This window comes from Cytophagales bacterium, assembly GCA_033344775.1.
GTDB lineage: Bacteria > Bacteroidota > Bacteroidia > Cytophagales > Cyclobacteriaceae > JAWPMT01.
Map to the genome: position 1 here is coordinate 980,415 of JAWPMT010000001.1, position 57,671 is coordinate 1,038,085.

Below are 57,671 nucleotides of genomic sequence, written 5' to 3' on the forward strand. Positions count from 1 at the left end.
AGACGGTCACCCCTTCCCTGTTCCTACGAAAGTCTATGACGAAAGCATCCAGGTGTTGAAAATTTCAGTTGAAAAGGCCAAAATTGGGCATACGGATAAAATAAAAGCCATCAGTGCTTTGACCAAAGCTGCACAACGAATGGAATCATCTTTTGAGCCTGAGGATAATCTCGACCAGTACATTGAACAAGAACGCCGAGATTCATGGAAGTACGGCGGTAAAACAGTGATGGGAGATGCGAAGCCACCGGAACCTGCGCAACTACAGTTGTTCAGCTAAGCTTGGTGCTGGAACAAAAGGATCTTCTGCGGTCTCAGATTCAGCAGCCACCATTTCATAATGTCGCACTTTCATCCATTTGCCCGCCACCAGCAGGGCCATGGCTGTGCAAGAAATAATTGCCAGAATGGTATTTACAGTAAAGCCCAGATCGCTGTAGATCAGTCCTGCTAAGGCGGAACCTCCAGCCATCCCAATCTGTCCGAGAGAGATCATCAAATTCATGGCCTTTCCACGGTCGGCGACACTGGTCATATCCGAAACGCCGGATTGAAAAGCGATGGACCTACCAGACAAACAGAGCATGACCACAAAAAAGGTGGCAGAGATAATCATGGCATCTAATAGAAAAAAGAGACTAGCACCCATTGCTCCCGCCATGACCATTGATGCTGTGATTGTTACGGAAGTTCGCCCAACTCGATCAGACAACCAGCCCGCGACTGGTCCTCCTAAAAGTGAAGCAATACCACCAATAAGAAATACAAAAGCCAATTCAGCACTGGTTGCTGCTTTGGTTTCTGTGAGCCATTTAGGGAAATAGATCAAATAGATCGTAATACTGAAGAACATAAGGATGTACCCCATAGCTGCTCTTTGATAGACCGGCTGCCTGAGAATGGTCCAATATTGTCGGGTAGCCTCTCGAGCTTCCACCCTTTTATGTCCAGGCACAGAGATTGGTTGGGGCACACAGAAATGAATTAAAACAAATGCCATAAGCATAAATACCCCCAATACTAAAAACGGACTACTAAATCCCAGCTCCTCAGCTAACAGAATTCCCAATGGTATTCCTGCAATCTGTCCGAGAGCTGATCCGGTGATGATGATCCCATTGGCTTTCCCTCTTTTTTCATATGGAAAATAATCTCGCACATAAGAGACACAAGTCCCGGTAAGTAACCCACCACTAATCCCCGCTAATAAGCGGAATAACATCAATAGATGAAAATTTATCGCAAAAACATGGAGCATTAGGCTAATTCCCATCAATAAGCTCCCGATCTTCAGCATGTGCCTACGACCTACTCGATCAGAGAGAATCCCTGCGAAAAGTGCGGTAATACCCAGCGATACAGAATAAACTCCTACGATAAAACCAAGATATGCTTCAGAAATACATAACTCCCGCTCCATTTGCGGAAGCAATGGGCTCATGATAAAAAATTGACTGCTCGCAACGAACATCAATGCCCACAGAGAAATGAGGATCAGAATGGGGTTGTTTGTCCTTGACAAAATGAGTTTTTGATTTACCCCTTGTACGAGCTCCTGGTAAGAAAGATATGATTCTGAGACATTGTGCCTCTTTCATTTGACCAATGGTTGATTGAGGCATACGAACAGCACCTCTGCCAGCGTACCGTAGCTCTTTGTTCTTGAGTTTTAAGTTGAGATCTGCTAGTGATAAAACATGAGCAATTGATCTGATAAGCAAACCAAAATTTTGAGGATATTAACTGATTTGAATCCTGATGAAAAAGTAGTCTGAAATTAACGTTCGCTCTTGAAAAAATTGACAACAAAATGCGGAAAATAGCAACCATCAACTGATATCGTTAACTATAATCTGATAAAACCAATGTGAGGAAAGATCTGGGGAAAGGGCAAAAATAAAGGGCCCCTCTAAAGAACCGAGAGAGACCCTAACACCGCCAAGACTCAAATATTGTTATTTTTCTATATGAAAGAAAAGGTTTTCGTGTTTTTTTTTCAATAACATCATTTACACGACCTTTTGTTCAAGAAATCCTTCCAATTATTCATTTTTTCGACTTGATTTTGGTGAAAACCACTCGTTTTCACACAAGCTTCTCGACTTAAAGCCACACCCACAAAAGCTGCATGAAAAGGAAGAATTTTCGATGAACTACCCATTTTGGTGGTTAAACAGGAAAAAAATTACCATAATGTGGGTATTTCAGGATTGCCGATCCATGCCCAACTTGCAACCGGTTAGAATATTAATTCTAGTCAGGGATTTCAGAGAATCAATCGACGGGTTTTTCGGTTGTTAATCACTTTACTTGTTGATTGATTCTCATTTTATACGCGAATTAATAAACACTCAATAGCCCGCAAACGCTGCCATGGAAATGATTTGGTATAATCCGGACCTTGACCTTTATCAAAAAGGAACCCGCACCGAATTCAATGCGATTGTGGAGGGTAGTGATCACGCCAATCGCTTTTCGATTCTATATCAATTCAATCATAGCTCAGTAAAATTGGCTGACAAAATCCTGAACTCCCTCAACCTCGTTCGGCAATCACGGCTTGCCTCCGGGTACTGACATGTGAAGTACTTCTGCTATTTTAGCCTTCATGAGGCTTTACTTACTCATTTTTATATTATTCATCATTGGATGTTCACCCAAAGTGGTGCGTTTTGTCAATGATGACTCCAGTTTCGCTCAGTACGGCACCTATTTGGTTGTCAATTTCAGAACCAACCACGCCGAACTGTCTAAAGATGGTTTGGAGTTAATGAATAACATTGAGATGCAACTTCATGAACAACTCAACCGACGAGGTTATCAGGCAGTGTCTACCAAGCCCGACATCCTACTGAGATATGAATTCGTCTCCAATAACAACAGCCGGTCCAACATTAACAATAATCCTTACGATCCTTTCATCACCGTAAACACAACTACTTTCAGAGAATCCATTTTGCTATTTGAGTTGACGGATCGTAAAACCAAGAAGTTGATATGGCAAGCCAGCATTGATTTGAAACAGCAACATAAGCCCAAGAAAAAACAGGAAGAACTCAACAAAGCCATTGTTGCTTTATTCAACACTTATCCCTACCGCGCATTAAACGCCAACCCTGACCTATCAATCATCGAATAACATGACAGAATATGGATTCCTTTCACTAATACCACCAGTATTGGCCATCGCATTGGCCATCAAAACCAGACAAGTAATCTTCTCCTTGATATTAGGAATATTCGTGGGCTGGCTCATTATGGGAAACGGCAATTTGATCACTGCATTTTTGTCTACCATAGATGCGATGGTCAATGTGATGCAAAGTGAAGGCAATACCCGAACGGTCATATTCACTTTATTAATCGGTGCACTCATCCAACTCATCAGGAAATCAGGAGGAATGAATGGCTTTATTGGGCTGATCCAAAAAAGGCTAGCAAAATCCAAGTCCCCAAATTCCACACTACAGGTTGCTGCGGGATTAACCGGATTTCTGATCTTCATTGAATCCAACATTTCCATTCTTACAGTAGGTACTGCCTTCCAATCCTTGTTCGATAAATACAAGATCGCCCGGGAAAAACTAGCCTACCTCGCCGATTCAAGTTCTGCTCCTTCCTGCATTCTTTTTCCGATCAATGCGTGGGGAGCCTACGTTATGGGATTACTGGCTGCTTACGACCACCTGGACCCCTTTCAAGCGCTGCTTTTTTCAATCCCCTTCAATTTCTATCCAATCCTTACACTGATCCTTGTATTCTATCTGGCAGCATCCGGTAAATCTTACGGTCCCATGAAAGCGGCCGAAGCGAGCACCGTAGAAAGCGCACCTACTGAGGCAGTCGAAGAAACAATTGCAGAAGGGAAAGCTTCCAACATGATTATTCCCCTACTGATCATGATCCTGACCATGCCAATCTATTTGGTTTATACTGGCTGGGACAGTTCTGTCAGTGAAGGATTTGGCCAACAACTATGGAGCAGCATCGGAAATGGATCCGGGTCCAGCGCGGTGATGTATGCGGTGGTCACAGCACTGCTTTTTGCAGGCATCTCTTTTGGTATTCAAAAAATCATCAGCTTCAAGGAATTCTTTGAAGAATCTTTGAAAGGCATGAATGAAATGTTACTCATGGCCTTATTGATGGTCCTGGCCTTTGCCATCGGAAACCTATGTAATGAAATGCAAACAGGCATTTACGTAGCGGAAGTAACCAAATCATGGCTAAGTCCGCAACTTGCACCGGCCCTGGTATTTTTGATCAGCTGTTTCGTTGCATTTGCCACTGGCACCTCATGGGGCACATTCGCCATCATGATGTCGATAAGCATACCGTTGGCACAGGCCGTAGGACTGAATCCATATCTGGCAATTGCTGCAGTTTTGGGAGGGGGTGTTTTTGGTGACCATTGCTCTCCTATCTCGGATACGACCCTGATCAGTTCCATGGCATCAGGTACAGAACACATCGAACATGTGCGCACGCAACTTCCCTATGCCCTATTCACTGGCTCTCTGGCCACCTTATTATATTTGGTCGCTGGATTCCTGATGGTTTAAATTATGTCCGCATTGCGACTATTACCGAGCTATGAAGTTTTATTCGTAACAAATGAAGTTTCATATGGGTATAAAAGATTGTATCATGCTTAACACGAAAGAAATGAAACGCATTTTAATTATAGTTACGTTGGCGGTATTCGCTCACTTAACACACGCACAGCATTCTGGCCACTACGCTGGATCAAATGAAGAAAAAGCTTTTGATGGAAATGATTTGGTAAGTTACTTCGAAAGCGAAGCTCCTGTAAAAGGATCTGAAGACTATAGCTATGATTATGACGGGATCCACTTGCTTTTCTCTTCTGAAGAAAACAGAACCAAGTTCCAAAATGATCCAGATAAATATATCCCCGCCTACAACGGATGGTGTGCCATCGCATTAACAGGCGGATCCTTTGTCCGACCTGATTTTAATGAATACAAAATCCAGGATGGACAATTGCTCTTTTTTGAGGTCCGCGCCTTTTTCAATGGAAAAACCGCCTGGGAGCGAGATCCGGACATTCATAAGATTGTAGCAGACAAAAAATACGTAGAACTGAATAACAAGGACTGAGCTGATCAGTAAAATTTCAGACCTCATAAGATTAAACAGAAAGCCGGTATTCACATTACCGGCTTTTCATATATATGCTCCGTTAGTTAACTCTTTCTTAAAGTTAATTTTGCATTCAACTTATTTTTTTTAGGGTTATTTCCATATTTATTTGCCTTGTAGGTAGTAATTGTTGATTATTGCAGTCCAAGGCAAACAATTTTATGAAAAACACCGTCCGCAAATCCAAGATTAAAATGGTTATTTTGATGACCGTTTACATTTTCCTTATGACTTTTTTCATCATAGAGGATCAAAATCTATTTGAAACCATTCAAGAGAATATCTATTCCCTTAGTATCTACCGGCCTTTCTAGGTCCGGTTACTTTAACTCAATGTTGATTTCCTGTTTAAGCTTATTATAAGCAAAAGCAGAACGTTTAAAGGATGGCACACCAAGCATGTTTGTTCCTCCATTAGAAAATCCATAGGGTTCTTTTGGTAAACCCATAAAATTAGTGGCCAATTCACCATCACTGTCTACATCATGGTAGACACTAATGGCGTAATTACCATAGGGTAAATTTTTGAAATGGTGCGTAATCACCTCATCATCTACTGCCACCCTGGCACCTATGACTAATTCTTTGGACAGAAACTTCTCGGCCGAGTCATACACGGCAATCATCATATATCCCTTGACCTCTTTCACTTTGGAAACCTTGACCGTCAAGACCGGATCGCTTTGTGCACATAGCAAATGCACAAGCATGAAGAAAGCGCTCGAAAAAAATATCTTTTTCATATTATTCTGCTCTTAATTGTTTCACTGGGTTTTGTCTTACGGCATTACCTATTTTCCAGCCCACCGACCCTAAAACAATTAACAGGATCAAAATTAAAGGGAAAACAAAATGTCTAACGGCAATATCGATGTGATACGCATAAATAATATCTAATAAATTGGAGATGAATAAAAACCCTCCTGTTAAACCAACCACGGAAGCCACAGTTAAGATCAAAATGATGCGATGATTCAGGCTATAGGCGATTTGCCACACTGTAGCACCAAGCACTTTTCGTATACCCAATTCTTTGATCCTACGGGAAATGGACAATGAGACTGTTGCGTAAAGCCCTAATATAGAGATGAAAATGGCCACAACGGCCACAAAGCTATTGATGCTGATCACGATGTTATTAGTTTGCCTCAAAGGTCGGGTGACACGTTCTTGTAAAAATCCTCCATATAATTTATCAGGAAAAAGGGAATACCACAATTGCTCGACTCGGGCATCCAGTTCCTTACCGGATTGTCCATTGCTGATGACACTCAAGTATTTCACATCCTCCTGAGCTGCCTGTTTGATCATGGCAGGCTTGATCTCATTGTCTAACAGAATCGTTTTGAGGTTGAAATCCTCTACTACTCCGATCACTTTCATCAATTGCCCTTCCAGTAACATATTCTTACCGAGTACTTCACCTCCTAGTTTACGCTCCATCAATTCATTGATCAGCACATTTTTCTGATCCTGCTGCCCTGCCCTAAAGGTTCTTCCTTTGATCAATCGTACCTTGACCGTTTCCAGGTAATTCTCTCCTACTGACAGGACTTCCGTTTCCTGATCGGCTCCATTAAAACGGATCAACCGTGCCTCCGTATGAAATCCAATCAAGTGTTGAGTACCTCCGAAACTGGTAACTTCAGGTAATTGGTCTAATGACTGGTTCAGTAAGTCCATTTGAGCAAAATTCTCAACTGGTACATTGAGTACTTTCTCTACCTGATAGCCACGATCAAGGGTCAGTTGGTAATCTGCATTTTCTACGAATACCAACAAGCTGAAGACATTGTAGAAACATATCACAAACTGGAGTCCTATCAGCAAACCCATTAGCTTACCACGTCCACCGAGACGGACCTTATCCCGAAAGATATGCAAAGAAGAAAAGCGACTCACATACCATGCCGGATAGCCACCTGCGATCAGAATCACTACTAGAAATAGTAGACTTGAGGAAAATATAAACGGCCGCCAATTCAAAAATTCGAATTGCACGATATTGTAATCAAACAACGCATTGTAAGCTGGGATCAGCCATGATGCTAAGCCGACTGATAATCCAATGGAAATGATGACGAGGATTAGGTTTTCGAACAAAAACTGTTGAACGATGCTCTGCTTCGAACCTCCCAGCACCTTACGCATGGCGATCTCTTTCAAGCGTTGCCCGGAAAGCGAAATGGAGATATTGATGAAATTGAAGCTGGCCAGCAACAGCACAAATACTGCTGAACTGATCGTTCCCAATACCGATGCCGGATGCAAAACTCCAACAAAACTGGATTGATACAGTTGATTTTCGAAACCAGGCCAATCCAGGATATTATCTAATCGATATGCTGCTACTTCTCTGCCTTTGTTTTGCTGATTTTGCAAAACAAGGTCCTGATTCAATAATTGTTCAATATCACGCTTAGCAGGTCCGGAATTTCCTGGCTGAATGAACGTTGCATCCACCCAATGTGACCAGTCTTGCGGATCTAATCCTGTTTGATCCAAATAATCTTCGAATAAAAAAACAAGATCAAATCGGAAGCTGATATTCTCAGGAAAATCATCAAGAACACCTCTAATCACATAAGATTCCTGACTTGTAGCTCTTTGAACTACAAGTTGTTCGCCTTCCAGGTCCGTTCTATTGAACAAAGTCATGGCACTCTCTTTTGTGAGTAGTACTTGTGATTTGTCTTGCAAATTGATTGGAAGCCCTTGAATCGACGGGAACGGAAACATCTTTAAGAATCCTTCATCGACATAAGCCGACCGTTGGCGGATCAGGGACTCGCCTTGTCTTACAATCAGTGAACCACCTTTATACCGACTGACACGTGTCTCTTCAAGGGAGGTCGCAATTGATGCTTTGAGCGGCAAAGGCGTAACTCCCATTCCTACATCATCTGCATAATTTAGGCGGGTGCTGTTGATCTTGAAGACATTTTCCGCATCCGGAAAAAACTTATTGAAAGAATGATTGAATTCGTAATTAAAGTACCCGATGATCATCAATGCAAATGCCACACCGAGACTCAGAAGATTGGCTAAAACGTAGAAGCTATTTCTACGAAGTGACCGAAAAGTTGTCAAAAAGTAATTGAACCACATAAAAAATGAAATTTGAGTTTTAGCTCAAAAGAGGCGTGTAATTACGATTTGAGCGTCCGAATTGATCAATCTGGACCTCTTTGTGCCTTAAATTGTGAAGGAGTTACCCCTTCCACGCGCTTAAACACCTGATTAAAGGAGGACTTGGAACTGAATCCACACTCCAGTGCAATTCCCAACATGGTCAGGTGTTCGTACTGCGGATCGTCTAATCTAGCCTTAAATGCGTCTACCCGATACCGATTGACATAATCATAAAAATTGGACCCTTGTTGCGCATTGATCACTTGTGACAATCGGTGTTTTGAAATGTCTATTTCATTGGCCAGTTCTGTGATGCTTAAACTTTGACGAGTGAACAATAAGTCTTCTTTCATTTTGGTCTCAAGTCGATTCAGAATCTCCCGGGATTCTTCATCTGACAAGTTGGAACTCTTGTATTTTTCCTTATCGGAAACCTGATCTACCAAAGTCTTCTCCTGCTTGAAGATGATTGGCTGCCTCAATCCATAGAAACCAACTACAAAAATGTTGATAGAGATCAGTGTAGCGAGTACCCGGAAGCTCATCACAATATCAAACATCTGAACGGAACCTGCCTGAATGACAAAATAGGAAATAAAAAAAGCCACCAGCTCCAACACAATCCAATTGCGTAACCATTTCAAGGTGATGGACTCCTGATAAGAAAACTCATTCAAAACCACCTGCTGGTGCCTAAAAAGCAGCAACAAACTAATCGCCGGGTATAGGAAAGAGGCTCCTGCCAAAATAAGCGGATAATAGCGAAGTAGGAAGGGCAATCCCATTCCTCTGTTGATGTAACCGTCCCCAATTCGGATACCTGCTGAATCCTCAGTGAACCAATAATAATAGAAGAACATGAACACCACCGCAAAAAACAGGATGGAATGGGGCCAGATTTGCCAGTGTTTGAGTGTGGGACTGGTCAGTGCTTTCACATACAAATACACTAGTGAGGCCGTCAAAAAAGGCAAACACCCCAAAACAATCAGCAGTGGCGTGAACCTCGAAGTGGCCTCAATGAAGTTCAGATAGAAGAAAACCAGCATCGCTGCACTCGCCAACATCCAAGCGATAAGGATCCAATCCCCGGTACTTTTCTTGTCTTTGGCCAATAACAATGCCGCAATAAAAATCGCCTGCCCTACTCCAATAAAATAGATTCCGTCCATCTGGCGATGAAACTATGTAAATCAATTCAAAAAATGAAGTCTTGAAATTGATTCATCCAACTTCTTGATCTACCCCTCGTAAAACCAATAGGAATTCGGGTATATTCGGGCTTATATCACTCGGTTCCTTTAAGAAAATAACCACACATGAAAGCATTTTTGCTGTCCTGCACCTTTTTGTTCAGCATTTCTCTTTTTGCTCAGAAAAAGGAACCTTCTCCAATCCAGATCTTCGATGAAAAAACAGGTACAGGTCTTAACATTTACGGAAGTAATTCCAGTATCATGCCTTATACCATGGAATTGTCGGTCAATCAGAAGAACTTAAAGAGCAATAAAAAATTCCCATTAAAAGTGGTATTGGAGCCAAATGCTGACAAAGTACTGATCGCTTCCCTTACGGTGGATAACAAAAAGAAAGGCTGGAGTTACGGCTCGCAATTCACCTACTATCCCGGAAATTATCAGGCGGTACATGATGACACATTCGCCTACGCCCTGCCCTACCCAGTCGGTGAAAAATACCTGATGAGTCAAGGATATAATGGACCATTTTCGCATGCCGGGAAAAACGCGTTGGACTTTACCATGCCCGAAGGCACTAAAGTCCATGCAGCTCGCGGGGGAATTGTCACCGAAATCAAAGAAGACTCAAATCGTGGTTGTGCTAATCGCGATTGCGTTGGACTCGCCAATCTCATCACCATCATGCATGAAGACGGAAGTTTTGCAGACTATGTACACCTTAAAAAGAATGGTGCCCTTGTAGAAGTCGGGGATCAGGTAAAACGTGGGGACTACATTGGCTTGAGTGGAAACACCGGATTTACTTCCGGGCCTCATTTACACTTTGAAGTCTACATGCCCGCTCCGGGGAATCACAAAACCATCAGGACACAATTCGAAACTGCTCCGGGCCAAAAAGAACACCTAAAAAAGAAGCAGTATCAGGCTTTTTAGAAATCGTCGCTATACACAGACGGTGCCACTTCCCGCAAGTTGTACCGACTGCTCATTACTTCCGCATAAGCACCCGTTGAGCGTATCGCCAGCATATCTCCTCGCTTGCTTTCCGGCAAAGTGATCCCACGTGCAAAAGCATCAGAAGTCTCACAAATAGGACCTACTACATCGTAAATATCAGAGTTACTTACTTCCTGTAACGCCTGGATCACGTGTGTTGCCTGATACAAAGCCGGACGGATCAATTCGGTCATTCCCGCATCTACCACTAAGAACGTGGTTTCTTCTCCTGGTTTATTGTAAAGCACTCGAGTCACTAAAGAACCGCACTGACCAACAATCGATCTGCCCAACTCAAAATGTAACGTCTGACCTTCCAGGAGTTTCAACTCTTTTTTAAATGCCGAAAAGTACTGTTTGAAATCCGGTATGGCAGCACCATCAGGATTGTCATAATCAATACCCAGACCACCGCCGACATTCAGGTGAGGAAGTTTGAATCCTTCTTCAAGAATGTATTGCTGTATTTCATTGACCTTGACAATCAAATCAGAAAAACGACTCAGATCAGAAATCTGCGAACCGATATGAAAATGCACTCCAATAAAACTAAGGTACTGAAGCCCTTTTATCAGTGGCATCGCTTCTCGGAATTCCTGAAAAGTCACACCAAATTTATTATTTCGCTTGCCAGTAGTAATGTATTCATGCGTACCAGCATCAACATTTGGATTTAATCTCAACGCAAAACGCGCCTTTTTCCCAAGCTTACCTGCCAGTTCTTCCAAAACCATTAACTCCTGGATGGATTCGACATTGAAAGAAAAGATATCATTTTCCAGACCGAGTTCTATTTCTTTGTCTGTCTTACCTACGCCGGCGAATACGATATGGTCTTTTGGAAAGCCTACTTCCAGCGCTTTCTTCACTTCATTGCCTGAAACACAGTCCGCTCCGAAACCACGTTCACAAACTTCATGCAGAATGCGGATGTTGACATTTGCCTTTAGGGCATAATGAACTTCAAAGGGATGTCCTTCGATTTCGGCTGTGATTGCATCCATGGTTTGACGCAATAAACCAATATCATAGAAGTAAAACGGCGTTTCAAGTGATTGAAACTTATCCAGATAAGATTGATCCATAGTTGTTGCGATCAGTTACAGTACTTCTTCAAGGCGGAAGCAGCTTCCGGCACCTTCAGGTTTTGGGCTTTGATAAAATCCTCACAAGCTTTTCGGGATTTGTTCAGTTGCACTTTCAATGCACCCCGATATAGATACGCTTCGCCGAAATCTCGATTCAATTTGATCGCAAGGCTGTAAGATTCCAATGCCTGATCGAAATATCCCAACTGATGACGGCAGCGCCCTTGTAAAAAATTGCCTTGGGCCGAATTCTCATTTAATTCCAGCGCCTTGCCTACTGTTACCAACGACAGTGAGTACTTTTCCTGATTATAGTACACTTTGGCAATGCTCAAATGAGCATTCACATTGCGTTTATCCATCTTAAGCACCTCTTCGAAATCTTGCAGGGCCAATCCAAATTTACCCACTTCTTCATATGACCGTCCACGATTATATAAGGTGGCGACATCCACCTGATGTGAACTCAGGTAATCATTATATGCTGCAATGGCCTGCTGGTATTTACCATCTTCGAAAAGCTGGTCACCTTCACGCATTTCTCCGCTGGTACAAGCAGCAGCAATGAACAACACAAAAACGAGTTTCAATAATTTCATTTCCAAATGCTCAATAAGTTTGATGAACTGTTTCTTCTGACATCATTTTTCGAGTGGGTAGAATTGGAGGGCAAATATAGCCGGACTACTCAGAACCCATATCGTATTTGATATTTTGGTAAGATATAAGTTCAACAGAAGCCTTACCAATAGACATCTTCGCCGCAATTTTTAACGGCAACTTATTTTTATCTGCAGAAAACCACACTTCAAGTGCATGCTTTCCATCAAAAACCGTATTCTGAGGCATCAACGGAATCAACTTCCAAGAATTAAGACGTCCTAAACTTGTCTTTAGTTCCTCCTTACCCTCATAAACAATTTGAAAATCGTAAAAAGTATCTTCAAAGAAGGTTTTAAGCATTAAGGTATCTCCTGGAGATCGATGTTCAAAGTCCAGGTTTCGAATGGCCATCAGGCCACTCAACAAATCATAGACAGTTCCAGTTGTATCACATTAATAGTATCGGGTTGGTCGCCTTTTTACCTTGCGATGTGGTTTTAAGCTTTCTACTGTCAGCGTACCTTGGTCAGGTTGAATGAAAACCTGTTCTTCCAACTGATACCGACCCTCTCTGATATTTCGAAAGGTATACAAAGGAGTCAGGTCATCTTCTCTAATCAGTGCACCCCATTCATCATATACTGGTGCTACCCATTTTAGCAGTCCTGTAGTAGCGCCCTTTACCGATACCCGATAACAATCTTGTCCTAGATATGACTCGGCTTGTGATGCAATCTCGAAAGTTCCCTTACCTATGGTCAGGAATCCGAAATTGATTTTGAATTGTAATGATTCACCTTTAGCAAATGCGTGCTCAAGCACTCCTTCCTTTTCACGGAACCCAAAGACAATAAGGAGCAGGAACCAAAGAAGTGGATAAACTCGAACACGCACTATCAATCCGTTAGATAAGTTTTATCTTAATTATACCGCTACATCGTTTTCACGAAGTGCCGTATTTAAAGAAGTTTTCTTATCCGTACTTTCCTTACGTTTCCCAATAATCAACGCACAAGGAACTTGATATTCACCTGCAGGAAATTTCTTAGGGATGGTTCCAGGAATTACTACTGAGCGCTCAGGGACATAACCTTTGTATTCAACGGGCTCGTCACCAGTTACATCAATGATTTTCGAACTACCCGTTAATACAACGTTAGCTCCAAGAACCGCTTCTTTACCAACTCTTACTCCTTCAACTACTATGCAACGAGAACCAATAAATGCATTATCTTCAATAATTACTGGCGCGGCTTGAATTGGCTCTAAGACACCACCAATACCCACACCACCACTGAGGTGTACGTTATTTCCTATTTGCGCACAACTACCAACTGTAGCCCAGGTGTCAACCATGGTACCTCCTCCTACGTAAGCTCCTATATTCACATACGATGGCATAAGTACTGTATTTGGACTGACGTAAGAACCATACCGTGCTATGGCATGAGGAACAACCCGTACACCAAGTTGATCATAGTTAGACTTCAATTTTATTTTGTCATGAAACTGAAACGGACCCACTTCGATCAGTTCCATTTTCATCAATGGGAAGTAAAGAATCACTGCTTTCTTCAACCACTCATTTACCTTCCAACCGTCATCTGTGGGTTCAGCAATTCTAAGCTTCCCAAGATCAAGCTGCTCTACAATGCTTGTGATCGCATTACTGTATTCAGGGTCGTTGATCAAAGACCTGTCATCCCAGGCCTTTTCTATCAGAGATTGTAACTCCATGTTCTTGTAGATATTTACTATTTAAATTTTAGACAACTTAATGTTCCGTTATACATGGAACGCATATTGAAAGTGTAGACATGAATTATATTCACAAATAACTAAAGCGCAATCCATTCGTCAAGACATCAGCTATTACAGATACAATTTTCGTGACTGAATATTTAGATCAAAATCATGCACAGTCCAGCAAATCCATTATCTAGTATTAGATGTAATTAAACTTAGACTAAAGCAAATATTCAAGAAGTAATCTATGATACCATTAACGTCTGGATTCCTTCTCTATCGATGATCTACTTTTCAATAGTGCTGCAATATTCAATAAGGTTTAATTGTTCACCAAACGGATAAACGACAAATGGTCTAAATCTCATTTAGTTCCCAAAGAACATTTTATTATACCAGTATTTGCTATAAATGATATTGACTAAGTACTTGCAGTACATACCAAGTCAAATTGACCTTACTCCCTTTCGAAAATAATCGAATAATACCCCCTTCAAACTGATAGTTATTATCCCAAGAAATTGAGTCAACTTCCTCCCTCTTCTCTGGCCCAATCTTTAGTGAAAAATGAACCCAGCCTTTACTATTATAAAGTGAATAACACGTATAGTTTACCTTTCAATATGAGTATTGTTACGTTAAATTCTATTTAACATATAATGATTTTTTTACACACAATGTATTTAAAGAATTTTTTTACATACTACACTTTCACTATTTCCAATCCATCTTTAAATCTATTATTGCATTTATCGAAGAAAAGCAAGCACAACGTCCTGGAAGCATATAAAGTCAATTCCGTAAATGACTCATGATCGCACCTTGATTTATATACAATCCTACGGTACCCATAAATTCAATAGTTATGGTTCTTCAAAGCTCGATGGAAAAGATCCATTTCAATAAGTCGAAAGAGGCATGATACTATGACCAATATGAATCCAATCGATCAACTGACTCTAGTTGTATACTGGGAATCGATCTAAAGGAAACTTAACAACGCTGAATAATGATCAAATAACCCGTAAGGAGACGGTAGAGTTTGAATGAATAACTTCTATAATTACGTATACAATTAATATTCAACTAAAATATTGTTCAACAGAGTTAAATGTCTTGAAAGACAGTTCTTTATAGTTCAATTAAAATACCAATCTAAATATATTTTTAGATTGGTCTAAATTCTTATTTAGATTTGCATTAATGCAACAAATGCTAAGTTTCACAGAAGAAAATTATTTAAAGGCTATTTTCCATCTTGCAGAAGAACATGAAGATGCTGTTTCCACCAATGGATTGGCAGAGAGTCTGAACACTAAGCCAGCAACCGTCAGCGACATGATCAAAAAGCTGGCTCGAAAGGAATTTGTTGACTACAAGAAATATCAGGGCGTCAACCTTACCTCTTCCGGCCGAACTGCGGCTCTGAAAGTGATCCGCAAGCACCGGCTATGGGAAGTGTTCCTTGTAGATAAATTGCACTTTAACTGGGATGAGGTTCACGAGATCGCTGAGCAATTGGAACATGTAAACTCTCCTATCCTGGTAGAAAGACTTAATGAATTTTTAGGCAATCCGAAGGTTGATCCTCATGGAGATCCGATTCCAGATGTCAATGGAGATTTCCAAACCGGCCCTAAGATCTTACTATCAGAAATGGACACCAATGAGTCAGGTGTTATTATAGGTGTAAGCGATGGTGAACCTAAGCTCCTTCAGTATCTGGACAAGGTGAAGATACGGCTTGGATTGAAAATAATGGTCTTAGATAAAATAGAATTCGATGGTAGTATCCAAATCCAATACGGAGAAGCGTCTCCCCTCTTCCTCTCTGCTACCATCGCCAAACATTTAACAATAAGAAAACTGTGAGTAAAACTTTTCTATACCTACTCCTCATTTCAGGAATTTTACTGGGATGTCAACCGGAACAAAAACCAACTGATGGCCGGCTCAATATTGTCACAACCACAGGAATGTTACACGACGCAGTGAGCAATATTGTAGGTGACCAGATAGCAGTCTCCTCCATCATGGGTCCTGGAGTTGACCCCCATTTGTACAAGGCCACACAAGGTGATCTCAGCAAACTGAACCAAGCTGATTTGATCATCTACAATGGTCTTTATCTGGAAGGAAAAATGGGAGAAATTCTGGTGAAACTCGGCAGGAGAAAACCCGTTTTGGCAGCGGGTGAAAAGCTAGCAGATTCGGAACTAATCTCTACTACAGAATTCGGAAGTTCTTACGATCCGCATGTCTGGTTTGACGTGAGCCTCTGGAGCAAAGTGATAGGAATAATCTCGGAAGAAATACAACGTTTTGATCCTGAAAACGCGACCCTTTATCAACAAAACACGAAGGCATATTTGACGACTTTAAAGGCACTTCACGATGAAGTAATTAAACAGATCAATTCCATCCCAAAAGACCAACGCGTACTCATCACTGCACACGATGCCTTCGGATATTTTGGGCGAGCTTACGACATTGAAGTTCGGGGATTGCAGGGTCTTTCCACTGCCACAGATTTTGGATTGCGAGACATTGCGGAGATCACAGATCTGATCATTGAAAGAGACATCAAAGCCATCTTCGTTGAGACGAGTGTTTCAGACAAAGCCATCAAAGCCGTGCTTAGTGGCGCCGTGGAAAAAGGACAAGAGGTAGTCATTGGCGGCTACTTATTTTCTGATGCAATGGGTGAATTTGGAACAGAAGAAGGAACCTATTTAGGGATGGTGAAAAAGAATGTAAGTGTGATCGTAGCAGGGCTAAAATAGACAGCACAAATGACAGAAAATCAGAATAAAATATCAGCCCTCGAAATCCATGATCTCACGGTAAGCTATGACAAAAAACCGGTGTTGTGGGGAGTCGATCTGGAAGTTCCTAAAGGAGCCATCGCCGGGATTATCGGTCCGAATGGCGCTGGCAAATCAACGCTGATCAAGTCAGTGATGGGGCTCCTCCCCTTGAGTTCTGGTTACGTCAAACTTTTTGATCAGGACCTTGATGATGTTCGCCAACGCGTTAGCTACGTCCCACAAAGAGAGACCGTCGATTGGGACTTCCCTGCTTCAGTGATGGACGTGGTATTGATGGGTCGATATGGCAACCTGGGATTATTCAAACGACCCAGAAAAGCTGACCGGGAAGCAGCAGCCTATTCACTGGAACAGGTAGGCATGGAACCTTTTAAGGACCGTCAAATATCCCAGCTTTCAGGAGGGCAACAACAACGTGTTTTCCTGGCTCGGGCACTGACGCAGCAAGCCGATATTTATTTCATGGACGAGCCTTTCGCCGGAGTGGACGCTGCTACAGAAAAGGCCATTATTCAAATCTTAAAGAAGCTCGCGTCAGATGGTAAAACCGTCATTGTAGTACATCACGACCTACAGTCTGTCTCCACTTATTTTGATTGGTTGATCATGCTCAATCTACGTCTGGTGGCTTCGGGCCCTACCCAAGAAGTATTCCAGCCTGAGCTGTTGGAAGAGACTTATGGTGGTAAACTCACGCTACTTACAGAAGTGGGAGAATTGTTAAGAAAAGGCCAATATCCCAGTCGGGATCTGTTATAGACAAGCCATGAAAGAGATCATCATCGATTTTTTCACCTTCTCGCATCCCAATATCAAATATGTGGTCTTCGGAACGATGTTGCTTTCCGTCTCGTCTTCAATAGTGGGTTGCTTCACATTTCTCAAAAAGAAAGCATTGGTCGGCGATGTGGTTTCTCATGCCGTCTTACCGGGCATTTGTCTCTCATTTCTGGTGGCTGGCTATAAAAACCCGCTCCTGATCATTATTGGTGCTTTTATCAGTGGCTGGATATCGATTGTCACCATGGATTACATCGTCAGAAACTCTAAAATCAAGGAAGATACAGCTACAGGGCTCTCTCTATCCGTCTTTTTCGGTGTTGGAATTCTACTCCTCACCTACATCCAACATTCCGGGAATGCGAACCAAACCGGCCTGGATGCTTTCTTATTCGGTAAAGCTGCTGCACTTGTTGGAGCGGATCTCTACGCCTTTGGCACCATCGCTATCATCATTTTAGTAGTTGTGGCTTTATTCTACAAAGAATTTAAACTTCTGGCCTTTGATATACCGTTTGCGAAAGCCATTGGTATGCCTACACGAACAATAGAATTGCTACTTACTTCTATTACTGTGATGGCGGTTGTGACTGGAATACAAGCCGTGGGTGTGGTTTTAATGGCTGCCATGCTGATCACACCAGCCGCAGCAGCCAAATTCTGGACCAACCGGTTGAGCAAAATGTTGATCCTGGCCGCTATTTTCAGTGCTTTTTCCGGATTTACCGGCGCTTTCATTTCTTATCTGAAGCCATCGCTTCCGACTGGTCCATGGATGGTCATGGTACTGTCCATGATAGCCATACTCTCATTTTTCTTCGCACCGGAAAGAGGTATCGCAATCAAAGCCATTCGGCAAAGGCGGATCAAGCGACAGTTCCTGGAAGAGAACTTATTAAAGACCTTCTATGCTTTGAAAGAGAAAGAAGGTGATTTCCACGCTCCCATTTCTCCTGACGAAATCCTTGAGAAACGTACTTTTTCTCTGGCACAGCTCAATCAAGGCTTAAAAAGGCTGAAAAGGCATGGTTTTTTGAGGCCCGATGAGGCTAACTGGCGACTGACTAAGGATGGCTTAAGAAAAGGAAAACGAATCCAGCGATTGCACCGTCTTTGGGAACTATACCTTACAGAATACCTGCGCATTGCTCCGGATCATGTTCATGAAGATGCAGAGTCTATCGAACATATCATCACGCCAGAATTGGAAATCAAACTGGAAAACCTGTTGAAAAACCCTTCAAGGGATCCGCATGACTCTATTATCCCCGCAAAATGACTTCAAAATGAATCTTAATCCACAAAATATGGCCCTATGGATGCACTGATCATCATCGCTACTGGTTGTTTGGTTGCCATCAGCTGTGGCATTTTGGGCAGCTTTTTGGTATTGCGAAAAATGGCGATGGTCAGCGATGCCATCTCTCACGCCGTATTACCGGGCATTGTCATTGCATTTCTACTTGGCAGCGACATGGACAGCCTGGGCATGGTGCTAGGTGCCGGACTGATCGGCATATTGACTACCTTCCTGATCGAATTTTTCCACCAAAAAGGGAAACTTCAGACAGATGCGAGCATTGGTGTAACTTTTACCTGGCTGTTTGCTCTTGGAGTAATACTCATCTCTTACTATGCCGGAGATGCACATATAGATGAAGATTGTGTGCTTTATGGAGAGATCGCCTATACGCCACTGGACCTGATTTATTTAGAAAATGGAACAATCCTGGGACCCAAAGCGCTGATTGTACTCAGTGTGATCCTACTCTTGATTCTAGCTTTTGTGGTCCTGGCCTGGAAAGAATTTTTCATCACTTCTTTTGATCCCGCGTTTTCAATTTCCGTGGGCATCTCCAGTACTATATGGCATTACGTATTGATGAGCCTGGTGTCATTGACTACCGTTGCCTCCTTTGAATCTGTGGGGGCCATTCTTGTTGTGGCATTTCTGATCACTCCAGCGGCTACTGCCTATCTGATTACGACAAACCTGATGAAAATGATCTACTACAGTTGCTTCTTCGGAACGCTTTCGGCGATTTTCGGCTATTATTTGGCTTATGCCATCGATGGGTCCATAGCAGGGGCCATGGCCACGGTTGCGGGAATCATGTTCTTTATCGTTTTCCTGGTCCAGCAATTTCAGAAAAAACGTATTAGAGCTACAGTTTAAACCCCTTTTTCATGCTTAATGTGATTTTTGGTATCATTACCTCGCAGATTATTGCATTTCTTAAACACCAATTCCCGATACTGTGAAGAACATCAACTGGATCGACCACCTACTCAACTTTGTCTCTGTGATTCTGGGAGTTTCCATGGCCTTTTATGCCAGTAACTGGTCCGATGACAGAAAAAACAAAGATGAATCCATCCGAATTGTCGAATCACTCATTTCAGAAATTGAACAGGACCTCCGTGTTTACGAAAATCATCAGTTAACACGCAATCGCAAGCAATCGGAAAATTTAAACCGGGCAATTGGGAAGATCCAGAAAAGTGATCTGGACAGCCTTCCACATCTCATTCAGCGAGGCATCGGCTACACCAATTATTACCCACGCAAAGCCACCTTTAATTCCATAACTTCTTCTGGAAAGTTTGGGTTAATTGAAGATTACGATCTGCAGATTCAAATATCATCTTACTATGAGGCTACGGCAGTGGAAGCCAGGTACAGAGGGGAAACCCAGGTCGATTTTTATAAAGAACACTTTATGCCCATGATCATCGAAAGCACGGACCTACTCAATCCGAAGATAGAAGATATCGACCTTAAAAAGCTAACTAACATGCTCCTCCTCTACCAAAACATGATCAATGCCAAAGTATCCAAGTATGAGGAAGTGGTAGAAAAAGGCAAAGCTTTGTCAGACAGCCTGGCTGCGTACAAAGACCAACTTCTATGAATGCTATACATGATACCATAGTGGCTTTATCTACTCCCAGTGGAGTTGGAGCCATTGCCGTGATCCGCCTTTCCGGGAAGGAAGCAATTACGATTGCTAATGACCTGTTTGAAGGCAAAGACTTGACTCAGGCAGCCACACACACGCTTCATTTTGGATCAATAAAACAGGGAGAAGAGGTACTGGATGAAGTCGTGGCATCTATTTTTAAAGGCCCCCGATCTTATACCAAAGAAAATGTGGTCGAACTGAGTTGTCATGCTTCACCTTACATCATAGAGCAGTTATTGCAGCTCACCATTACCAAGGGTGCCCGAATGGCAATGCCCGGGGAATTCACACAAAGGGCATTTCTCAACGGTCGGTTTGATCTGGCTCAGGCGGAAGCAGTTGCCGATCTGATCGCGGCAGAGAATAAAGCAGCTCACGGCAATGCTATCCGGCAAATGCGAGGTGGCTTCTCAGGGGAAATCAAGGAATTCCGGGAAAAGCTGATCCACTTTGCCTCAATGATTGAACTGGAGTTGGACTTCTCCGAAGAGGATGTTGAATTTGCTAGTCGAGACGAATTAAGAACACTCGTCAATCAATTGATGGTACCGATCAATGGCCTGATCAGAAGTTTTGAGTTAGGTAATGTGATCAAAAATGGTATTCCAATCGTGATCGCTGGAAAACCCAACGCCGGTAAGTCCACCCTCCTCAATGCCCTGCTTAATGAAGAACGTGCGATTGTATCCAACATTGCCGGAACTACCCGAGACGTGATTGAAGACGTCATGAATATCGACGGCATAACCTTCCGATTCATTGATACGGCAGGCTTGCGGGATACCGATGATGAAATTGAAGCCATTGGTGTTTCGCGCACCAAAGAGCAGATGCAAAAGGCGTCTGTGATCCTCTATCTGATTGATCTAGAGCGTGCTGACCTGGAAGAAACGCAACAAGAAATTGCTGGCCTTAAATCAGAAGACACCCCTTATCTACTCATTGGCAACAAAGCAGATATCGCCTCAGAGGACATTAAAAACGAGGTAGCTAACAACGACGGACTTCTGATTTCCGCCAAGAAAAAAACGGATCTGGAGGGATTGAATCAGCAACTGATGAAAGTTGTGGATCTGGAAGGATTAAATGCCGAAGCCACCTTTGTGACCAACTCCCGACATGTCAGTGTGTTGAAAAGCACCAATGAAGCACTGCAACGCGTTATTAACGGCATTAATAGCCAAATCACCAATGACTTTCTGGCCATGGACATTCGCCAAGCTTTACATCACCTCGGAGAGATCACCGGAGAAATCACCACCGACGACCTGCTTGACAACATTTTCAGTAAGTTTTGTATTGGGAAGTAGCTCATCTGAAAGTTCTTCATAAACATGTGAAATTGGCAATCTAGTCATTCGATCACCGTAAATAGCGAATTTTGTTAGCTACTAGCAATTTGACACTTAACACATAATTTGTATTTTAGGGTATACTATTTCTGCAACCGCATTCATGTATACCAGTGTAGACCTAGTCTTTTCTTTATTGGGGATTGCTGCATGGCTGGCGCTTGTCATTTATATATGTCGAGCTATCTATCTAAGCAATCAACATGTTCCAATTGCCCTGGTACTGGGCGTCTTCTTCACTTTGATCTTAGGTAGAGAATTGATCGTAGAAGTAGGTAAACCCCTGGATACATATTTCACAAACCTCATTGATTTAGATTTCTTCTCAAGAAAAATCATTGAAATTGAAGAACCCAATAAAAACAAGAAAGAAGATCAGCAAAACAAGAAGGATAGTTTGCAGGATGAAAAATTGCATATCGATAGTCTTCTGGCCGCAGCGAAGAAAGATAGCCTTCGTCAGCTCAAACTTCAAAATGAAAAAAATAAACGTCTAAAAGTACGAGCTCAGGAAGAAACGCAACTATCCAATCAGGTATACTCACCTAAACTATGGTCGTGGACCTTACTGCTTTTATTGTTGCTGATGTCTACCACCTGGATATCAAGGGAATTGGTACAGTTATCAAACCCAACCAACAAGAAATCGAACAACCAGAATAAACACCTGAAACAAAATATTTTGATCATAAGTACGGTGGCATTTGCGGTATACCTGAGCATTTCGTCTCTGGTTTCGCTACCTGTTGTTACTGCTGGCAAAATGCTGGCTACGGAATCAGAAGAAAACAAACATGAATATCTATATGAGCTGCGCGAAGAGATCGATTCACTGCAAAAGAAGGACGAGCTTTTTGCAGATGATGTGTTGGCCGATCTGGATCAAATTATGGCAGATATTGAGGGTGATGATAATAATTTCTCACGTGTTCAGTCTTCCTTTTACCAAACGCTAAGAACAGAAACAGACGTTCAGCGATTGAAAATCATGGAAACGATTAACATCGAGCTTCCTATTGGCGCAGCAAAACTCCTCACCAAGATGAATCAGGCGGAGGAAGCGAACCTTACTGATGGTCAACGGTTAGAATACAAGTCGCTTCTATATGATTGGTACATCAATAAAAGATTAGACCTCATCAAATACGTAAAGGAACGCAATGACTTAATCAGAAATCTTAAAAAAGTAGGTCTTGACGATTATTGGCAAGCATTAGGTAAGAGCACATCATCTGACTCGATTAAAATCATTTCAATTGATGAGAAGATGAAAGCCATTCCTCAGTATTTACAGGATAAAAACGCCCTAAAACAACCTAAAGAACAAACTATACCTGAACAACCGAAACAAGGAGATCACCTTGGAAACTTCGCATTCATTATGGGGTGGCTTCTGAGCATTGAATCTTACTCACTAGTGGTAATCATGGGATTGGTAGGTTTTGGCCTCTTAGGCGCCATTGGTTCATCGTTCATTAAGGGTCGCAAACAAGGGCATGAAGCTGGAGCCCTGATCAGTGATGTCCCAAAAACGCTGATCAGCGGATTTATTGCTGCCATAGTGGTCTACCTGGCCATTCAAGGCTCTGTCTCCTTATTGAGCGGGGGTAGCACTGGAGGGTTTAGTCCAAACAATGGCTATTTACTTTTTTTCATAGCCCTCACCGCGTCAGTGTACAGCGATTTTGCCTGGGACTGGGTAAAGAATCGATTTAAAAAAGTCCTCAAAGACGAACAATAATCATAAGCTATACTTGATTGACCATGAAATTCCTGGATCTGTCTCTTACACTACTAAGCCTGCTACTACCGGTATTGTTTGGCGTTCTTGTACTGTACTGGAACAATAAGAAGCTTAACTCCGGAAAAGAGAATTTATGGATAGCCTTAGTCATTGCAATTGTTTTTCAGTTCCAAACTTTAGGAGAAATTATTGAACACTTCTTCCACACCATTCAAGATCTCATTTTTTACACGCAACAAACCGATTCTGAAGTCAAGCTTTTCCATTTCCCGGCCGCTTCAATCCTTTTTTTTAGTGTGCTCCGAATTTTGATGATCTGGATTGCTTTAGGTTACCTGATCGACAGGTCAGGATTCAAAAAGAAAGAAAAAGTTTCTCTCAATCGACGTTTCATCAGAAAGAACATTCTTACCATTTCGACGATCATAGTAGCCTTTTATTTGGCCATTACGGCCCTCATTACAGCTCCAATTGTTCGTGGTGAAGGGGTCAATGCTAACAGCAATTTTTACCAGGATTTATCAGAGGAATTAAAGGAAACTGAATCCTTTGATAATTATCAACTAGATCGATTTGACTCGTTGTTGTCGCTAAGGGAAAAACAAGCTGAGTTGCTCCCAAAATTGAGTTACTGGGGTAGTATGATCGCCTATCAGATCAGAGACAGTTTGAGATCAAGGCAAAAAGACATGTCTTCAAAAAATCTGGATAGCATTACCGATATGGTTTTTAAAACCAAATTGATGGAATTAAACACCGTCCTTCAACAAAACAAGAGAGAATCGGTTGCATCTGGCCAAGCACTGGATCAATCTAAATTCATGATGTATGTGGACTACTTGCAATCAGGACAAAAAGTAGGAGAATTGTTCCCGCAAGACCTGATGGGTTTTATTGATCAGGAATTCACCCAGTTGAATACACTTAAAAATTTGGTGCAGTCACGATCATTAGCCATGAAAGCAGATGTTCGGGACTTTGTGAATCAATTCCTGTATATGCAACGTCACATGGCCATCCAACAAATGCAGGAAGCAGAAAAGGCCAATCTGGTCAACAACCTCAAACTACGGCATAAGGCGGCACTTTATGATTGGTATGTAGCCATTCGGTCTGAGCGTTTCGACTATTTTATCACTCAAATCGACTGTACAAGGGATGTAATCTACAACTTTTCATCAGCGATCATCCCGGAGGGTGATCTGGACAATGCGTTGGAATACTCCTATCTGAAGAATTACCATGAGAATCAGTCTAATCGCAAAAAGTTCGGGACCGCTGGCTTTTTCATATCATTCACCGACGGAAAATTGGATTCGGCCATTTCAGAATACTATAGGGACTCATCTCAATTCCTGATCAATAAATTACAGGAATATAGTCATATCTATTCCGATAGGTATAAACAACTTGACTCCATACTAACCGCATCAACACTGCAATGGGACAGCCTGCTGCAAACGCCCCCTGAACTTGCGATGATACCTCCAATACCGGAGCAAGGAGAAAACCTGGGCATCTTCAGTGCTATCATGGGGTGGCTCCTGAGAATACAAGACTACAGCGTGGTTTTAATTGTTGGACTTATTGGATTTGGTTTGATGGGAGCAGCAGGAGCAACTTTCATCAAAGAGGCAAGCGAGAAGGAAGTAATCACGGAAATAGCTGAGGAAAAGAAGAAGGAATCCGAAAAAACTAGTGTTACTCTCCAAGAAACGCTCACGGAAATGAAAAAGCCAGATCAAATGGATGAAGAAGACCTACTGGTAAAAGATCTCCCTGGCGTAATCATAAAAGGGTTTACAGCCGCTTTGATTGTATTCCTTGGCTTTCAGGGAGGAATGACATTATTGACAGGGTCTGGCTCTACACCTCCTGATGAGAGTTTGTTTTTCTTTCTGGCTCTAGCAGCGTCGGTCTATAGCGATACGACCTGGAATTGGGCAAAAGTCAAGCTAAGAAGTACCCTGGATAAAACAAATCAATCAAGTGCTCCTCCTGACGGGCAGGTTCAGCAGGGGGCCGCCGGTACTGACAATTCAGTAAATAACGAACTATCCGATGACTCGGATATAACAGAAACGAATAGTGATCCTGATCCACCAAAATAGTAAGCTCTCTTAGGTCGAAGAAAGTCAGTTATTTTTCGAAAGGACTTATGTAATCACATAATACCTCAACTGCTCTTCACTTCCGGGGAGTTGGATGTATCCATTGTGAAGGAAACCTAGTTTTTCCAATACACGACAGGAAACAACATTTTCGTCGGTGGTAATGGCACCTACTTTATCCGCATCATAATCATGAAAGGCTAACTCAATCATCTTCTGTGCTCCTGAAGAGGCATAACCTTGACCTTCATAAGCCTCTAAAATGGCATATCCAATATCAAGTCCATCCACGCCTTCACGATCATGCAAACTACATGTGCCTACTGCCGAATTGGTTACCGGATCGATGATTACGTGGTTCACAAATCCTTTCTGGCTCAAGTCAGGATGCATCTTATCCAAGATATATTGACGGGCATCATTCATGGAATAGACTCCTCTATCTCCGATATGCGTCAACCATTTCTCGCTGGTCATCAATTCGAAAAGTAGCGGAGCATCTCCCTCTGTTACCAGTCTCAATTCCACGGGTCGCTGAGGACTATGGTCCTCCCAGGAAAAGGACAAGAACTTCCATTTGGTATGATATTTTACGAATTGAAAATCCTTTGTTCCCTTTATGCTAAATGGCTTTCCGTCCTTTATACCTTCTTTTTGATAAGTAGCTATACGAACGGCGCGATTTCCATCAATCACGGTTTTCGAGGACAGTTCATACTCTTTAAACTCCTGATATACCCCTGATTGGAGAATGGATTCACGGGATGAAACGAATTCGGAAATATGAAAGGTTGCTGTTTCACCGGGCTGAAAATGCGTTACCTGGCCTCGCGGGTCAAAAATATTCCTCAAATTTCCGACATGCTCCCCTGTGGTTGTAAAGGCAGCAAAAAAGGCTTCAACCAGTAGGTCTATTTCGTGCTCATCTACGTTTTTCATTCGTCTTCCTCATTTAGGATTGAGCGACAGTGATATTAGCCGCATGCCACACCTTGATATTTAAGGTATTGGCAATAAAACATTTCCTATTCGCCTCCGAATGCAATTCCTCCGCCTTTGGGATCATGCGTTCCTCCGATACAACTACCTCGGGATGTAACTTCAAACTGGTAAAGGCACCACTGCCATCCTCGTTCAGTTTCATGGTACCCTCTGCCCTATCAAGATAGTTCACCACCACGATACCGTTCACTGCACACAAATGCAAGTACCATAGCATGTGGCAAGATGAAACAGCCGCCAGCAATAAATCTTCCGGATTACTCTTTGTGGGATCCCCTAAAAAGGCTGGGTCTGAGGAACCAGCAATGGACGGCTTTCCGTCAATCTGAATTTGATAGCTACGTTCATAGGCCTGGTAGCCTGACGTGCCTTGTCCTTTATTACCGGTCCAAATTAAATTGGCTTTATAGTGGTGGTCCATCTTCATCATTTGTTATGCTTCGCTAATTCAACCCGTATTGTTTCTTTGATGCTTCAACTATCTCGGCTTCAGTCTGTTTCGGATACAAGTGGTAACTCGGAGCAATAATGGGAGTAACTTCCTGTATTTCAACTCGAATGATCTGATTAAAAGGAAACTTTCCCATGGTCAATTCATCAAGTGCCGCTTTCATTGTATTGAACCCCTCGTGACTACTATCGATGATTGCCGCTGTACCTTTCATTTTATGGCCTTTCTGCACCAGTATATCCAGGACACTAACACAAACCTGATCATTCTGACGGATGTTTCGAACAGAGCCTGGCGATGCGATGTTCGCAATGATCACATACCGATCTTCCCAAGGCAAAAACGCTTCTTTGGGAGAAACATTGGGTATTCCATTTTCGTCGACTGTCGCCAGCCAGCACAATACACATTGCTCTAAACTTTCCTTGATTGAGTCGTTAAGCATGTCAAAAAATCCAAAGTTAAAAATATGACCTAAGCCAAAAGGTTGGCTCTCCTCATTTGTATTGCAAATTAGTTAACCCACACAATCAACCAAGCAATAGGCTGGAACTTGCTCCAAAAACAATACTATTTACCTGATTCAGTAAGTCTAAAAGCCTGACTTCCGTATATCTTGTAAGCAGTTATGGAAAACTATCTGGAAAGCATCATCAAGCAATTCAAGTATTATCAAGGCCTTGGAAAAAAGGCAATGGACCAGGTGGACGAAAAGTCACTGTTCATGGAACCGGGAATAAACTCCAACTCCATGGCTGTCATCGTGAAACACCTGCATGGCAACATGCTTTCTCGATGGAAGGACTTTTTGGGAAGTGATGGGGAGAAAACGTGGCGCAACCGTGATGATGAATTTGAAGACACGCTGACAGACCGAACAGCAGTTTATGAACGATGGGAAGAAGGCTGGGAATGTCTTTTTAATGCCATCGAGAATTTGAAAGCCGATCAATTAGATCACATCATTTATATCAGAAATGAGGGTCATACGGTGATGGAAGCCATCAATCGGCAGTTATGTCACTACAGTTATCATGTGGGCCAGTTAGTTTTGTTAGGGAAGATCATTAAGGGCAGTGACTGGACCAGTTTATCTATTCCTAAAGGCCAGTCAGCAGCATTCAACCAGCAAAAATTTAAGGAGGAGAAATCTCGCAAACACTTCACGGATTCTTAATTGCGACTTACCTATTGACGGACCCGGGGAACGTTTTCTCTGCTCCTGCGTTCTAGATTTAGCGTCAAGTTTAGTTAACATTAAGCTCTTGTAAGGAGAAGCTATTATACATGTCTGCCTCTACCCTTTTTATCCCTGATATTTCCGGTTTCACACGTTTTGTCAAGCAAACGGAGATTCAGCACAGTCAGCACATCATTGAAGAGTTGATTAACCTGATCATCAAGGAAGGAAGTCGAACTTTTAAAGTGGCTGAAATTGAAGGGGATGCTGTATTCTTTTTCAAACACGAACAAAAGCTATCGGTAGAAGAAATCATTGCAGAAGCCAAACGCATCTATCTTGCTTTTCATCAGCATTTATTGAACTATCAGCATCGACGGATCTGCAATTGTGGTGCCTGTACTTCTGCCGCTAATTTGGAATTAAAGTTTGTTACTCACGCGGGAGAAATAGCCCTGGCGAATTTTTCATTAGATAAAGGCAAGCCTTATGGTGAAGCGGTTATTGTCGCCCATCGTTTACTGAAGACGAAAATCGGACATTCGGAATACTTATTACTTTCTGAGGATTTCAACGATGAGGTTGAAGCAGCAGATGGCCATGATTGTTACGAAGACACGGAACTTGGGAAAACGAACTTCTCATATAACTTCCTTCGGGAATGGAAGAAAGAACTCAAGCCTGTTGTCCATCAATCGGGCAACACAGACTTTGACATCATGGCAACAGTCACTCAGGTGCTACCTTTCGAGATGTCATTCATCTATGACTTTATCTCTGATTTTCGATACCGAAGCCTCTGGAACAAAGAAGCAGACAAGATCTTGTTTGATGAAAACCAGATCAATCAGGCCGGAACCGAGCATTTATGCATCGTCAATGGTAAAGACCTTTCACTCGAAACCATCAAGCCACGAACAGAAGCAGGACAGGAATCTTATGGGGAAATCTTAAAGAATCCTGCTCCCTTTAAATATTTCGAAAACAGTTTTCTTCTGACGCCTCTAGACAATGGCCACGCCCGGGTTGAGCTACGATTATGTGCTTCTTTTAAATGGACTATTCAAAAGATCATTGCTGGTATTATTCGCAAGAAATTTAGCAAGCAAGCTTCCCTGATCATCGACCAATTATTCGAAGCTTTGCAGGGCCATGCGAAAGAAGTGGCTTGATTTGGGCTTTTTTTTCGTCATCTCCGATTAAGGCAACCTCAAAACCTCCACTTTCAATCTGGTTGTTCGCCCTTTCTTCATCTTTAATTTCTTGGCTGCTTTCGCAGAAATGTGCAACCCATTTTTGTAACGACCTTTTTCCCGATCATTGACGCGTACAACCACCACTTTGCCATTGGCAGGATTGGTCAACTCCAATAGCGTACCATAAGGATAAGCCCCGTGTGAAGCGGTGAAGGACTTCTTCTTGTACTTTTCACCGCTCGTTGTGACCTTGCCTTTGTACCTGGGATCATAAACCCTGGCCTTCATTTTCGATACATAGCCAACTCTCATGATATCTACCTTGGGCTTAACTGGCTCGGGAATCGTCTCGGCAGCAATGACAGGTAGATCCGGCGTGATTTCTTCGTCTTCGAAAATTCTGGTCCCAAACAGGTAATACTTATCGTAGTAGTAAGGATTGTGAATGGAAGTGATGTTCACACCACTATTGGACGCATGGAGCATCCGTTCTCCTTCGATGACAAAACCCACGTGGGACACCAGTCTGGGCGTATTGTAGGTACGAGAGAAAAAGATCAGGTCTCCAGGTCTGAGTTCGTTCTTCTCCAGAATGATTTTACCGTACTTGGCCAGTTCATTGGCATTGTGCGGTGCATATACACCCAAATCTTGCATGGTTTGTGAGATCAAACCTGAACAATCCATCCCTTTCCGGGACTGCCCTCCATATCGATATGGGATACCCAAATATGCACGGGAGGCATTGATGAAATCCTCAGGCTTAATAGCTGAAACATCGAGGTACTTTTCGGCTCCTTCTGACTTAAATTGCCGCAATCTGCGGGTCATATCGGCATCTCTGGAATACTTAACCAGTAGCTGATCCAGCGCTTCTTGCGCAAAACTGAAAGAAGAATAAAACAGCAAAGTGATCATGATGAGTGAACGGTGCATGGCGAATTGATTGAGGTTGAAATTACTTTACCCTGCTTACAGGTTCAGTGAAATCGCAGGTCGTGATCTGAGTTGATGTGACTTGGTGAGGGTCACTGAATAATGAACGGCGCTTGTACGGGGTTTATTATATCGGACCGATTCTATGTTCAATGATGCTTTGGAATACCAAGGTCGTTTAGTTAAGAGAAGCTATCGTCATTGCGAGCCTGCGTGGCAATCTTAAATATGTTATCGATATAGAATTACTGATTAGACTGCTTCAATTCTTCGCAGTGACGAACCTTAACTAAAACGATATTGAATCATATACTATTCAAAATTCACAAAACCATCTTAGTAAGGTCAACATTTCATCAACTTCAGAAAAATTCCAATTATCGTATACTCCAAGACAACTACTTCAAAAATGTACGCTTTAACGAATCTTCTAAGGACTATTCAGACTTATAGCTGTATGAGAAAGGTATGCTTATTATTGACTGCTACATTATTTCTTCTCTTTTCAGTCAAAGGCCAGGACAAGGATGATGAACTAAAGTTATTTACCTCCATCATTGAACCCGGTTCAATGGCTTCTAAATTAGAGACCATTAAATACTTCGACAACAACTGGAACGATGCCTATATCCCACTGTTCCTGGAAATCTTCTACTTCGCGGATGATCCTAAACTATTTCTGGCGTTAAGAGAAGTACTGGAATCTCATACAGGCAAAAGATATGGTTTTGATCTGGACAAATGGTACCAGTACATCTGGAGCAAGCCTGAAAACGTCCCTCACTACTATGCAGATTTCAAGGCAGCATTGTACCAACAAATCGACCCCAAGTTCTATCGATACTTTAAAGACCGAATGATTACTCGCAATATTCGGCTAGATGAAGTTCGATGGGGAGGTGTTTTACAAGATGGCATCCCTCCGCTGAGAAGTCCACTCATGATTACGGCTTCAGAAGCTGGTTACCTGAATGACGATCACGTCGTTTTCGGGATCGAAGTAAACGGAGATATAAGGGCTTATCCGAAAAGGATCCTGGCCTGGCACGAAATGTTTGTGGATGAGGTAGGTGGTGTACAAGTTGCAGGCGTGTATTGCACCTTGTGTGGCACGGTCATCCTCTACGAAACAGAAATCGAGGGCAAAAACCATGCAATGGGAACGAGTGGGTTCTTGTACCGATCCAATAAATTGATGTATGATCAAGCCACCCAATCCTTATGGAATACCCTCTGGGGAGAACCGGCTATTGGTCCACTGATACACGAGGATATTAGGTTCAAGGTGCGTAGTGTGGTAACCACCACCTGGAAAGAATGGAAGGCCAGACATCCGGAAACGAAAGTACTCTCTTTACAAACCGGCCACAGAAGAGATTATGGTGAAGGGGTCGCTTATCAGGACTATTTCGCTACGGACAAATTGATGTTTACCGTTCCCAAAATCGATAGCAGACTAAAAAACAAGGATGAAGTACTGGCCATACGATTGGAAAAAAGCGCTGAGGAGGCGTTGGCTATTTCAGCAAAGTTCTTAGTGAAAAACAACATCTACCATGATCAGATTAATGGCAATGCTTTTGTTGTTCTGACAGATAAGACGGGAGGCAATCGAGTTTACGAGAGCCAGCGAATCACCTTCAAAAAGTATAAAAATCCATTCACCGTACTTGATGAGACAGGAATTACCTGGGAAATCAGAGAAGATGCCCTTTATTCCGATACAGGGGATAAACTTGCTCGGCTACCTCATCATCGCGCTTTCTGGTTTGGCTGGCATGCTGCATTTCCGGAAACGAGATTAGTCAAGTGAATCCCTGTTAGGTCCGGCTGTCGGCATTATCTTGCTCCCATGAGTCAGGAAGCCCTTAAAGAAGCACGTGAACTGCTGAATAGTCGAAGCTTTGGCGTATTGTCCACCTTATCTGTGAAACTGGAAGGATTTCCATTTGGATCGGTGGTTCCTTATTGTTTAGATGAGGCTGGTGCTCCTGTGATTTTGATTTCTACGATTGCTGAACACACCAAAAACCTCATGAACGATCCTAGGTGTAGCATCACCATTTTGAGAGAAAGTAATAATGTTCAATCCAATGGACGTTTGTGTTTAGTGGGTAACATGGAAAAACTCCCTACAGAGGATGAAGTCACACCCGAAAAATACTATCGACACTTCCCAAAATCCGCTGGTTATCATCAGGCCCACGACTTTTCCTTTTATAGACTGGACATCAAAGACATTCGATATATTGGTGGGTTCGGTCGTATTCATTGGCTGGATGCCAAAGATTTTTGCCTACAAAACCCCTTTAACGGGAAAAGTGAAGCCTACATCATCAATCACATGAATGAAGATCACCAAAAGGATCTAGCGCTGTATTCCTCGCATTTCCAGCAAATCAAAACGGAAGACAAACAAGTACGCATGGTGGGTATCGACACGGAAGGATTCGATGTGTTTGTAGATGACCGGAAATTACGATTCACGTTCGAAAACCCAGTTACTGATGCCAAACAAGCCAGAGAAGCATTCGTGGCTTTATCAAAAGCGGCGAAAGCCTAAAGCCCCATATTTCCTAAACGCAATGGAATGCGCTCCCCTCCTTCTTTGATGGATCGATAGACGGCTTCTACAATGATCATGTCTCTTTTGCCCATTTCACCAGGTGCGAGATTGGGTGCTCCTTTCAAAATATGTTTGGCAAAATCATCCATTTGCAATGCTTGTTGCCGTTGATGTGGGAAACTGATCTCCCCTGTCGAAGTACGCCCACTCAAAGGGCCGTAATTATTGGCTGGTTCCAGTTCGAACCACCCCTTCTCACAGGAAGCATACAACCGGTTGATGTTCATGTTGTGAGAAGTTGTGATATTTCCGATGGCGCCATTTGGAAATTCGAATTGTGCTGTAATCGTCTCATCTGTGTCTCTAAAATACTCGGGACGCGTACTGAATTCCTGGGCCGAAACCGAGGTAGGATTTTGACCGGTTCCATAAATCGCCGATTGAATCGCGTAAACTCCCATATTAACCAGCGCCCCACCACCAGAAAGTTTTCTATCCAATCGCCATTGGTCTGGATTGCTTCCTGAATAATAGCCGGCATCCGCTGAAATGAATCGCACTTCTCCAAACGTTTTCTCGCGCACCAATCGTTTCACTTCCTGTGTGTAGGGTTCTGAATGCAAGCGATAGCCCATTCCTAATTTTACTCCAGCTTCTTTACAGGCATTGATGATCGCATCACATTCCGCCACATTCATGCCCATTGGCTTTTCACAAATCACATGCTTACCTGCTTTGGCAGCGCGGATACTGAATTCAGCATGCATGGAATTGGGTAGCACGACGTAGACTGCTTCTATGGCATCATTGTCAGCGATCTCATCGAAATTCTCATAGTCGTAGATGCTTTCTTCTTTAAGACCATATTTATCTGCCCATTGCTGTTCTTTTGCTGGGGTTCCGGTCACAATTCCAGCGAGATGACAATGATTGGTTTCCAACAGTGCGGGGCCCAATTGATACGTACTATAACTCCCTAAACCGACCAGAGCTATCCCTAGCGATTCGCCGTTTTGATCCTCAGCACAACTGGAAAAAGGCATGCTACCTAATAAGGCAACACCGCCTGTTCCCTTGAGTACTTTCTTATTAAAATTTCTTCTGTTCATGTCTCAATAAATTGTAATCAATCGCGAGAGGCTGCAACAATAGTAGCCGCTAGTGATTCATAATCCCAACTAAGCCCGTGCCTGTTCAACATCCTGAACCTACCTCCATCATCCCAAACAACAGTCAGCAAGCCCCTTTCTTTGGCTTCTGTGGCATAGAATCGAGCATAATCAATCCGAGTTTCCAGTGGATTTTCTTCAACAGAGCCCCATTCTCCCAAAATAACAGGTCGACCCTTATTCACAATCCACTTGTCTCTGACCTTATCCAATTCGGCTTCCAAAGCGGATTTGTCCTGTTCTGTACCCCAGGAAATGGAAGCTTCTCCAGCGAATGGCCAGGGAAAATAGGTGTGCAGTGAGATGATGATTTTGGGATCCTCATTTGGTATTTCCAGGCTCTCCATGGCTGCGGGAACCGTACTGGCCGCCCAGGTAGGAATCATGATATGTCGGAGTTCGTTGTTTCCTCCGGTAGCTCTAATGGCATCTACGGCGACCTGATTAAAATCGTTGATAAATCCTCTTCCTGCCACGGTACCCCCAGACCATTCTTCAGGTATGCCTTCTATTCGGGGCTCATTCAGGGTTTCAAAAATCAAAGAATCATTGTACGCAATAAAATGATTGGCCACTTGCGTCCATAAACTCGCCAAACGCGCTTCGGTTGTTGCGGCTGTTTCTGCACTAGGTACGACCCAATCATTGTCATGATGAACATTGAGGATGACGTGCATCTGGTTTTCGAATCCATAATCAACCACGGCTTGTACTTGATTGAGATAACTCGACTCAATTTCATAAGGAGCATTTTCGTCCTGGTGTGTACCCCAGGTAACTGGGATTCTCAGCGTGGTAAAACCCATGGACTTCACCAGATCGATCATGGCCTTGGAAGGCGTTGGATTTCCCCATAATGTCTTGTTCCGGTCCGTCACATCGAACCAGTTTCCCAGGTTCCAACCTACTCCCATTTCCCCAACCAGATCTGAAGAACTGATATCTCGGGCGTCTCCAATTCCGGGCGCCTCGTTCGAGGTGACCGGTTCCTCAGGAGGTGTTTCTTCCTCTTCCATTTCAGGAGTCACTTCATCTTTCCCACACGCGATGAAGAGGATCAAAAAAATGATCATCCATCCATACTTCCCAGCTTTAAATGATTGCCCTTTGAAGGTCATGCTATTTTTCATATTCGGTTCAAGAAATGCAAAGAGTCAAAATAGATAATGGAATCCAGAAAAGGCTATCGTGTGCAGCAGGTAGGTCTGTTTTTCGTTCCAATTCGGTTCAAAAACCCTAGTTGAACCGAATGTCCAACTACTTATCAATGGTCCATTAATTGCAAGACCAAATCTGAATCAATATGCGAAGTAGCATAAACCACCCCCTGTCGATTCATGAAAGTCGTTTCCGGATCATTCAAATGAAGCTGCTTTCTATTTGCGTTCGATACTTGTAGATTCAATTCTTCAAACAGCAGCCGTGTCGCAGCATAATCCCAAATGCTTCCTCCTCCGTTAGTCTTCTTGGGAAATTTAAAATAGTATCCGTTCTTGGAGGTCATTACACCGATGGCATTGGCTACAGCACCATTTGTTGAATACATTTCCAAATCCAATTGCTGTTCTTTGGCCCAAGCGTGCATCTTGGATTTCACCTCATCGAAGAAATTAGTAGACATGAAACTTCGATCCATGTACCAATGGAGCTTTTGATCATCACGTAAGGTTGCTCTGCTGAAAGGTTTATCATTTAGCACTACGCCCTCTCCTTTTATAGTCGAATAGCATTTTGCTTCGTTAGGAAGGTAAACCACCCCTACTACGGGATCACCTGATTTGGCAATCAAGGCAATGGAAACAGCAAAACCAGGTTGGCGTTCGGTAAAAGGCAAGGTTCCATCCAGAGGGTCCACACACCAGAAGTAGTCTTTATTCAATCTTGACAGGTCATCAATCGTTTCTTCGGTCAATAGTCCCAGATCAAATTTTTGTATGGATGGATTCAAGAGACTCAGGATGATTTCCTGAGCTCTGAGATCTACTTCAGTGACGACTTGTGATGCTAAGCTATCGCCACCAGACTTTCCCTGAACTTCATGAGTTTGGTCGAGTTGGGATTGGATGTAATGCCCTGCGTGGGTAGCGGCGTGATTGGCGGTTTGTTGGAGTTTGAATAGTTGTGACTGGTTCAGGTTCATTTGAGCGTGTTCAACCTCATAAGCAATTTAAGACGTTGAAGCATCCCCTCCTAATCTAAAATCTTTGTAATCAACTTAAGCCTAAAATAAAAGATCGTCATCCCCGACTTTGTTCGGGAATCTCGAAATCATTTAGTACATCTAACTATGAGATTCCTGCCTTCGCAGGAATGACGCTTAAGTTGATTTCAGCACTTTTGAGCTTCAAAAAAAATCTTAAACCTCACTCCAATTGTTCAATGACTCCTTGTGTGAGTCGTTTACTATAGCCATGCATTTTCCAATGGCCAGGACTCCAACCATCTAAAAAGCGGTAGAAGTCTGCCCAGGCAAAGGCATACAGTGGACGCCATTCCTCCTCAAGGCTGTTGAAATCAAAAGCTGACGGCAGGGCTTGTTTAAGTGCTTCAAAATAATGACCTAGTAACAAGTCCTCATATCGCTCACATTCCTCTTCCTCAAAACAACTGCTAAGAAAATAGGCAACATCTTTCATTCCACAACCTCTTCCTACATATTGAAAATCCACCGCAGCCACTTGATTAGCTTGTCCAAAACAGAAATTGGCCAATTTGGCATCTCCATGGACCAGGGTCTGGAAAGTGGAGTCCTGAAGTCGTTGATCAATGGCCGATGCAGCGGCTTTCAGGTCTTTGTTCCGCATATCGCCCCACTCATCAGGTCGGGTATCCAGGTGCCAGTAGGTCCCAATATCCCATAAACCATCCGGTGAGGTATGCATAAAAGTTGCATGGAAATTTGCCAGCCAGGTCAATACGCACTTAACCTGATCTAGTTGTACCGTTTCAGGATTATATCTCAAATCAAATCCACTGTGATCCAGGTCTTCCATGATCAACAATAGGCCATCCTTGATCGCTTTGTAATGGAATAATTCAGGGACTTTACATTGGCCGGTGGTCAATGACGAGTATTCCTGATACCAGCAATTTTCGACTTGATAAGACTTCAGTTTCCGCTGATGGGAAGTAGATGTGTTCCAACCTCTTGGATGATTACTCTGATCCGACCAATCGACGTGTTTGACCACCAAACCAGGATATTTCCCTCCTTCCAACAGGTACCTTTTGATCATACCATATCCACTCCAAAGTGTTTGTATCACCTCTGTATTTTTGATGGATTGGGCACCTGTCAATTGTATGATTTCCTTTTCGAGATCAATCATGGTGCGATGATAAGGTATTGCAGTGAATATCTATTTTCATGGTAGACTTTAAACATGAAGTTCTCGGGCATAAAAACGTCTTCAGCGCGTTGCTAAAGGTTTATGGTTTCTTCTAATCAAGAAAGAAAAATAAACACTAATATCACTGGCACTTTATTGCGCTGGAGATTCCCGACAAAATGTTCACCTTAAGAAAGGTGAACATTTTTCGAGAATAACGTTTTAAAGCACTACCTCAAATTCATCTAATCAATAAGAAACCTTTTTGTAAGCCCATCGATCATAGCATTCCTCGTCATATTGTTGCAAAGCTATCTTAGTCATTCGTCGCTCATTTCTTATCTCCCATTTCCGCATGAACTTGTTGGTCAAACCATTTGCTGCCCACCAGGAGTAAGGGTACAGTTCATCTGACAATAATTGATTTTCAAGTCTGGATATTTTACTATCGATTTCACTATCTACTGATTGAAGATGCGTCACATAGGCCTTGGTATATTTTGGAATAAAGTAATATTCAGGTACATGACAATGATACCTCCTCACACTTCCCTGCCAGGGATTCCATCTCACTTCATAATGTCCAAAGTACTTCTTTGCCCTCACAGAAAGTCTTCTATAGGCCCGCTTTCCAATGCGTCGAAAACCAGGCCATTGCCAATAATCTTTGCTCCACGTAACTCGTTCCCACTGTTCCTCAATCTCTCGCTTCGTAAGCCCCCACTCACTACTCCCGCAAGCATCAAGGATCTCCAGAAACACGTGAGCGTCCTTACGTCTCGCGATATCATCACGCAATACATATTCCCTGTACCAGCCATGTCTAATGGGCTTATCCAACGGGATCAGAGCAAGGTTACACTTGGCTGAATATAACTTATTACATTCCTTCTCAACCTGCCTTACTTTTGACAAACGCTTTTCTATAACGTTCATTGGCCTCATACCTTCCTTGCTTTAAAATCCCGCCCTTCAAACACTTTTACCGGATTGCCTCTTTGTAAGGCAAGGTGCTCACGCCACTGATCATCCACACGTGCCTGCAATTGCTCCATCTGATGTTGCTCCAAAGCCATCTTCATCTTAGCAATCGCCGCTTTCTTATTCTGATGCTGTGATTTCGAATCACTGGCAGTAACCGCCAGTCCGCTTGGATGATGAACCACTCTTACGGCTGTCTCTACCTTGTTTCGATGTTGTCCCCCTGGACCAGAAGCGCGAAAGGTGCTGAATTCCAGGTCTTTTTCACTAAACTTCATCATGTTGGATTCCTTGAAAATAGAAACTCCCACAAACCAGTTCTTTCGCTTATGAAATTTCCGAAATGGACTCTTTCCTACCCACTGAATCGTTCCAATCCATGGTTGAATAATTTGCTCCACCTCTTTTCCTAAAACCTTTACCAGACAGGAGTTCAGTGTTCCCCGCTCTTGTCCCTGGTTTCTATGAATGGTCTCCACCTCAAGCTTATTCTGTCGAGCAAAAGCCATCAACTCCTTCAGTACCTGTGCAACTACCCAGGCACATTCTGCAGGTCCTCTTCCTGCTGATATTTGTACATAAATGGTTTGTTTCATGACTTATGCTTTATCCATTCTTACAATTTTTGGGAAGAACGTTCCCACGACATCTACCAGATCCGACTGATAGCGCATAACCTGCTCGATATCTTTGTAGGCTATCGGAGCCTCATCCGTACCTCCACCAATCAGCGTCACGCCATTACGGCTCAGGGTCTTTTTCATTTCACTTCCCGAAATAGATTCCCGGGCTGCTTTTCTGGACATTTTACGCCCAGCACCGTGAGCTGCACTCTTCAAGGAGCGATCGTTACCTTTTCCTCGAACGATGTAACCAGGTGTGGCCATAGACCCTGGAATAATTCCCAGTTCCCCCTCTGCCGCAGGTGTAGCACCCTTTCGATGAACAATCAAAGCTTCACCATCTTCCTGTACTTCCTTCCAGGCGAAATTGTGGTGGTTTTCTATCGTTCCAACTGGCTTGATCCCAAGGTATTTCCCCAGGTGATAATGGATCTGATCATGGCAAGCTTTCGCATAATCACCTGCAAGGTTCATCGATAACCAATACTCCTGCCCCGATTCTATGGACAAGTCCAACCAGGCCAGGTGATGTGCTTGTTTCGGCAACAGACATTGCTCCATGGCAATGCCCATGTAATGTTTGGCGATAGTAGCACCTAGTCCGCGTGAACCCGAATGCGAAAGTAATCCGACGTATTCGCCTGCTGGCAGTCCAAAATCATTCGACTCACCCAATTGTACCAGACCGAACTCCACGAAGTGGTTTCCTGACCCTGATGTACCCAGCTGTTTAGCTGCCCGGCCGTGCAATTGCCGAAGTAATGGCGTCATTTGGAAAGCTTCCTGATCTAGTATCTCGTGCTCTTGCCGGAGATTCAGCTCTCCTCCCGAACCAAAGCAGGTACGCTCTTTCAGAGCCATTTTGAACTGGTAGGCATGCTTCTGCAGGTACCTCACATCCAGATCAAATACACTCAGGCTCATCCGGCATCCAATGTCCAACCCTACACCGTAAGGTATGACTGCATTTTCTGCAGCGAGTACTCCACCGATTGGCAGTCCGTAACCCTGATGAGCATCGGGCATCATCGCTCCTTTCCTGGCAATTGGCAATCGCATGGCCAATTCCATTTGCTGATAAGCGTTGCTGGAGATTTGCTTCCTTCCGAAAACCTGAAAATCTCCACTTTCTCGCTGTAAGGCGATCTCTTGCTTGTCCTTCAACTCGAGCTGTGGCTCAAATTCCGCTGCCAGAGGCCCCAGTAAAGGGTCATCCAAATAGTTCGCGTAATTGATTCTTACATCCTGTAATAAGTTCAGTTGCTCCGATTTCGAAGCGTGTTTATAATATTTTGAAATGATCCCAATGGCCAGACTAGTGGCCTTGTTATCGGTATAATCAATTTGTCGGAGGTCTTTACCCCGCAACTTAACCTTGCCCATAAAGCATTAAAATGTTGACAGAACCGACATCCGATCGAACGGACAGGCGATTCTTAGAAAATCAAATTTGTAATTGAGGTGGACCGGATTTAAGAGGAACGCCTAAACGGTGATCTCGTCTATTGGCTGACTCGTCCTTGAAAAAAGAGCATAAAAAAAGTCCTGACGTTTTCACATCAGGACCGGATACTCTTCAATGAGATTGCTTAAAAATCTCTGTCCGGTCTATTGTGCGATATGGTATGTTTGCTCCAACATATGAGACTCCTTTCTTGATAAGGATGAACATTGCAAAACTAGAAGCACTTACATCAGATCTGCAAAAAAAGTTTGATTTTTTTTTATAACTACACCCCAAAGCGACTCAAGAAAGCAACCTAAACATCAGGTTATCAGTCATTTAAAAAAGCGGCCCTTCCGAGCCGCTTTTCTTCTTAATCATTCAATATTTATCCTTTTTCTTCTGCTTCATGATGCCTTTGACCATCTTACCAAATTGTTTTTCTTTCTCTCGACGTTCTTGAACGGTGGCGCGGTAATGTGCTTCTTCTCGTCCGAGCTTCATGTAGTTTTCATACATTTCCTCGTTCAATTCACCGGCATCCAGCGCAGCCAATATCGCGCAGCCTTTTTCATTGACATGGGTACAGTCTTTGAATTTGCAATGCTGGGCCAGTTCCTCTATTTCTTGAAAAGTGACTTCCAATCCACTCGAACCATCCGCAATTCCTACTTCCCGCATACCCGGATTATCGATCAATAAGGCACCTGAGGGCATCTGGATCAACTCCCGATGGGTCGTGACGTGCTTGCCTCGACCGATGCGGTCATTGATCTCACCTGTATCCATCAATTGATCACCAGAAAGGAGATTCATCAAACTTGACTTCCCCACTCCTGAAGAACCTAATAAACAATAGGTTTTACCTTGCTCTAAGGTCGATTGAATTGCAGCAAGACCTGAGCTATTGGCATTGCTAAAAGGAAATACTGATACATCAGGAAATCTTTCCTGTACTTCCTTCACAGCCTCTTTCAGCTTTCTTTCCTCTACCAGATCGATCTTGCTTAGCAGAATAACCGGTGTAATCCCGGCTGTATGGCAAATCGTGACATAGCGTTCCAACCGATTGAGGCTGAAATCTCTGTTAAGTGATTGTACAATCCATCCAAAATCAATGTTGGCCGCAATGACCTGCTTTTCAGCGGTTCTTCCAACGGCATTTCTTTCCAACAGAGAATGTCTGGGATATACTGCATGGATCAGTCCCTTTTGATCGTCATAGGGAGAAACGACCACCCAATCTCCTACGGCAGGAAAATCCGCCCGACTTTCTGCTGTAAATCGAAAATTGCCGAGTAGTTCCGTCTCTAGTTGGCCGGTTTCTGTCAGAACGGTGTATCGTTCTCTCTGTGCAATAATTACCCTACCAGCCAAAAAGGCATCCAGTTGATTTTCATTTCTATAGTTTTCTAAAGTTGAGTTATACCCAAGTGCTTCTAATTGTATTTCTTTCATTTTGATCATTATTTGATTGGCTCACATCATTGCGAGCAATAGTTGAGTTGCTTTTCGTTTAGGACCAGGTTTAAGAATAATTATCATATCATGCATAGCAAAACAGCATGCTGTATCAATCCAAAAACACAGGGAAACACCCCAGCAACTGGGGAATAGAAAGAAACGACAGTAACTCGTTAGTGACCTAACGCAGCCGACTGTCTACTGCACCGAGATAGCGGCAGGTAATGTGTATTGCGTATTACTCATAAAAGAACAAAGGTAATGAATCTTATCTTCAAGCTCTTTCCTCTGTAAAACTCATGCACTGGAAGTCCACAACTAAATTGAATCTCGTGAGTTATCTAATCAATGCCACTCAACTCATGAACATCAAGAAAATTAAACCAAAGCCAGGTCAGGAGTCAGTCTGGGATTATCCCCGTCCTCCTGCCATTGAGCCGGTGACTCAACACCTGAAAATCATCTTTAATGGGAAGGAAATCAGCAATACCAATCAGTCTTATCGCATATTGGAGACCAGTCACCCTCCTACTTATTATCTACCTCTTCAGGCATTCAAAAAAGGCACATTAATCCGTACAGATCGCATCAGTTTTTGTGAATTCAAAGGAGAGGCCATTTATTACCATATCCAGGCAGGTGATCAAACTGCCGAATTTGCAGCATGGGGCTATCCATCTCCCAATCGCAGATTTGGTGCCCTGAAAGATCACGTATCCGTCTACGCCTCGAAAATGGAATCCTGCTTTGTTGGCGAAGAACGAGTACAGGCTCAGGAAGGAGACTTTTATGGGGGTTGGATCACTTCTAAAATCGTAGGCCCTTTCAAAGGAGGAGCGGGTACCTGGGGATGGTAAATAACACGGACCAATCACTTGATAATCTTCGACAAGTGATCTCCAATATTGCTCCTATGGACGCGCATTCCATGGAGAAAATGCTCGATGGATTTGAATTCAGAACATACGAAAAAGGGCAGGCTTTTGCACGTAAAGGAGAATACGCTAAAAACATGGGGTTTGTGACCTCCGGGGTATTGCGGGCATTTTTTAGAGGATCTGATGGCACAACCTACAACAAAACGTTTTTCAAAGAGAATTCACTCATTGGCGCCTATTCATCACTAATCACAGGACAGGTAAACCGAATTGATATCGAGTGCCTTACTGCCTGCGAAATTTGGACTTCACCCTATCAGAGCATCGTAGCCCTTTATGATGAATACCCACTCGTTGAGCGCTTTTCAAGAACGCTGGCCGAACGCTTTTTTGTCAGTAAGGAGAAAAGGGAAATTCAACTGGTGACTTTGGAAGCTAAGGAACGATATGCCATTTTCCAGCAAGAACATCCTGGTCTTGATCAGCGTATTCCTCAATACCACATAGCCTCCTATTTAGGAATAACACCTACGCAGCTCAGTCGTATCCGTGCGAATAAATAAGTCCATGCCTATTTATTGACATATGTAAATGAATTTGGGTAGCGGTCTATTCAGATTTGCTTCCAAAGATTGATGTATGCGATTGAATAAAAATAAAATACTGATTACCGGAGCTTCTGCGGGGATTGGAAAGGCCCTCCTCGACAAGTTTTTAGCCCTGGACAATCAAGTCATTGCGGTTGGTAGAAATGAAAAAAAGCTTCAGTCACTTGCCCAATCTGATCAACGAATCATTCCTTTTCAATGCGACCTGGGACAACCGGAACACCTTCAAAAGTTAGTCACATTTGTACGGGAAGATCATCCGGACATGAATATACTGATCAACAATGCAGGTATTCAATACAATTACCAATTTGGAGAAGAAGACCAGGAATCAAGGATCGATCACGAAATTCAGGTGAACCTTACTGCTCCAATTCTTCTGATCAATTCATTGCTTCCGGTGCTTACAAATCAGGAAAATGCAGCCATTGTCAATGTTTCATCCGGATTAGGACTGGTACCCAAAAAACAAGCCCCGGTGTACTGTGGAACAAAGGCGGGACTTCACATTTTTTCAAAATCGCTACGTTATCAACTGGAGACAGTGAAGGTTTTTGAGATGATTCCTCCGTTGGTTGATACCGAAATGACCGCCGGAAGAGGCAGTGGAAAAATCAGTCCAGAACAATTGACAGAAGAATTCATTCAAGCTTTTCGGCGAAATCGATATGAAGTGAATGTCGGAAAAGTCAAACTGCAAAAGCTCATCAATCGTCTGAGTCCCTCCTTAGCGGATCGAATTATGAGAGGAGGAGGAGAAAAATCTTAAAGGCATAAAAAAAGGAGTTTGTATCAACAAACTCCTATCTGATTCCGTGTCTATGATAATCAATTTTCCAAAAGGGCAATCATCTTCTCAGCAACCCCTTTGGCAGATGCTGGATTCTGCCCCGTAACCAATCGACCATCGGCGATGCTGTTGGCTTGCCATGGGCTGACAGACAAGAATTTTGCTCCTTTTTCTTTCAATGCTGATTCCAATAAGAAAGGCACATCTTCCTTGGCATATCCCTCCTCCTCTTCATTGGTGAAGGAAGCAATGGTTTTTCCTTGTACAATAGGTGTTCCATCAGAAAGGGTAACATTCACCAATGAAACAGGGCCGTGACATACTGCACCTACAATGGCTCCTCTTTCATAAGTATCAGCAATGGCCTTATGCACATCTGAATTTTCGGGCATATCCACCATTGGGCCTAAGCCTCCGGGAACAAATACGGCATCATAATTGGCCACATCCACTGCATCAATCTTCTGGGTGTTTTTCGCGAGGGCAATACCTTCTCCATTGAGGAAATCCACATTCAAGGGATCGTCAGTCAGCTCCAGACCATCGATGGGTGCTTCTCCCCCGGCCGTGCTGGCAAATGCCACCTCATAGCCCTTTTCAACAAATTCATGATAAGGGTGTGATACTTCAGGTAAGTAGTTGCCGGTCTTGCGTTTGTTGGGTCCGATTTCCTGAGCACTTGATACGATGAATAATACTTTTTTTGACATGATCTTTAAGATTTTGATTTGAAAATTTCCTTAGTAGTCGAGACTTCCCTGTGGGCCAATAGTGGCACGATCGTATTCAATCCCAGGTCTTGATAATGCACTGAAGTCCGATGAGCCTCCAATGCTTCCTGATCCCGATAAGTCTCAAAAAGAAGAATACAATCATCTTCACCAATGGATTGGTGGGCCTGATAGGAAAGGTTTCCTTCCTCTTCCCGGCTCTTCTGAGCCAGTGCCTCCAGGGCTGTAAGTACCTGAGCGAGTTTGCCGGATTTCACCTGCCATTTGGCAAAGATTGTGATTACTGTGTCTTCCATCTTTTGTTTGATTAAGGATGAATGTAAAGCTATTTGCAGGTGCGGACCTGGGGTATTGAGGTCCGTTAGTAAGGGGATTGAAAAAATTGACCTATGTTAAGAATTGGCCAATTGCCTGCGAATTCTGCTCAAGCTTTCGGGAGCAATGCCCAAATAGGAGGCGATCTGATAGTTTTTTACCCGTTGTTCAATTGATGGGAATTGCTCTAAAAAATCAGCATATCGCTTCTCAGCAGGGTCTTTCAACATCGCCAGGATCCGGCGATGGTTAGCCGCATAAGCACGCTCCAGTTTTCGAAGGAAAAAAGTCTCCAGAGCGGGCACTTTATGATAGAGCTTTTCCAGGTTTTCTTTCGAAATAGTAATCAGAGAGGAATCTTCGAGGCACTCTACAAATAAGGTCGAAGGTGAATCCGTATGATAGGCCATGAAGTCACCGATCCACCACTCCTCTATCGCAAAAAGCAATGTATAGTCACGTTCCCATTCGTGCTCCTGAAAGTAAGCACGCACGCATCCTTTCACCACAAAAGACTGGGAATCGATCAGAGAATTCGGTTCACTGATCAAGTGTCCTTTTTTCAGGTTTTGTATTTCAAAAAACCCTTTGCATGCCTCAAAATCCTCTGAACTTAAATTGGTTTCCTTGTTCAGGTGTAAGTAAAGTGCCGCGAAAGACAACTGGTCATTCATATAACCAAATGTATTTCAAATCAATCGGTCCCCTTCAAATACTTATCCATAAATGCCAACGTACGTTTCGAAGCAGTGATATTGTTTTCGTTTTTCACGAAACCATGCCCTTCGTCAGGGAAAATCACATACTCCACTGGCACACCATTGGCTTTCGCTGCTTCCACTATTTCATCCGACTCGACTTGTAATACACGAGGGTCGTTGGCCCCCTGAAGTACAATAAAGGGCTTCGTGATCTGATCCGCAAAAAATAATGGTGACTTGTTGTAGAGCGACAAGCTGTCCTCAAACGGATTGCCCAATTCCTGATACAATGCTTCCCTGAATGACTCCCACCACGGTGGAATGCTTTTCAACGTTCTGAGCCAATTGGTCACGCCAAAATAGTTGACACCTATGGTAAACTCTTCCGGAGCGAAGGCGAGGGCTGCCATCACCATGTAGCCGCCATAGCTACCGCCCATGATGCCAATTTTATCTGGATCCACATAACCAGTTTCGAGGAGAAATTTCTTTGATTCAATACAATCTCTCAAATCTTCATCTCCGTGTTTGAGGTCATCCGCCTGAAAAAACGTCTTACCGTATCCCGAGCTTCCCCGGTTATTAACTGCCAGCACCACATAGCCATTATTGACCCAGTGCTGAATTCTAGGGGTGTAATTGAGTCTTGTTTGGCCACCTGGTCCGCCATGGATATACAATAAGGCCGGCAGTTTTGCTCCTTCTTTAATGACTTTTGGTTTGTACAACAAGGCAGGGATCTCCATCCCATCAAAAGACGCATACCGGATCACCTCCCCTTCCACCAGGTCTTCCGAATCGATCTCATCGGTCATCGTATTGGTGAGTCGCTTCAATGCAGCATTACCAAAATCATAGACAAATAGATTTGAAGGTGATTTTGAACTGCTGACGTAAAAGGACATTTTGCTTTCACTATCGGATATATTTACGCCTGTGATGTCACCAGTAGGCAGGCCTGGAATCGAGATTTGTTCTCCTGAAGCGGTATCCCAAATTCGGATCTCTGTTCTCGCGTCATTGTTGACACCAGTCACACGATACTTCCCTTTCAAAGAGAGGTAGCTATACATGATGTCCCAATCTGCGGTTTCTTCCACCTTACGCTCTCCAGTTTCAAGGTCATAACTGATCAAATAAGTAAATTCCTGGTCTCGGTTGGTTGTCAGGAACAGCTTTTTATTATCTACGCTAAAGAATTGAGCTGTATTGGCCTCATTTCCCTCATGCGCGGTGATCAGTTGAGTTTCTCCCGTTTCTGTATCCAATAAATGAACATTAGAATTGGAAGTGGTGATCGTTTCTTGCAAGGCAATATAGCGTTCGTTATCGCTGATGGCAGAAGGGGTAAATCCATTGTTATTCTGATAAATGCTTACGGTGTTATAGATCCCATTCTCCACATCTTTACCGGCGACCTCCGTCCGATACATATCGAAAAACCTTGGATCTCGTTTGTTGGAGGCCCAAAAAATGGCCGTTCGGTCTACGTTCCACTTGTACAATGTTGCTTTGGCACTGTCTGGTGTCAGGTCTATACTGGAACCATCTGTATTTCTGATGTAAATGTGATCCAGTTCATTCCCTCCCTGATCTGCCGTGTAAACAATCCGATCATCTTCCGGGAAATAAGAATCTGCGAAAATGGCATCTTCTTCAGACTGGGTCAGCTGTTCTTGCTCACCCGTCTCGATATTCACCGCAAAAGCATTATACACGCCCGTCTCCTTACTGGTGATCAGGACTGATTTTTCATCGGCGGAAAACGAACCTCCGAAAATGCTTACAATATCCATGAACTGCTCAATGGTATATTGCTTAGGAGGTTTTGGGGTTTCTTCTTTAGGAGCGCAAGTAGAAAAAGTGATCGCCAGGCCCAAAAGCCAAAAAATGCTTCTCATAATACATCAGATTAGGTCTCGATAAAGTTAGCCCAATTCTATTTCTAAAAGCCTTCCTATACTCGGATCTGCATGCCAATCATGCGGAATTAGTTAGCATTACCTGTAATAAAAAGACAAGACTTCTCCTTTCGATATAATTCATCAAACCTTTTGACGAATTATACGCTTATTATTACAGGAAATTCAAAATAACCGAAACCATTCATACCATTATTTGGATCATAAACCGCTCAGGCATGCTTCTTGTAAAAAAGAGCATGAACCAAACAATTTGAAGCCATGAAAAGAACCCTATTGATTCTCAATGTACTCGCTTTGTTCAGTTTGGCGCTGATTGCACCCAATACAAATCACAATCAGATTGTCAATAAGCTACAGAAATATGTGAGTGATTTTCCGCAGGAAAAACTCTACCTACATCTAGACAAACCTTACTACAGCAACAACGAAGACCTCTGGTTCAAAGCGTATCTGGTAGATGCGTTCAATCCTTCGCTTCCCCCAGTCAGTGATGTTGTTGAAGTAGAACTGATCAATGAGCAATTGGAAGTTGTCGAACGACGTAAGATCAAATTGAATAACCAGGGTGGTGCAGGACATATCGAATTACCTGACAATCTTGAACCTGGTAAGTATGCTTTACGTGCCTACACCAACTGGAGCAGGAATTTTGACCAGTCTTTCCTATTCACAAAATCTTTCGAAGTGATCAGCACTTACAATCAGGGAAATCAAGATCAAAGTGCTCAGGAAACTGTCCCATCAGATGAATTCGATCTTGCCTTCTTTCCTGAAGGCGGTGACCTCATCACGGGAGTCCCCACAATTATTGGCTTCAAAGCTTTAAATGCTTCTGGAATTGGTATTGATATAGAAGGACAGATCATCGACCAGGATGGCTACGTAGTGACGTCCATCAAATCAATTGCGAAAGGCATGGGGCGTTTCATTCTTACTCCGCAAACCGATCAGTCTTATACGGCAAGAGTCAATTATCAGGGCAAAACCCAGGCGTTTAATCTTCCCGAAGCTCAAAAAACAGGATATTCAATTAAAGCCACTCACTCTTTTGACTCAGAAAAAATCATTCTTGGGGTTTATGCCAAAGGGACCAGCCTTGAAGGCGGCATGTTGCTCGGCCACCAAAATGGACAAGAGTTCCTTAGAGTTGTCAATGGCTCAAAGGGGTTAAGCGCAAGCATCGACAAGGCAGATTTTCCTACAGGGATCTGTCAGCTTACTTTCTTTGACGGTGATGGCGTACCAAGGTCGGAAAGGATCGTCACCGTAAACCTCCCTGAGGCATCTGATGAGATCAGTATCGACGGAAAAAAGAATTATGGCAAGCGCGACAAAGTTTCTTTGACATTATCCAGTTTAACTGAGCAAAACTTGAGTGAAGATTTTCAGAATTTATCGCTTTCGATCACGCCTCGGGATCAAATCCTGATACATCCCTTACAACAAAACATCAGAAACTTCTTGCTGTTGAGCTCCGACTTACGGGGCCACATTGAAGATCCGGAGTATTATTTCAGTGGCAAAAAAGAGGCTTATCAATTATTAGAATCGCTCATGCTTACGCAGGGATGGAGACGATTCAATTGGGATGAAGTACTGAATGGAGAAGATCAGAACTTTAATTACCTGCCGGAGCGCAACATCACGATCCAGGGTCAGATATCCAATAAGGCGAATGGCAGCAATCCGGTTCAGGGCATAGTATCCTTGAGTGTGATGAATGAAGAATTCCTATACCTGGAAAGTGAGACCGACGAAAATGGACAATTCTTTTTCGAGAACGTTGAATTTTACGATTCTACAAAACTCCTGTTCGAAGGCAAAAGGATCGTTGAAAAAACGGGGAAAGAAAAGGACAATGTATACGTGCAACTTCTTCCGGATCAGCCATTACCCGTGGATGACATCAACTTCGCTGATCAGTCGCATGATACGGATCGGATCGCTTCCTATTTGACACAAAGAGCAAAGATCAATCAGATCGATCAGGCATTCAATTTCGATGAAGATGATTTCGTGGTTTTAGATGAAGTGGCCGTGGAAGCCGTGAACGAAGTGGCCATTCAAAAGAATTTTAGAGAATATGGCATGTTGTACCAGAAGCCCAATAACCGTTTGGTGATGGACTCGATACAGGCTGCAATCACCGGTGTGTCTATTTTCGATGTAATACAGGGCAGGATCCCTGGAGTTCGCGTATATGGGGCTTTTCCTAACCAAACCATCACCATCAGAAGTACGGCAAGTCTGCGTGGGGATACGGAAGGGCCCATGTTTTTGTTAGATGGCGTTCCGGTAGATGCCAGTACGATTTCAAACATGGCACCCACAGATGTGGAATTTGTCGACGTATTAAGAGGTCCCAGAACGACCATTTATGGACCTCAGGCATTTGGTGGTGTGTTCGCGGTGTACACAAAAAGAGGCCGGGGACGCAACGGTGGCGAATATGTAGTACCTAAGAATATCCTGAGGGTCACTTACCCAGGTTTCTCCGTTGCCAAAGAGTTTTATTCACCCAGCTACGACATCATTGATTACTCAGCAGGAAAACCAGATTATCGTTCCACCTTGTATTGGAATCCCAATATTCTGGTGAAAAATGATACCTCATCAGTCTCTTTCTATACTTCAGACCAGGAAGGTGTATTTGACATCCTTTTGGAAGGAATTACTTCTACTGGGAAACCGGTGTACAAAAGAGACGTTTTGTATGTAGAGTAACTGTCTTGTGCTGATTGATATTTTATTCCAAAACTTTGAGGCATTGACGTAAATCTTTAACTTATTCCGCATGAATCCCATTCAAACCATTGTCAATGCCTCTCCTATCCCTTTCAATATTTACGATAAGAAGACCAATGAGCGGCTCTTCTCGGGTAAGAAATTTGAGGAACTACTAGGATATACAGCAGATGAACTCAATGCATTCGCAAAGAAAAAAATGATCGAGATCGTCCATCCGGATGATCTTGAAAAAAGTGCGAGCATGGATGGTGAACTCAATGCCAGTAAGGAAGGTGAACATGTGGAAAAAGTGATCCGCCTGCGTCACAAAAAAGGGAACTACCTGTACTTTCAGATCTATTGCAGTGTCTATGAACGAGATGAAAGTGGCAAGATGGCCTCTTGTTTGGGCTTTGCCACCAACATCACCGAACAAATAGAATTGCAGGACAAACTCAAGCAAGCCACTGACGTGATCCATCAAATGCAGTACTCCAATTCACATGAATTACGTGGGCCTGTCTCCAACATCATAGGATTAGTTAAAATGCTCGATTCCACGGGCTTTATGTTTGAGCACCAAAGAAACCTCGTCAAAACACTTTGCAAAACTGTGCATCAATTGGATAAGGTGATCCACAACATCAATGATTTGGGAAATTCTGCTCAACAGGAACCTGAAGAGCCTGTAGTGGTTTAATCGACTATTTGGGACACAGGCACCCTCACCTTCACCTCAAACTCATCTCCTACCATGAACTCCATGAAGTTGCCCTCGATTCCAAAGTCTTTACGGTTGATCCGGAAAGAACCCGAGAATTCGCCAGCATCTCCTGAATCAGAGAACGAAAAAGGAAAGGATAATGTCTTCTTGATTCCTCTCAATTCCAATGTCCCGGTCAGAAGATAACCATCGAAGGTCTTGATAACGGAAGTTGAACTGAAATGGATTTTGGGATATTCCTTCACAAAAAACCAGTTCTCACTTCTTGCATGTTTGTTTTTGGTATTATTTCCTGTTTCAATGCTACTCGCATCCAAATTGACATCAAATTTTGCCTGATCCAATTCATCCGGATTAAATTGAATGGTCCCAGCTAAACCCTGAAAAGATCCCTCGGCCTTCTTTCCTGAAAAGGTGACTTCCGCACCTTCTCGAATCTGCCAGGACTGTGAAAAGACCGGGCTAATGATGAAGCAGACAAGAATGATGATCAAGTTTCTCATAAATTCATAAAAATCACTAGTCAACAAAGCAAACGGAGTGCCATTTGGTTCAACATCAAGAAAAAAGAAGTGAATGAGCAACCGATGATTTGATTGCTCATCACTTCCAAATAAACGAACACCAACGATAGAAATTGGTACCTACTTAGCTATTGATCAAGTGTGATATAGTTATAAAACAGTTCTTTTCTTTTGGCAAATCTGAATTGCAATCCGACAGATATGGACAGATGATTGAGGTATGGTCCTGTATTTGAATCCTGGCTCCATTTTACTCCGAAATCCGCCCTCCACTTTGGATTGGTCTGATAATACAATCCAGCAGTAATTCCGGTATTCATGCCGGTGACTTTTTCAAATTCAATACCGTCAAAACCGTCCGACGGTGACAGGGAGCTGCCTGAAAAATCAGAGGGATCTACCTCAATGGTATTTTCAGCGACTCGAAAAGCTGAATAGCCCAATTGTAACCCTAAATAGGGTCTTAGTTTCTGATTCCAGTTCGGTAAGACGTACCGTGTTTCTAAACCGAATGACCAGTACATATGGGCCAGGATATCAATATTGATCTCATCCTCTTCGCCAAAAATTGCCGCACTTACTTCGCGTTGTATTTTGCTCCTACCCGGCACATTGAGACTACCACTTATGTTCATGAATACTTGCCACCTTGGGCTCCACTGATGATAGAAACCCAATCCATAGGCATTAAAGACCGGTTTGAGGGTCGCTTCGAAACCACCGTAGAATGGGACTATCAATTGCGAATTGAAATGCATACCCGATTCAATCGCATTCTGTCGTAAATCACTCACATGATCATATTCTATTTCATGAAGGCGGATGTCCCACAAATACGATTTCAAAAAATCCGTTACAATTTTTCGGAGATCATCTTCGATCAAAGGGTAATTTTCCGACAATACCCGATGGCTGGAGAAAAACAAAGATTCCGTCAGCAACTGGTACTTATCGATAAAAGTTGAACTACCGACAATCAGGAGATAAACACGCTGGAGGTCAATACCCGAAGAATCATTAAGTACTTGATTCAGTTTTGATACGATTTGTCCCACATCATCAGTCATCTTGCTCTCAAGTTGAAGAAAAGAAGTACCGATCTCATCCTGATAGTCCTGAAGTAAACTCGTTGAAATGATCTCATTGTCCTCTTCCGCAACTACAACCACTAAAGGAGATAAGTAAAAAGAATTCCTCAATTGCCCCTGTTGTGCATGTCCATTCAATCCCAAAACCATCAACAACATGAATAACCAGATTTTAAGGAACAGACTGGCACTCTCGATACGATCCGAATTTTCCATGAATCGAAGATGCGCGAACGCTCCTGAAAGTTTATAATTGATCTTTTCGAACCGGGCATATTATCCTATCAAGCAGGCAAGCTTAATAAAACACCTTCTTCCTAAACCAAATGTCCTTGAAAGTGATGTTCACACCAATGGTATGTGTACTTTCTCGGATCAGATTAAAGTCTGAGGTCCCCGCGCGATAATGCTGATAGCTGACATTGATACCAGCGGTCCCTCTCCTTGCCGGAAACCCCAGCCCTAACGTATAGTATTGGTTCAAATAGTCTTCTCCATCAACACTCACATAATTGGAGTGCACACCTCCTCCTAATCGGAAAGCCATGCGTTCAATGAGCTTTTCGGACCTTGGATCTTTGACAAATTGCGCACCGAATGACCCGATGAATCGATCCTGATAGGTAAATCGGTCTTGTTTCTCATTCTTACCCCAGTTCTCATACTCATAATCCACATTTAAATTCCACGATTTTAAATGGATTCCTAAGCCTGCTCCGACCTTACGGGGAATGAATAGCGACGAACTCCCTTCCGAAAAAAGGCTATCATTGCTTAATCCTGTATCTCCAATAATGGTCTCTTCCTGTTTTACACTGACCATATTTCCTGGCCGATAAGTAGCACCCAAAACGAGCTTAGAGGACGCTCCCAAAGACTGTTCATATTGTATTCCTGTTTCTACAAATGAAGTCAGGAATGAACGGTCATTTTCGATCAGCAAACTGGTTCCTGGTTCGGAAAGAACGAGTGACTCATCGCTTTGCATGCCCCCGAACAAAAAACCGGTTTTCACCCCGAGATGGAGGCTGGGCAATAAACTATACGCGCCAGCAAAGTAAACTTGAGTACTTCCACCATTACCCCGGTGCTCCACGCTAGATTCGGCATTGGCCAGCGCCCCGGAAGGGGTATCAATGATATCATAAGATGCATCGCTGAACCGGGAAATACCAACCGACCAGGCCCACTTCCGATGTGTTCGGAACCAATAATTCAGATCATGCAGTCCTCCAAAAGTACCATTGGCCACTTCATTTCCCGATTGCTGATTGAGCACTGAAAAGGAGATCCCTACATCAAAGATCTGGGTAAAGCCTCTCCCATTGATGGAATTAAGCGCTGCAGGGTTTTTGATGTTCACAAGGTCATCAGGTCTGGCTCCAATCGCAGCATACCCCATCCCTTCGAAGGAAATTAAGCCAGTTTGCTCCAATGAGCCCAGGCCGAAGACATTGTAAGCTGAATTGGAAATAGATTGGCCCGCCAGCAACTTTGAAAGAAACAGCAGGCCAACTAACCAACCGTATTTAATCGAATTCTTCATACTCTTCTCCGGGTTTCCACTCCCAGATATCATCATGACGAGTAGTGGCACTTCGCCCGGTGGTAATGAAGCCTCTGCCATTGATCACAAAGGAAACGGCACCTCCTCGGGCAAGACCTTCAAAACTGGTGAAATCTTCATCCCAGATCTCCGTTTGAGGATCGAATGAGATGATGTCTCGCTGGAACGAAGTTCCGGTTCCTGTAGCGATGTAGGCAATATCGTCCATGACAAAAGCGGTTGCATCGAAACGTTCCATCGCATCTACGTATTCATCGAAAAAGTCATCATCATCATCCTCGATAGAGAAGTCGATCCACTGGTCTGACTCAGGGTCAAATGCCCAGAAATCATATAGGAATTGATCGTTATTAACTCCTGAACCGACATACGCCCGGCTTCCTACGACAAAAGCAAAAGCACTTTCTCGTTTTGATCCGAAAAGGCTGATGGATTGTTCCCAGGTATCAGAAGCAGGGTTGTATCGATAGAAATCTTTGAGATAACTCCCGTCATAACCCGTACCGACATACCCCAATCCATTCAGCGAAAAAGCAACCGCAGAATAGCGGGCACTACCGGCAAACGGCGCAATTTCCGTCCAGGTGTCAGCGTCCGGATCGTACATCCAGAAATCTGCCATTTCCTCCTGCGCCAGATCGTCATTATAGCCGGTCCCAACATACCCTTTACCATCTGCACTGAAGGCCACTGCCGAGATTCTTCCTACCCCAGGAAAAGGGGCAATTTCCTGCCAAAAATTACGACTGGCATCGTATTTCCAAAAGTCTGTGAGGTAATCTTCTCCATCTGATCCCAATCCTACATATGCCTCTTCTCCGATAACAAAGCTCACCGCTCCTGTACGTGTATCACCCTCGTAATCAGATAGTTTAACCCAATTACCGTCTTCATCCGTGTCTTCTGTACTCTCCGTACAGGCACTTATCCCGAGTAGCATCACCGATACCAACATCAAGATGTATTTGTTCATGTTCATTTGTTTTTGATCGTATAAATATTCAGTTCACTTGAAAGAGATTGATCACCCAGATAAACGGGTGTGGGAGTTGTTGCTAAGTCTTCTAAAGTCAGTAGCAGATAGTATTGTCCACCGAATGGTTCATCAATAATGAAGTTGACGATGTTGGTCGCGTCCATCACATAATAGTTGTCACGGCTGTATTCTTCGTCCTTTTCGCGAATCAACTGGAAAGATTGATTATTGGCTATATCGATCAGGTCTTCATTGACCAACCGAGCCACGAGGAGGTCGGGATAAGTCTCATGTGACTGCTCCAGCCACCTCACTTTTAGCTCAGCTTCAGGGACAATGAAATCCTCACCGTCCAACAACAGGTTTCTTATTTCGGTTAGATCGATCTTCGTGGCATAACCAAGCCCTCCGATGATCATGGTACGGTCTTCCAGGGTATTGGAGGGAATTTCATCCTCTAATTCTTCTACCTGAAGCAATTCAGGAATGTTCTCATGGCTGACGCTAGAGAAATATGGAGCAGAAGCCACAAAAAAGTTAAACTCCTGATTCGACAAAGTTGTGGTGGTAATATCCGTAGCATGTAGGGTAAGCCTCAAGCTATCCTGATTGATTCCAAAAATAAAGGGATTGTTCCTTAGAGATAACCTGAACCCCTTCAGAAATTCATCCGCAAGATCCTGATCCGAGAATACATCATCCTCGCTTTCCATTTGGGCAAATAATGCCCTTCCCAATCGATCAGAGACACGCATTTGCAAATCGCGGATACGATCCGTTGCCATAAAAAACGAAGCTTCTCCCAATATTACACCCTCTAAATCCGTTTTTCCATTGAGATCGGAATAGTTATAAAGGGTCTCATCATCCTCCAAATATTCCAATTCAAAAGGCAACTGCTCAAACAGGATCGTTTCGGAAGTGGTTTCATCCCCCATGTACAGCGTATAGCCATCCATAGGAATCGTCAATGTCAGGCTATCGTAACGCAGGTTCCGCTCAAAATCCTCTACTTCAATGTATACATCCGCCTCAGAATCCGCTAGCGTGAATAAAAAGTAGGGTTCAATCGATACATCGCCATGATCAGTACTTGCTTGTCCGCCCAACAGCAACCTACCTGACCGACTAGTGATCAACGAGTCAAACCGTACCGTAGAGAACCCTAGCTGAATCGAATTATTGAGTGCCAGCTCATAAGCGGCCCCTTCTACAAAGTCATCTCCGATGACCGATGACTCCCGGCACCCCATCGAAAGCACCAGCAGTATTGCCGGCATCCATAAGTTTAATTTCTTAATCATTTCAATATTTAAGACGATGTTTCGCATCGATACTTTTAATTGGTATGGCCCAAAAGGCCAAACTTGCCTGTGGAACGGACAGTCATGCGACTGAAATGATCCATCAAAATAATTACCTCACTGGCCAAAGGGCCATTAGTTTACCTCAAGCCAACTCAAAAAATGAGGAGCATTTGCCTTGCTCACCACAATATCCATTTGAATGTCGTAAACTGGCGTAATCAACAACTTGCGGGCAAAATAGCTATCGATATGACTAATGGCATCCCGATGGATAAGCACCTGTCGATTGGCCCGGTAAAATCCATTTGCTAATAGTTCCTCCATCTTATCGAGAGGTTTGTTGATCACAAATTGCTTTCCTTGATTAGTCATCAGATAGGTAATCCCTTCTTTAAGGTAAACCAATCGGATGTCAGCGTATTTAATCGCAAAGATTTTTTGCGCCTGATGTACAATGATCGACCTGCTTCTCTGATCATTTCTCTCAGTGGTCATCAAATCTTTATACAAATTGTGGTTTACCAATTGTTGGCTTGTTCTTTTCTGATATTTGAGGATGGTTTCCCGTACCTCCTCTCCTTCCAATGGTTTCAATAAGTAATCCACGCCATTGGATTTAAAAGCCTCCAGGGCATAGCTATCAAAGGCCGTACAAAAAATCACAGGAGTGGTCATTTCAACCTGAGAGAATATCTCAAAGCTCAACCCATCTGACAATTGAACATCTGAAAAAAACAGGTCTGGCAATCCATATCTGGTCAGGT

Annotated in this window: 53 protein-coding genes and 1 pseudogene (2 of these 54 cut by a window edge); 24 read left to right on the forward strand and 30 right to left on the reverse strand. The window is 43.1% G+C overall.

Annotated features, from left to right (window positions below):
• Positions 1 to 280, forward strand: the end of a protein-coding gene (locus R8G66_04015; GenBank protein ID MDW3191499.1) for a DUF763 domain-containing protein. 926 nt of this gene lie to the left of the window's left edge; 280 of the gene's 1,206 nt are visible here — the last part of the coding sequence; its start codon lies off the left edge, out of view; it ends in the stop codon at positions 278 to 280.
• Here the strand turns inward: R8G66_04015 and R8G66_04020 are convergent.
• Complete coding sequence (locus R8G66_04020) at positions 263 to 1,522, reverse strand: MFS transporter (protein MDW3191500.1); 1,260 nt, start codon at positions 1,520 to 1,522, stop codon at positions 263 to 265. The genes R8G66_04015 and R8G66_04020 overlap by 18 nt on opposite strands.
• An 851-nt stretch (positions 1,523 to 2,373) precedes the next feature.
• Here R8G66_04020 and R8G66_04025 point away from each other — a divergent pair.
• From R8G66_04025 to R8G66_04040, 4 genes are all read left to right on the forward strand, one after another.
• A complete protein-coding gene (locus tag R8G66_04025; protein ID MDW3191501.1) occupies positions 2,374 to 2,577 on the forward strand; it encodes a hypothetical protein in 204 nt (67 codons plus the stop codon).
• A 31-nt stretch (positions 2,578 to 2,608) separates the two neighbouring features.
• On the forward strand, positions 2,609 to 3,139 hold the full coding sequence (locus R8G66_04030) for a DUF4136 domain-containing protein (protein ID MDW3191502.1): 531 nt from the start codon (positions 2,609 to 2,611) through the stop codon (positions 3,137 to 3,139).
• A 1-nt stretch (position 3,140) separates the two neighbouring features.
• On the forward strand, positions 3,141 to 4,562 hold the full coding sequence (locus R8G66_04035; GenBank protein ID MDW3191503.1) for a Na+/H+ antiporter NhaC family protein: 1,422 nt from the start codon (positions 3,141 to 3,143) through the stop codon (positions 4,560 to 4,562).
• A 103-nt stretch (positions 4,563 to 4,665) separates the two neighbouring features.
• Positions 4,666 to 5,121 carry a YHS domain-containing (seleno)protein gene (locus tag R8G66_04040; protein ID MDW3191504.1) on the forward strand — a complete coding sequence of 152 codons (456 nt, stop codon included), beginning with the start codon at positions 4,666 to 4,668 and terminating at the stop codon, positions 5,119 to 5,121.
• Positions 5,122 to 5,483: 362 nt separating this feature from the next.
• On the opposite strand, the gene R8G66_04045 is transcribed toward R8G66_04040, so the two are convergent.
• The 3 genes from R8G66_04045 to R8G66_04055 all read right to left on the reverse strand — a co-directional run bounded on the left by R8G66_04045 (position 5,484) and on the right by R8G66_04055 (position 9,467).
• Positions 5,484 to 5,906, reverse strand: coding sequence for a DUF2141 domain-containing protein (locus R8G66_04045; GenBank protein MDW3191505.1), 423 nt, complete (start codon positions 5,904 to 5,906; stop codon positions 5,484 to 5,486).
• 1 nt (position 5,907) lies between these two features.
• Positions 5,908 to 8,271 (reverse strand): FtsX-like permease family protein, encoded by a 2,364-nt coding sequence (locus tag R8G66_04050; protein MDW3191506.1) that lies wholly within the window; start codon positions 8,269 to 8,271, stop codon positions 5,908 to 5,910.
• Between the two features lie 65 nt (positions 8,272 to 8,336).
• Positions 8,337 to 9,467: a helix-turn-helix domain-containing protein gene (locus R8G66_04055; GenBank protein MDW3191507.1), complete on the reverse strand. Its 1,131-nt coding sequence runs from the start codon at positions 9,465 to 9,467 to the stop codon at positions 8,337 to 8,339.
• 147 nt (positions 9,468 to 9,614) lie between these two features.
• On the opposite strand from R8G66_04055, the gene R8G66_04060 reads away from it, so the two are divergent.
• On the forward strand, positions 9,615 to 10,427 hold the full coding sequence (locus tag R8G66_04060) for a M23 family metallopeptidase (protein MDW3191508.1): 813 nt from the start codon (positions 9,615 to 9,617) through the stop codon (positions 10,425 to 10,427).
• Here R8G66_04060 and lysA read toward each other — a convergent pair.
• From lysA to R8G66_04080, 4 genes and pseudogenes are all read right to left on the reverse strand, one after another.
• Positions 10,424 to 11,575, reverse strand: a complete 1,152-nt coding sequence (lysA, locus tag R8G66_04065; protein MDW3191509.1) for a diaminopimelate decarboxylase — start codon at positions 11,573 to 11,575, stop codon at positions 10,424 to 10,426. The two genes, R8G66_04060 and lysA, sit on opposite strands and share 4 nt — an antisense overlap.
• 11 nt (positions 11,576 to 11,586) lie before the next feature.
• The gene (locus R8G66_04070) at positions 11,587 to 12,177 is read right to left on the reverse strand and encodes a tetratricopeptide repeat protein (protein ID MDW3191510.1); all 591 of its coding nucleotides are present in this window, start codon (positions 12,175 to 12,177) and stop codon (positions 11,587 to 11,589) included.
• 85 nt (positions 12,178 to 12,262) lie between these two features.
• Positions 12,263 to 13,075, reverse strand: a pseudogene (locus R8G66_04075) (DUF3108 domain-containing protein).
• A gap of 30 nt (positions 13,076 to 13,105) precedes the next feature.
• Positions 13,106 to 13,918, reverse strand: a complete 813-nt coding sequence (locus R8G66_04080; GenBank protein MDW3191511.1) for a 2,3,4,5-tetrahydropyridine-2,6-dicarboxylate N-succinyltransferase — start codon at positions 13,916 to 13,918, stop codon at positions 13,106 to 13,108.
• Between the two features lie 1,212 nt (positions 13,919 to 15,130).
• On the opposite strand from R8G66_04080, the gene R8G66_04085 reads away from it, so the two are divergent.
• The 9 genes from R8G66_04085 to R8G66_04125 all read left to right on the forward strand — a co-directional run bounded on the left by R8G66_04085 (position 15,131) and on the right by R8G66_04125 (position 25,705).
• On the forward strand, positions 15,131 to 15,799 hold the full coding sequence (locus tag R8G66_04085; GenBank protein ID MDW3191512.1) for a metal-dependent transcriptional regulator: 669 nt from the start codon (positions 15,131 to 15,133) through the stop codon (positions 15,797 to 15,799).
• A complete protein-coding gene (locus R8G66_04090; protein ID MDW3191513.1) occupies positions 15,796 to 16,710 on the forward strand; it encodes a zinc ABC transporter substrate-binding protein in 915 nt (304 codons plus the stop codon). The genes R8G66_04085 and R8G66_04090 overlap by 4 nt, the downstream gene beginning before the upstream one ends.
• Positions 16,711 to 16,719: 9 nt before the next feature.
• Entirely contained in the window at positions 16,720 to 17,514 is a 795-nt protein-coding gene (locus R8G66_04095) for a metal ABC transporter ATP-binding protein (GenBank protein MDW3191514.1), read from the forward strand.
• 7 nt (positions 17,515 to 17,521) lie between these two features.
• Positions 17,522 to 18,814: an iron chelate uptake ABC transporter family permease subunit gene (locus tag R8G66_04100; protein ID MDW3191515.1), complete on the forward strand. Its 1,293-nt coding sequence runs from the start codon at positions 17,522 to 17,524 to the stop codon at positions 18,812 to 18,814.
• 36 nt (positions 18,815 to 18,850) lie between these two features.
• On the forward strand, positions 18,851 to 19,711 hold the full coding sequence (locus R8G66_04105; protein ID MDW3191516.1) for a metal ABC transporter permease: 861 nt from the start codon (positions 18,851 to 18,853) through the stop codon (positions 19,709 to 19,711).
• 82 nt (positions 19,712 to 19,793) lie between these two features.
• Positions 19,794 to 20,447, forward strand: coding sequence for a DUF6090 family protein (locus R8G66_04110; GenBank protein MDW3191517.1), 654 nt, complete (start codon positions 19,794 to 19,796; stop codon positions 20,445 to 20,447).
• Complete coding sequence (gene mnmE, locus R8G66_04115) at positions 20,444 to 21,808, forward strand: tRNA uridine-5-carboxymethylaminomethyl(34) synthesis GTPase MnmE (protein ID MDW3191518.1); 1,365 nt, start codon at positions 20,444 to 20,446, stop codon at positions 21,806 to 21,808. Before R8G66_04110 ends, mnmE begins: the two co-directional genes overlap by 4 nt.
• A 145-nt stretch (positions 21,809 to 21,953) precedes the next feature.
• The gene (locus R8G66_04120; protein MDW3191519.1) at positions 21,954 to 23,591 is read left to right on the forward strand and encodes a hypothetical protein; all 1,638 of its coding nucleotides are present in this window, start codon (positions 21,954 to 21,956) and stop codon (positions 23,589 to 23,591) included.
• 23 nt (positions 23,592 to 23,614) lie between these two features.
• On the forward strand, positions 23,615 to 25,705 hold the full coding sequence (locus R8G66_04125) for a hypothetical protein (protein MDW3191520.1): 2,091 nt from the start codon (positions 23,615 to 23,617) through the stop codon (positions 25,703 to 25,705).
• A 45-nt stretch (positions 25,706 to 25,750) separates the two neighbouring features.
• On the opposite strand, the gene R8G66_04130 is transcribed toward R8G66_04125, so the two are convergent.
• From R8G66_04130 to R8G66_04140, 3 genes are read right to left on the reverse strand one after another with little or no spacing between them, the layout of a single operon-like run.
• The gene (locus R8G66_04130) at positions 25,751 to 26,644 is read right to left on the reverse strand and encodes a GNAT family N-acetyltransferase (GenBank protein MDW3191521.1); all 894 of its coding nucleotides are present in this window, start codon (positions 26,642 to 26,644) and stop codon (positions 25,751 to 25,753) included.
• A 13-nt stretch (positions 26,645 to 26,657) separates the two neighbouring features.
• Positions 26,658 to 27,128 carry an OsmC family protein gene (locus R8G66_04135; GenBank protein MDW3191522.1) on the reverse strand — a complete coding sequence of 157 codons (471 nt, stop codon included), beginning with the start codon at positions 27,126 to 27,128 and terminating at the stop codon, positions 26,658 to 26,660.
• A gap of 22 nt (positions 27,129 to 27,150) precedes the next feature.
• Positions 27,151 to 27,603 carry a pyridoxamine 5'-phosphate oxidase family protein gene (locus tag R8G66_04140; protein ID MDW3191523.1) on the reverse strand — a complete coding sequence of 151 codons (453 nt, stop codon included), beginning with the start codon at positions 27,601 to 27,603 and terminating at the stop codon, positions 27,151 to 27,153.
• A gap of 183 nt (positions 27,604 to 27,786) precedes the next feature.
• Between R8G66_04140 and R8G66_04145 the strand changes: the two genes are divergently transcribed.
• Together R8G66_04145 and R8G66_04150 are read left to right on the forward strand one after the other, a co-directional pair.
• The gene (locus R8G66_04145) at positions 27,787 to 28,335 is read left to right on the forward strand and encodes a DUF1572 family protein (GenBank protein MDW3191524.1); all 549 of its coding nucleotides are present in this window, start codon (positions 27,787 to 27,789) and stop codon (positions 28,333 to 28,335) included.
• A 110-nt stretch (positions 28,336 to 28,445) separates the two neighbouring features.
• Positions 28,446 to 29,510 (forward strand): DUF2652 domain-containing protein, encoded by a 1,065-nt coding sequence (locus R8G66_04150; GenBank protein ID MDW3191525.1) that lies wholly within the window; start codon positions 28,446 to 28,448, stop codon positions 29,508 to 29,510.
• Between the two features lie 27 nt (positions 29,511 to 29,537).
• Here R8G66_04150 and R8G66_04155 read toward each other — a convergent pair whose 3' ends face one another.
• On the reverse strand, positions 29,538 to 30,470 hold the full coding sequence (locus R8G66_04155; GenBank protein ID MDW3191526.1) for an NlpC/P60 family protein: 933 nt from the start codon (positions 30,468 to 30,470) through the stop codon (positions 29,538 to 29,540).
• 457 nt (positions 30,471 to 30,927) lie between these two features.
• Between R8G66_04155 and R8G66_04160 the strand changes: the two genes are divergently transcribed.
• Complete coding sequence (locus R8G66_04160) at positions 30,928 to 32,283, forward strand: DUF3179 domain-containing protein (protein MDW3191527.1); 1,356 nt, start codon at positions 30,928 to 30,930, stop codon at positions 32,281 to 32,283.
• A gap of 39 nt (positions 32,284 to 32,322) precedes the next feature.
• On the forward strand, positions 32,323 to 33,033 hold the full coding sequence (locus R8G66_04165) for a DUF2470 domain-containing protein (GenBank protein ID MDW3191528.1): 711 nt from the start codon (positions 32,323 to 32,325) through the stop codon (positions 33,031 to 33,033).
• On the opposite strand, the gene R8G66_04170 is transcribed toward R8G66_04165, so the two are convergent.
• The 8 genes from R8G66_04170 to rsgA form a co-directional block, all read right to left on the reverse strand.
• Positions 33,030 to 34,145: a Gfo/Idh/MocA family oxidoreductase gene (locus R8G66_04170; protein MDW3191529.1), complete on the reverse strand. Its 1,116-nt coding sequence runs from the start codon at positions 34,143 to 34,145 to the stop codon at positions 33,030 to 33,032. The two genes, R8G66_04165 and R8G66_04170, sit on opposite strands and share 4 nt — an antisense overlap.
• Positions 34,146 to 34,162: 17 nt before the next feature.
• Positions 34,163 to 35,335 carry a glycoside hydrolase family 5 protein gene (locus tag R8G66_04175; GenBank protein ID MDW3191530.1) on the reverse strand — a complete coding sequence of 391 codons (1,173 nt, stop codon included), beginning with the start codon at positions 35,333 to 35,335 and terminating at the stop codon, positions 34,163 to 34,165.
• A gap of 134 nt (positions 35,336 to 35,469) precedes the next feature.
• A complete protein-coding gene (locus R8G66_04180) occupies positions 35,470 to 36,345 on the reverse strand; it encodes an inositol monophosphatase family protein (GenBank protein ID MDW3191531.1) in 876 nt (291 codons plus the stop codon).
• A 223-nt stretch (positions 36,346 to 36,568) separates the two neighbouring features.
• A complete protein-coding gene (locus R8G66_04185; GenBank protein ID MDW3191532.1) occupies positions 36,569 to 37,534 on the reverse strand; it encodes a phosphotransferase in 966 nt (321 codons plus the stop codon).
• Positions 37,535 to 37,783: 249 nt separating this feature from the next.
• The gene (locus R8G66_04190) at positions 37,784 to 38,374 is read right to left on the reverse strand and encodes a hypothetical protein (GenBank protein MDW3191533.1); all 591 of its coding nucleotides are present in this window, start codon (positions 38,372 to 38,374) and stop codon (positions 37,784 to 37,786) included.
• 101 nt (positions 38,375 to 38,475) lie between these two features.
• Positions 38,476 to 39,111, reverse strand: coding sequence for a peptide chain release factor H (prfH, locus tag R8G66_04195; GenBank protein ID MDW3191534.1), 636 nt, complete (start codon positions 39,109 to 39,111; stop codon positions 38,476 to 38,478).
• A 3-nt stretch (positions 39,112 to 39,114) separates the two neighbouring features.
• The gene (locus R8G66_04200) at positions 39,115 to 40,521 is read right to left on the reverse strand and encodes an RtcB family protein (GenBank protein MDW3191535.1); all 1,407 of its coding nucleotides are present in this window, start codon (positions 40,519 to 40,521) and stop codon (positions 39,115 to 39,117) included.
• A 442-nt stretch (positions 40,522 to 40,963) separates the two neighbouring features.
• Entirely contained in the window at positions 40,964 to 42,040 is a 1,077-nt protein-coding gene (gene rsgA / locus R8G66_04205; protein MDW3191536.1) for a ribosome small subunit-dependent GTPase A, read from the reverse strand.
• A gap of 338 nt (positions 42,041 to 42,378) precedes the next feature.
• Between rsgA and R8G66_04210 the strand changes: the two genes are divergently transcribed.
• The 3 genes from R8G66_04210 (at position 42,379) to R8G66_04220 (ending at position 44,301) form a co-directional block, all read left to right on the forward strand.
• Complete coding sequence (locus tag R8G66_04210) at positions 42,379 to 42,903, forward strand: DUF427 domain-containing protein (protein MDW3191537.1); 525 nt, start codon at positions 42,379 to 42,381, stop codon at positions 42,901 to 42,903.
• 35 nt (positions 42,904 to 42,938) lie between these two features.
• Entirely contained in the window at positions 42,939 to 43,487 is a 549-nt protein-coding gene (locus R8G66_04215; protein ID MDW3191538.1) for a Crp/Fnr family transcriptional regulator, read from the forward strand.
• A gap of 76 nt (positions 43,488 to 43,563) precedes the next feature.
• Positions 43,564 to 44,301, forward strand: coding sequence for an SDR family NAD(P)-dependent oxidoreductase (locus R8G66_04220; GenBank protein ID MDW3191539.1), 738 nt, complete (start codon positions 43,564 to 43,566; stop codon positions 44,299 to 44,301).
• Between the two features lie 59 nt (positions 44,302 to 44,360).
• Here R8G66_04220 and R8G66_04225 read toward each other — a convergent pair whose 3' ends face one another.
• From R8G66_04225 to R8G66_04240, 4 genes are all read right to left on the reverse strand, one after another.
• Positions 44,361 to 45,032, reverse strand: coding sequence for a type 1 glutamine amidotransferase domain-containing protein (locus tag R8G66_04225; protein ID MDW3191540.1), 672 nt, complete (start codon positions 45,030 to 45,032; stop codon positions 44,361 to 44,363).
• Between the two features lie 5 nt (positions 45,033 to 45,037).
• The gene (locus R8G66_04230; protein MDW3191541.1) at positions 45,038 to 45,349 is read right to left on the reverse strand and encodes a putative quinol monooxygenase; all 312 of its coding nucleotides are present in this window, start codon (positions 45,347 to 45,349) and stop codon (positions 45,038 to 45,040) included.
• Between the two features lie 96 nt (positions 45,350 to 45,445).
• Entirely contained in the window at positions 45,446 to 46,042 is a 597-nt protein-coding gene (locus R8G66_04235; protein MDW3191542.1) for a Crp/Fnr family transcriptional regulator, read from the reverse strand.
• 20 nt (positions 46,043 to 46,062) lie between these two features.
• Positions 46,063 to 47,970: a S9 family peptidase gene (locus tag R8G66_04240; protein MDW3191543.1), complete on the reverse strand. Its 1,908-nt coding sequence runs from the start codon at positions 47,968 to 47,970 to the stop codon at positions 46,063 to 46,065.
• A gap of 282 nt (positions 47,971 to 48,252) precedes the next feature.
• Between R8G66_04240 and R8G66_04245 the strand changes: the two genes are divergently transcribed.
• Together R8G66_04245 and R8G66_04250 are read left to right on the forward strand one after the other, a co-directional pair.
• Positions 48,253 to 50,718 carry a TonB-dependent receptor plug domain-containing protein gene (locus tag R8G66_04245; protein MDW3191544.1) on the forward strand — a complete coding sequence of 822 codons (2,466 nt, stop codon included), beginning with the start codon at positions 48,253 to 48,255 and terminating at the stop codon, positions 50,716 to 50,718.
• Positions 50,719 to 50,788: 70 nt separating this feature from the next.
• Positions 50,789 to 51,421: a PAS domain-containing protein gene (locus tag R8G66_04250; GenBank protein MDW3191545.1), complete on the forward strand. Its 633-nt coding sequence runs from the start codon at positions 50,789 to 50,791 to the stop codon at positions 51,419 to 51,421.
• Here the strand turns inward: R8G66_04250 and R8G66_04255 are convergent.
• The 6 genes from R8G66_04255 to R8G66_04280 form a co-directional block, all read right to left on the reverse strand.
• Positions 51,418 to 51,948, reverse strand: coding sequence for a YceI family protein (locus R8G66_04255; GenBank protein MDW3191546.1), 531 nt, complete (start codon positions 51,946 to 51,948; stop codon positions 51,418 to 51,420). The two genes, R8G66_04250 and R8G66_04255, sit on opposite strands and share 4 nt — an antisense overlap.
• A 149-nt stretch (positions 51,949 to 52,097) precedes the next feature.
• On the reverse strand, positions 52,098 to 53,273 hold the full coding sequence (locus R8G66_04260; protein MDW3191547.1) for a hypothetical protein: 1,176 nt from the start codon (positions 53,271 to 53,273) through the stop codon (positions 52,098 to 52,100).
• An 82-nt stretch (positions 53,274 to 53,355) separates the two neighbouring features.
• A complete protein-coding gene (locus tag R8G66_04265; protein MDW3191548.1) occupies positions 53,356 to 54,603 on the reverse strand; it encodes a hypothetical protein in 1,248 nt (415 codons plus the stop codon).
• The gene (locus tag R8G66_04270) at positions 54,587 to 55,597 is read right to left on the reverse strand and encodes a galactose oxidase (GenBank protein MDW3191549.1); all 1,011 of its coding nucleotides are present in this window, start codon (positions 55,595 to 55,597) and stop codon (positions 54,587 to 54,589) included. Before R8G66_04270 ends, R8G66_04265 begins: the two co-directional genes overlap by 17 nt.
• Before the next feature lie 2 nt (positions 55,598 to 55,599).
• Positions 55,600 to 56,904 carry a hypothetical protein gene (locus R8G66_04275; GenBank protein ID MDW3191550.1) on the reverse strand — a complete coding sequence of 435 codons (1,305 nt, stop codon included), beginning with the start codon at positions 56,902 to 56,904 and terminating at the stop codon, positions 55,600 to 55,602.
• 135 nt (positions 56,905 to 57,039) lie between these two features.
• On the reverse strand, positions 57,040 to 57,671 hold the 3' portion of the coding sequence (locus tag R8G66_04280; GenBank protein MDW3191551.1) for a LytTR family DNA-binding domain-containing protein. It continues 124 nt past the right edge of the window; 632 of the gene's 756 nt are visible here — the last part of the coding sequence; its start codon lies off the right edge, out of view — the gene reads right to left on this strand; its stop codon occupies positions 57,040 to 57,042.

Bases quoted from the DNA above. Each gene is read 5' to 3' on its own strand.
- prfH (MDW3191534.1), bottom strand. From the start codon at position 39,111: ATGAAACAAACCATTTATGTACAAATATCAGCAGGAAGAGGACCTGCA.
- R8G66_04130 (MDW3191521.1), bottom strand. From the start codon at position 26,644: ATGAAAAACGTAGATGAGCACGAAATAGACCTACTGGTTGAAGCCTTT.
- R8G66_04125 (MDW3191520.1), top strand. From the start codon at position 23,615: ATGAAATTCCTGGATCTGTCTCTTACACTACTAAGCCTGCTACTACCG.
- R8G66_04265 (MDW3191548.1), bottom strand. From the start codon at position 54,603: ATGAAGAATTCGATTAAATACGGTTGGTTAGTTGGCCTGCTGTTTCTT.
- R8G66_04055 (MDW3191507.1), bottom strand. From the start codon at position 9,467: ATGGACGGAATCTATTTTATTGGAGTAGGGCAGGCGATTTTTATTGCG.
- R8G66_04105 (MDW3191516.1), top strand. From the start codon at position 18,851: ATGGATGCACTGATCATCATCGCTACTGGTTGTTTGGTTGCCATCAGC.
- R8G66_04150 (MDW3191525.1), top strand. From the start codon at position 28,446: ATGTCTGCCTCTACCCTTTTTATCCCTGATATTTCCGGTTTCACACGT.
- R8G66_04095 (MDW3191514.1), top strand. From the start codon at position 16,720: ATGACAGAAAATCAGAATAAAATATCAGCCCTCGAAATCCATGATCTC.
- R8G66_04160 (MDW3191527.1), top strand. From the start codon at position 30,928: ATGAGAAAGGTATGCTTATTATTGACTGCTACATTATTTCTTCTCTTT.
- R8G66_04165 (MDW3191528.1), top strand. From the start codon at position 32,323: ATGAGTCAGGAAGCCCTTAAAGAAGCACGTGAACTGCTGAATAGTCGA.
- R8G66_04235 (MDW3191542.1), bottom strand. From the start codon at position 46,042: ATGAATGACCAGTTGTCTTTCGCGGCACTTTACTTACACCTGAACAAG.
- R8G66_04120 (MDW3191519.1), top strand. From the start codon at position 21,954: ATGTATACCAGTGTAGACCTAGTCTTTTCTTTATTGGGGATTGCTGCA.
- R8G66_04145 (MDW3191524.1), top strand. From the start codon at position 27,787: ATGGAAAACTATCTGGAAAGCATCATCAAGCAATTCAAGTATTATCAA.
- R8G66_04085 (MDW3191512.1), top strand. From the start codon at position 15,131: ATGCAACAAATGCTAAGTTTCACAGAAGAAAATTATTTAAAGGCTATT.
- R8G66_04080 (MDW3191511.1), bottom strand. From the start codon at position 13,918: ATGGAGTTACAATCTCTGATAGAAAAGGCCTGGGATGACAGGTCTTTG.
- R8G66_04040 (MDW3191504.1), top strand. From the start codon at position 4,666: ATGAAACGCATTTTAATTATAGTTACGTTGGCGGTATTCGCTCACTTA.
- R8G66_04260 (MDW3191547.1), bottom strand. From the start codon at position 53,273: ATGGAAAATTCGGATCGTATCGAGAGTGCCAGTCTGTTCCTTAAAATC.
- R8G66_04230 (MDW3191541.1), bottom strand. From the start codon at position 45,349: ATGGAAGACACAGTAATCACAATCTTTGCCAAATGGCAGGTGAAATCC.
- R8G66_04220 (MDW3191539.1), top strand. From the start codon at position 43,564: ATGCGATTGAATAAAAATAAAATACTGATTACCGGAGCTTCTGCGGGG.
- R8G66_04270 (MDW3191549.1), bottom strand. From the start codon at position 55,597: ATGAACAAATACATCTTGATGTTGGTATCGGTGATGCTACTCGGGATA.
- R8G66_04245 (MDW3191544.1), top strand. From the start codon at position 48,253: ATGAAAAGAACCCTATTGATTCTCAATGTACTCGCTTTGTTCAGTTTG.
- R8G66_04225 (MDW3191540.1), bottom strand. From the start codon at position 45,032: ATGTCAAAAAAAGTATTATTCATCGTATCAAGTGCTCAGGAAATCGGA.
- R8G66_04250 (MDW3191545.1), top strand. From the start codon at position 50,789: ATGAATCCCATTCAAACCATTGTCAATGCCTCTCCTATCCCTTTCAAT.
- R8G66_04255 (MDW3191546.1), bottom strand. From the start codon at position 51,948: ATGAGAAACTTGATCATCATTCTTGTCTGCTTCATCATTAGCCCGGTC.
- R8G66_04050 (MDW3191506.1), bottom strand. From the start codon at position 8,271: ATGTGGTTCAATTACTTTTTGACAACTTTTCGGTCACTTCGTAGAAAT.
- R8G66_04175 (MDW3191530.1), bottom strand. From the start codon at position 35,335: ATGAAAAATAGCATGACCTTCAAAGGGCAATCATTTAAAGCTGGGAAG.
- R8G66_04135 (MDW3191522.1), bottom strand. From the start codon at position 27,128: ATGGACCACCACTATAAAGCCAATTTAATTTGGACCGGTAATAAAGGA.
- R8G66_04200 (MDW3191535.1), bottom strand. From the start codon at position 40,521: ATGGGCAAGGTTAAGTTGCGGGGTAAAGACCTCCGACAAATTGATTAT.
- R8G66_04070 (MDW3191510.1), bottom strand. From the start codon at position 12,177: ATGAAATTATTGAAACTCGTTTTTGTGTTGTTCATTGCTGCTGCTTGT.
- R8G66_04060 (MDW3191508.1), top strand. From the start codon at position 9,615: ATGAAAGCATTTTTGCTGTCCTGCACCTTTTTGTTCAGCATTTCTCTT.
- R8G66_04140 (MDW3191523.1), bottom strand. From the start codon at position 27,603: ATGCTTAACGACTCAATCAAGGAAAGTTTAGAGCAATGTGTATTGTGC.
- R8G66_04170 (MDW3191529.1), bottom strand. From the start codon at position 34,145: ATGAACAGAAGAAATTTTAATAAGAAAGTACTCAAGGGAACAGGCGGT.
- R8G66_04155 (MDW3191526.1), bottom strand. From the start codon at position 30,470: ATGCACCGTTCACTCATCATGATCACTTTGCTGTTTTATTCTTCTTTC.
- R8G66_04240 (MDW3191543.1), bottom strand. From the start codon at position 47,970: ATGAGAAGCATTTTTTGGCTTTTGGGCCTGGCGATCACTTTTTCTACT.
- mnmE (MDW3191518.1), top strand. From the start codon at position 20,444: ATGAATGCTATACATGATACCATAGTGGCTTTATCTACTCCCAGTGGA.
- R8G66_04045 (MDW3191505.1), bottom strand. From the start codon at position 5,906: ATGAAAAAGATATTTTTTTCGAGCGCTTTCTTCATGCTTGTGCATTTG.
- R8G66_04185 (MDW3191532.1), bottom strand. From the start codon at position 37,534: ATGATTGATCTCGAAAAGGAAATCATACAATTGACAGGTGCCCAATCC.
- rsgA (MDW3191536.1), bottom strand. From the start codon at position 42,040: ATGAAAGAAATACAATTAGAAGCACTTGGGTATAACTCAACTTTAGAA.
- R8G66_04035 (MDW3191503.1), top strand. From the start codon at position 3,141: ATGACAGAATATGGATTCCTTTCACTAATACCACCAGTATTGGCCATC.
- R8G66_04180 (MDW3191531.1), bottom strand. From the start codon at position 36,345: ATGAACCTGAACCAGTCACAACTATTCAAACTCCAACAAACCGCCAAT.
- R8G66_04030 (MDW3191502.1), top strand. From the start codon at position 2,609: ATGAGGCTTTACTTACTCATTTTTATATTATTCATCATTGGATGTTCA.
- lysA (MDW3191509.1), bottom strand. From the start codon at position 11,575: ATGGATCAATCTTATCTGGATAAGTTTCAATCACTTGAAACGCCGTTT.
- R8G66_04100 (MDW3191515.1), top strand. From the start codon at position 17,522: ATGAAAGAGATCATCATCGATTTTTTCACCTTCTCGCATCCCAATATC.
- R8G66_04275 (MDW3191550.1), bottom strand. From the start codon at position 56,904: ATGATTAAGAAATTAAACTTATGGATGCCGGCAATACTGCTGGTGCTT.
- R8G66_04025 (MDW3191501.1), top strand. From the start codon at position 2,374: ATGGAAATGATTTGGTATAATCCGGACCTTGACCTTTATCAAAAAGGA.